At 62.6% G+C, this 55647-nt stretch carries 54 protein-coding genes (1 of these 54 only partly in view); 35 read left to right on the forward strand and 19 right to left on the reverse strand.

Going from position 1 to position 55647, the window contains the following annotated elements; translation table 11 throughout:
- Positions 1 to 148: 148 nt before the first annotated feature.
- A complete protein-coding gene (locus ACZ5Y5_RS01975) occupies positions 149 to 382 on the forward strand; it encodes a hypothetical protein (protein ID WP_464809542.1) in 234 nt (77 codons plus the stop codon).
- A 113-nt stretch (positions 383 to 495) separates the two neighbouring features.
- On the opposite strand, the gene ACZ5Y5_RS01980 is transcribed toward ACZ5Y5_RS01975, so the two are convergent.
- The 4 genes from ACZ5Y5_RS01980 to ACZ5Y5_RS01995 all read right to left on the reverse strand — a co-directional run bounded on the left by ACZ5Y5_RS01980 (position 496) and on the right by ACZ5Y5_RS01995 (position 4630).
- A complete protein-coding gene (locus ACZ5Y5_RS01980) occupies positions 496 to 1023 on the reverse strand; it encodes a CarD family transcriptional regulator (RefSeq protein WP_464809543.1) in 528 nt (175 codons plus the stop codon).
- Positions 1024 to 1312: 289 nt separating this feature from the next.
- A complete protein-coding gene (fdxA, locus tag ACZ5Y5_RS01985) occupies positions 1313 to 1651 on the reverse strand; it encodes a ferredoxin FdxA (protein ID WP_464779881.1) in 339 nt (112 codons plus the stop codon).
- Between the two features lie 83 nt (positions 1652 to 1734).
- Positions 1735 to 2031 (reverse strand): RNA-binding S4 domain-containing protein, encoded by a 297-nt coding sequence (locus ACZ5Y5_RS01990; RefSeq protein ID WP_464809544.1) that lies wholly within the window; start codon positions 2029 to 2031, stop codon positions 1735 to 1737.
- Positions 2024 to 4630 carry a helicase-related protein gene (locus ACZ5Y5_RS01995; protein WP_464809545.1) on the reverse strand — a complete coding sequence of 869 codons (2607 nt, stop codon included), beginning with the start codon at positions 4628 to 4630 and terminating at the stop codon, positions 2024 to 2026. The genes ACZ5Y5_RS01990 and ACZ5Y5_RS01995 overlap by 8 nt, the downstream gene beginning before the upstream one ends.
- A 227-nt stretch (positions 4631 to 4857) precedes the next feature.
- On the opposite strand from ACZ5Y5_RS01995, the gene ACZ5Y5_RS02000 reads away from it, so the two are divergent.
- The 3 genes from ACZ5Y5_RS02000 (at position 4858) to ACZ5Y5_RS02010 (ending at position 8099) form a co-directional block, all read left to right on the forward strand.
- A complete protein-coding gene (locus tag ACZ5Y5_RS02000) occupies positions 4858 to 6399 on the forward strand; it encodes a peptidoglycan DD-metalloendopeptidase family protein (RefSeq protein ID WP_464809546.1) in 1542 nt (513 codons plus the stop codon).
- Between the two features lie 39 nt (positions 6400 to 6438).
- Positions 6439 to 7221, forward strand: a complete 783-nt coding sequence (locus ACZ5Y5_RS02005) for a nucleotidyltransferase family protein (RefSeq protein ID WP_464809547.1) — start codon at positions 6439 to 6441, stop codon at positions 7219 to 7221.
- Between the two features lie 599 nt (positions 7222 to 7820).
- Positions 7821 to 8099 carry a hypothetical protein gene (locus tag ACZ5Y5_RS02010; RefSeq protein WP_464809548.1) on the forward strand — a complete coding sequence of 93 codons (279 nt, stop codon included), beginning with the start codon at positions 7821 to 7823 and terminating at the stop codon, positions 8097 to 8099.
- Between the two features lie 177 nt (positions 8100 to 8276).
- Here ACZ5Y5_RS02010 and ACZ5Y5_RS02015 read toward each other — a convergent pair whose 3' ends face one another.
- Together ACZ5Y5_RS02015 and ACZ5Y5_RS02020 are read right to left on the reverse strand one after the other, a co-directional pair.
- Positions 8277 to 8636, reverse strand: a complete 360-nt coding sequence (locus ACZ5Y5_RS02015) for a hypothetical protein (RefSeq protein ID WP_464809549.1) — start codon at positions 8634 to 8636, stop codon at positions 8277 to 8279.
- A gap of 56 nt (positions 8637 to 8692) precedes the next feature.
- Complete coding sequence (locus ACZ5Y5_RS02020) at positions 8693 to 10021, reverse strand: lipopolysaccharide biosynthesis protein (protein ID WP_464809550.1); 1329 nt, start codon at positions 10019 to 10021, stop codon at positions 8693 to 8695.
- 117 nt (positions 10022 to 10138) lie between these two features.
- On the opposite strand from ACZ5Y5_RS02020, the gene ACZ5Y5_RS02025 reads away from it, so the two are divergent.
- A complete protein-coding gene (locus ACZ5Y5_RS02025; RefSeq protein ID WP_464809551.1) occupies positions 10139 to 10903 on the forward strand; it encodes a phosphocholine cytidylyltransferase family protein in 765 nt (254 codons plus the stop codon).
- On the opposite strand, the gene ACZ5Y5_RS02030 is transcribed toward ACZ5Y5_RS02025, so the two are convergent.
- From ACZ5Y5_RS02030 to ACZ5Y5_RS02050, 5 genes are all read right to left on the reverse strand, one after another.
- A complete protein-coding gene (locus ACZ5Y5_RS02030; protein ID WP_464809552.1) occupies positions 10891 to 11319 on the reverse strand; it encodes an HIT domain-containing protein in 429 nt (142 codons plus the stop codon). The two genes, ACZ5Y5_RS02025 and ACZ5Y5_RS02030, sit on opposite strands and share 13 nt — an antisense overlap.
- A complete protein-coding gene (locus tag ACZ5Y5_RS02035; protein ID WP_464809553.1) occupies positions 11316 to 12386 on the reverse strand; it encodes a CDP-alcohol phosphatidyltransferase family protein in 1071 nt (356 codons plus the stop codon). The genes ACZ5Y5_RS02030 and ACZ5Y5_RS02035 overlap by 4 nt, the downstream gene beginning before the upstream one ends.
- Before the next feature lie 54 nt (positions 12387 to 12440).
- Positions 12441 to 13457, reverse strand: coding sequence for a glycosyltransferase family 2 protein (locus ACZ5Y5_RS02040; protein WP_464809554.1), 1017 nt, complete (start codon positions 13455 to 13457; stop codon positions 12441 to 12443).
- A 41-nt stretch (positions 13458 to 13498) separates the two neighbouring features.
- Complete coding sequence (locus tag ACZ5Y5_RS02045; RefSeq protein ID WP_464809555.1) at positions 13499 to 14173, reverse strand: hypothetical protein; 675 nt, start codon at positions 14171 to 14173, stop codon at positions 13499 to 13501.
- A gap of 64 nt (positions 14174 to 14237) precedes the next feature.
- On the reverse strand, positions 14238 to 15467 hold the full coding sequence (locus tag ACZ5Y5_RS02050) for a glycosyltransferase (protein ID WP_464809556.1): 1230 nt from the start codon (positions 15465 to 15467) through the stop codon (positions 14238 to 14240).
- A gap of 135 nt (positions 15468 to 15602) precedes the next feature.
- On the opposite strand from ACZ5Y5_RS02050, the gene ACZ5Y5_RS02055 reads away from it, so the two are divergent.
- The 8 genes from ACZ5Y5_RS02055 (at position 15603) to lpdA (ending at position 25839) form a co-directional block, all read left to right on the forward strand.
- A complete protein-coding gene (locus ACZ5Y5_RS02055) occupies positions 15603 to 16391 on the forward strand; it encodes a succinate dehydrogenase iron-sulfur subunit (RefSeq protein ID WP_464809557.1) in 789 nt (262 codons plus the stop codon).
- Positions 16392 to 16395: 4 nt separating this feature from the next.
- Positions 16396 to 16857 carry a PaaI family thioesterase gene (locus ACZ5Y5_RS02060; RefSeq protein WP_464809558.1) on the forward strand — a complete coding sequence of 154 codons (462 nt, stop codon included), beginning with the start codon at positions 16396 to 16398 and terminating at the stop codon, positions 16855 to 16857.
- Entirely contained in the window at positions 16854 to 17966 is a 1113-nt protein-coding gene (zapE, locus tag ACZ5Y5_RS02065) for a cell division protein ZapE (RefSeq protein ID WP_464809559.1), read from the forward strand. The genes ACZ5Y5_RS02060 and zapE overlap by 4 nt, the downstream gene beginning before the upstream one ends.
- Positions 17967 to 18238: 272 nt before the next feature.
- Positions 18239 to 19201, forward strand: a complete 963-nt coding sequence (gene mdh, locus ACZ5Y5_RS02070) for a malate dehydrogenase (protein WP_464809560.1) — start codon at positions 18239 to 18241, stop codon at positions 19199 to 19201.
- 99 nt (positions 19202 to 19300) lie between these two features.
- A complete protein-coding gene (sucD, locus tag ACZ5Y5_RS02075) occupies positions 19301 to 20185 on the forward strand; it encodes a succinate--CoA ligase subunit alpha (protein WP_066524454.1) in 885 nt (294 codons plus the stop codon).
- 87 nt (positions 20186 to 20272) lie between these two features.
- Complete coding sequence (locus ACZ5Y5_RS02080) at positions 20273 to 23068, forward strand: 2-oxoglutarate dehydrogenase E1 component (protein WP_464809561.1); 2796 nt, start codon at positions 20273 to 20275, stop codon at positions 23066 to 23068.
- Between the two features lie 8 nt (positions 23069 to 23076).
- On the forward strand, positions 23077 to 24318 hold the full coding sequence (gene odhB, locus ACZ5Y5_RS02085) for a 2-oxoglutarate dehydrogenase complex dihydrolipoyllysine-residue succinyltransferase (RefSeq protein WP_464809562.1): 1242 nt from the start codon (positions 23077 to 23079) through the stop codon (positions 24316 to 24318).
- A 120-nt stretch (positions 24319 to 24438) separates the two neighbouring features.
- Positions 24439 to 25839, forward strand: coding sequence for a dihydrolipoyl dehydrogenase (lpdA, locus tag ACZ5Y5_RS02090; RefSeq protein ID WP_464809563.1), 1401 nt, complete (start codon positions 24439 to 24441; stop codon positions 25837 to 25839).
- 63 nt (positions 25840 to 25902) lie between these two features.
- Here the strand turns inward: lpdA and ACZ5Y5_RS02095 are convergent, their stop codons facing one another.
- Positions 25903 to 27075 (reverse strand): GGDEF domain-containing protein, encoded by a 1173-nt coding sequence (locus ACZ5Y5_RS02095; RefSeq protein WP_464809564.1) that lies wholly within the window; start codon positions 27073 to 27075, stop codon positions 25903 to 25905.
- Between the two features lie 141 nt (positions 27076 to 27216).
- The gene (locus tag ACZ5Y5_RS02100; RefSeq protein ID WP_464809565.1) at positions 27217 to 27885 is read right to left on the reverse strand and encodes an HAD family hydrolase; all 669 of its coding nucleotides are present in this window, start codon (positions 27883 to 27885) and stop codon (positions 27217 to 27219) included.
- A gap of 159 nt (positions 27886 to 28044) precedes the next feature.
- On the opposite strand from ACZ5Y5_RS02100, the gene glmU reads away from it, so the two are divergent.
- The 3 genes from glmU to glmS all read left to right on the forward strand — a co-directional run bounded on the left by glmU (position 28045) and on the right by glmS (position 32108).
- A complete protein-coding gene (glmU, locus tag ACZ5Y5_RS02105; RefSeq protein WP_464810443.1) occupies positions 28045 to 29337 on the forward strand; it encodes a bifunctional UDP-N-acetylglucosamine diphosphorylase/glucosamine-1-phosphate N-acetyltransferase GlmU in 1293 nt (430 codons plus the stop codon).
- Positions 29334 to 30191 carry a metallophosphoesterase gene (locus ACZ5Y5_RS02110; RefSeq protein ID WP_464809566.1) on the forward strand — a complete coding sequence of 286 codons (858 nt, stop codon included), beginning with the start codon at positions 29334 to 29336 and terminating at the stop codon, positions 30189 to 30191. The genes glmU and ACZ5Y5_RS02110 overlap by 4 nt, the downstream gene beginning before the upstream one ends.
- Before the next feature lie 93 nt (positions 30192 to 30284).
- On the forward strand, positions 30285 to 32108 hold the full coding sequence (glmS, locus tag ACZ5Y5_RS02115) for a glutamine--fructose-6-phosphate transaminase (isomerizing) (RefSeq protein WP_464809567.1): 1824 nt from the start codon (positions 30285 to 30287) through the stop codon (positions 32106 to 32108).
- Positions 32109 to 32223: 115 nt separating this feature from the next.
- On the opposite strand, the gene ACZ5Y5_RS02120 is transcribed toward glmS, so the two are convergent.
- Positions 32224 to 32421, reverse strand: a complete 198-nt coding sequence (locus ACZ5Y5_RS02120; RefSeq protein ID WP_464809568.1) for a KTSC domain-containing protein — start codon at positions 32419 to 32421, stop codon at positions 32224 to 32226.
- A 57-nt stretch (positions 32422 to 32478) separates the two neighbouring features.
- On the opposite strand from ACZ5Y5_RS02120, the gene ACZ5Y5_RS02125 reads away from it, so the two are divergent.
- A complete protein-coding gene (locus ACZ5Y5_RS02125; RefSeq protein ID WP_464809569.1) occupies positions 32479 to 33693 on the forward strand; it encodes an FAD-dependent oxidoreductase in 1215 nt (404 codons plus the stop codon).
- A gap of 29 nt (positions 33694 to 33722) precedes the next feature.
- Here the strand turns inward: ACZ5Y5_RS02125 and ACZ5Y5_RS02130 are convergent, their stop codons facing one another.
- Both ACZ5Y5_RS02130 and ACZ5Y5_RS02135 read right to left on the reverse strand, forming a co-directional pair.
- On the reverse strand, positions 33723 to 35336 hold the full coding sequence (locus ACZ5Y5_RS02130) for a GNAT family N-acetyltransferase (RefSeq protein ID WP_464809570.1): 1614 nt from the start codon (positions 35334 to 35336) through the stop codon (positions 33723 to 33725).
- 144 nt (positions 35337 to 35480) lie between these two features.
- Entirely contained in the window at positions 35481 to 36701 is a 1221-nt protein-coding gene (locus ACZ5Y5_RS02135) for an NADP-dependent isocitrate dehydrogenase (RefSeq protein ID WP_464809571.1), read from the reverse strand.
- A 167-nt stretch (positions 36702 to 36868) separates the two neighbouring features.
- Here ACZ5Y5_RS02135 and ACZ5Y5_RS02140 point away from each other — a divergent pair, with 167 nt between their 5' ends.
- Together ACZ5Y5_RS02140 and ACZ5Y5_RS02145 are read left to right on the forward strand one after the other, a co-directional pair.
- Entirely contained in the window at positions 36869 to 37603 is a 735-nt protein-coding gene (locus tag ACZ5Y5_RS02140; protein ID WP_464809572.1) for a phosphatidylserine decarboxylase, read from the forward strand.
- Positions 37600 to 38376, forward strand: a complete 777-nt coding sequence (locus ACZ5Y5_RS02145; protein WP_464809573.1) for a CDP-alcohol phosphatidyltransferase family protein — start codon at positions 37600 to 37602, stop codon at positions 38374 to 38376. Before ACZ5Y5_RS02140 ends, ACZ5Y5_RS02145 begins: the two co-directional genes overlap by 4 nt.
- A 7-nt stretch (positions 38377 to 38383) precedes the next feature.
- Here ACZ5Y5_RS02145 and ACZ5Y5_RS02150 read toward each other — a convergent pair whose 3' ends face one another.
- Positions 38384 to 38611 (reverse strand): hypothetical protein, encoded by a 228-nt coding sequence (locus ACZ5Y5_RS02150; RefSeq protein WP_464809574.1) that lies wholly within the window; start codon positions 38609 to 38611, stop codon positions 38384 to 38386.
- Positions 38612 to 38859: 248 nt separating this feature from the next.
- Here ACZ5Y5_RS02150 and rpsB point away from each other — a divergent pair, with 248 nt between their 5' ends.
- The 12 genes from rpsB to rpmE all read left to right on the forward strand — a co-directional run bounded on the left by rpsB (position 38860) and on the right by rpmE (position 50326).
- Positions 38860 to 39618 carry a 30S ribosomal protein S2 gene (rpsB, locus tag ACZ5Y5_RS02155; protein WP_037461891.1) on the forward strand — a complete coding sequence of 253 codons (759 nt, stop codon included), beginning with the start codon at positions 38860 to 38862 and terminating at the stop codon, positions 39616 to 39618.
- A 114-nt stretch (positions 39619 to 39732) separates the two neighbouring features.
- Positions 39733 to 40659: a translation elongation factor Ts gene (gene tsf, locus ACZ5Y5_RS02160; protein WP_464809575.1), complete on the forward strand. Its 927-nt coding sequence runs from the start codon at positions 39733 to 39735 to the stop codon at positions 40657 to 40659.
- A gap of 158 nt (positions 40660 to 40817) precedes the next feature.
- Positions 40818 to 41543, forward strand: a complete 726-nt coding sequence (gene pyrH, locus ACZ5Y5_RS02165) for a UMP kinase (protein WP_464809576.1) — start codon at positions 40818 to 40820, stop codon at positions 41541 to 41543.
- Between the two features lie 6 nt (positions 41544 to 41549).
- A complete protein-coding gene (gene frr / locus ACZ5Y5_RS02170; protein WP_464809577.1) occupies positions 41550 to 42107 on the forward strand; it encodes a ribosome recycling factor in 558 nt (185 codons plus the stop codon).
- Between the two features lie 44 nt (positions 42108 to 42151).
- Positions 42152 to 42895 carry an isoprenyl transferase gene (locus ACZ5Y5_RS02175; RefSeq protein WP_464809578.1) on the forward strand — a complete coding sequence of 248 codons (744 nt, stop codon included), beginning with the start codon at positions 42152 to 42154 and terminating at the stop codon, positions 42893 to 42895.
- Positions 42896 to 42898: 3 nt separating this feature from the next.
- A complete protein-coding gene (locus ACZ5Y5_RS02180; protein ID WP_464809579.1) occupies positions 42899 to 43675 on the forward strand; it encodes a phosphatidate cytidylyltransferase in 777 nt (258 codons plus the stop codon).
- Positions 43675 to 44832 carry a 1-deoxy-D-xylulose-5-phosphate reductoisomerase gene (locus tag ACZ5Y5_RS02185; protein ID WP_464809580.1) on the forward strand — a complete coding sequence of 386 codons (1158 nt, stop codon included), beginning with the start codon at positions 43675 to 43677 and terminating at the stop codon, positions 44830 to 44832. The genes ACZ5Y5_RS02180 and ACZ5Y5_RS02185 overlap by 1 nt, the downstream gene beginning before the upstream one ends.
- Positions 44829 to 45962, forward strand: a complete 1134-nt coding sequence (rseP, locus tag ACZ5Y5_RS02190) for an RIP metalloprotease RseP (protein ID WP_464809581.1) — start codon at positions 44829 to 44831, stop codon at positions 45960 to 45962. Before ACZ5Y5_RS02185 ends, rseP begins: the two co-directional genes overlap by 4 nt.
- 93 nt (positions 45963 to 46055) lie before the next feature.
- Positions 46056 to 48704, forward strand: coding sequence for an outer membrane protein assembly factor BamA (gene bamA, locus ACZ5Y5_RS02195; RefSeq protein ID WP_464809582.1), 2649 nt, complete (start codon positions 46056 to 46058; stop codon positions 48702 to 48704).
- A complete protein-coding gene (locus ACZ5Y5_RS02200; RefSeq protein WP_464809583.1) occupies positions 48704 to 49366 on the forward strand; it encodes an OmpH/Skp family outer membrane protein in 663 nt (220 codons plus the stop codon). Before bamA ends, ACZ5Y5_RS02200 begins: the two co-directional genes overlap by 1 nt.
- Positions 49367 to 49375: 9 nt before the next feature.
- Entirely contained in the window at positions 49376 to 49858 is a 483-nt protein-coding gene (gene fabZ, locus ACZ5Y5_RS02205; RefSeq protein ID WP_464809584.1) for a 3-hydroxyacyl-ACP dehydratase FabZ, read from the forward strand.
- Positions 49859 to 50101: 243 nt separating this feature from the next.
- The gene (rpmE, locus tag ACZ5Y5_RS02210; RefSeq protein WP_340265159.1) at positions 50102 to 50326 is read left to right on the forward strand and encodes a 50S ribosomal protein L31; all 225 of its coding nucleotides are present in this window, start codon (positions 50102 to 50104) and stop codon (positions 50324 to 50326) included.
- 190 nt (positions 50327 to 50516) lie between these two features.
- Here the strand turns inward: rpmE and aroB are convergent, their stop codons facing one another.
- Both aroB and ACZ5Y5_RS02220 read right to left on the reverse strand, forming a co-directional pair.
- Positions 50517 to 51623, reverse strand: a complete 1107-nt coding sequence (gene aroB, locus ACZ5Y5_RS02215; RefSeq protein WP_464809585.1) for a 3-dehydroquinate synthase — start codon at positions 51621 to 51623, stop codon at positions 50517 to 50519.
- Positions 51614 to 52162 (reverse strand): shikimate kinase, encoded by a 549-nt coding sequence (locus ACZ5Y5_RS02220; protein ID WP_464809586.1) that lies wholly within the window; start codon positions 52160 to 52162, stop codon positions 51614 to 51616. Before ACZ5Y5_RS02220 ends, aroB begins: the two co-directional genes overlap by 10 nt.
- Before the next feature lie 82 nt (positions 52163 to 52244).
- On the opposite strand from ACZ5Y5_RS02220, the gene ACZ5Y5_RS02225 reads away from it, so the two are divergent.
- The 4 genes in view from ACZ5Y5_RS02225 to ACZ5Y5_RS02240 are tightly spaced (at most 11 nt apart) and all read left to right on the forward strand, a layout consistent with a single transcriptional unit that may run on beyond the window.
- Positions 52245 to 52433, forward strand: a complete 189-nt coding sequence (locus tag ACZ5Y5_RS02225; RefSeq protein ID WP_464809587.1) for a hypothetical protein — start codon at positions 52245 to 52247, stop codon at positions 52431 to 52433.
- Positions 52434 to 52437: 4 nt separating this feature from the next.
- Complete coding sequence (locus ACZ5Y5_RS02230) at positions 52438 to 54246, forward strand: hypothetical protein (RefSeq protein WP_464809588.1); 1809 nt, start codon at positions 52438 to 52440, stop codon at positions 54244 to 54246.
- Positions 54247 to 54250: 4 nt separating this feature from the next.
- Positions 54251 to 55171, forward strand: coding sequence for a tyrosine recombinase (locus tag ACZ5Y5_RS02235; RefSeq protein ID WP_464809589.1), 921 nt, complete (start codon positions 54251 to 54253; stop codon positions 55169 to 55171).
- 11 nt (positions 55172 to 55182) lie between these two features.
- Positions 55183 to 55647: the 5' end (the start) of an acetyl-CoA carboxylase carboxyltransferase subunit alpha gene (locus ACZ5Y5_RS02240; RefSeq protein WP_464809590.1), read on the forward strand. 480 nt of this gene lie beyond the right edge of the window; the window shows 465 of its 945 coding nt (coding positions 1-465); it begins with the start codon at positions 55183 to 55185; the stop codon falls past the right edge of the window.

Here is a 55647-nt window from a genome sequence, read left to right on the forward strand (position 1 = left end):
CTTCGACAAGCTCAGGGCGAACGGTCGAATTAAATCCCGCTCATATCCCCCCAACGAACCCTGCGCCTACGGGCTTCCCCCCCTTCAGGAACCCACTCGCGCCAAGAGCATTATTCGTGCGGGTGGCGTAACGATGAGGAGGACATTCATGGCTGATTATCAGGAGCGTCCGGCAACGACGACCACGGTGATTGAAAAGCGCGGTGGTGGCGGGACAGCAATCGCGGTGCTGCTGTTGGTGATAGTGGTGGCGATCGCCGCCTTCTTCCTGATCAGCAGTCAGACGCGCAAGGACAGCGCGGTCGAAGGAGCCGCCACGCAGGTCGGCCAGGCCGCGAGCGACGTCGGCGATGCTGCCAAGGACGCCGCGAAGGGCGAATAAGGATCACATCAGCCAGGCGGACGTTGCTGCCGCCCAGATAAGATAAAGGGCGCCCCGGTCGGGACGCCCTTTCTATCTGTCAGTCTGCCGTCGTCGGCTCGGCTCAACCGGTTTTAGCCTTCCACCTTCGCATGCTTGGGGGCGGCTTCGTTCAGGATGCGCAGGATCTTCTTCAGTGCGCTCGGCTCGTCCGTCTCTTCCATCGCAGCCAGCTCGCGGGCGAGGCGGCTCGAAGCGGCTTCGAAGATCTGCCGTTCGGAATAGCTCTGCTCGGGCTGATCGTCGGCACGGAACAGATCGCGCGTCACTTCGGCGATCGACACCAGGTCGCCCGAATTGATCTTCGCTTCATATTCCTGCGCGCGGCGCGACCACATGGTGCGCTTCACCTTGGGCTTGCCCTTGAGCGTTTCGATCGCTTCTTCCAGGGTCTTGTTCGACGACAGCTTGCGCATGCCGACCCCTTCGGCCTTGTTCGTCGGCACGCGGAGCGTCATGCGCTCCTTTTCGAACCGGAGCACATACAGCTCCAATTCCATGCCCGCGATCTGCTCTTTCTGCAGCTCCACGACGCGGCCCACGCCGTGCTTGGGGTAAACAACATAATCACCTACGTCAAAGGACAGCGCCTTGGCAGCCATTTGAAACCTTTCTAATTCTACCGGGGACGGATACGCGCCGCGTCACAGATGCGCAGATAGGGCACAAGCCGGGGATTCCGCGGCGTTACCGTCAGGACATGAGCAAATACTCCAGGACGGATGCGACCGTTTCCGCCTCTTGCCGCTTATTTAGCAGATTCGTAACAAAATAGCCACCCCCAGACGCAAAATCCGGGAGTGGGTATGCGCGGGACACGCTAGGGATAGTTTCCGGACCCATCAGCATGGCGTCCGACACAGGACAGAATGGAGCAGTCTGTTCTGCTTGTCAGCTACCCGAGCCTGGCTCAGGCGAGAAGAACTTCTCCAGCTTGTTCTCCACGCCCTTCATTTCGTCGGCGTCCGCAGGCGCTTCGCCCTTGACCGTGATGTTGGGCCATTCGGCGGAGAATTTCGTGTTGAGCTCCAGCCACTTCTCCAGGCCATTCTCCGTATCGGGCAGAATGGCTTCGGCAGGGCATTCGGGCTCGCACACGCCGCAGTCGATGCACTCATTGGGGTTGATGACCAGCATATTCTCGCCCTCGTAGAAACAGTCCACGGGACAGACCTCGACGCAATCCATATATTTGCAGCGGATGCAGTTGTCGGTCACGACATAGGTCATGGGTCAGCACTCAATAGGTTTCGACAGCGGCGGCCCTGCTATGCCCGGCGGACGCGAAGGTCAATGAGGATATTTTTGCGGCGCTAATTGCCTAGCTTCAGTTCTTCGTAGCAGGTCTGCGCTTCGGGCGCAGGACCCCGGCGGCCAGGAAGCTGCACGACGCGCACCACGCGCACGCCGCTCGGATGGGGGAAGGTGATGAGATCGCCCGCGCGGACCGGCGAATGGGCCCGCTCGATGCGGCGGCCGTTCAGCCGGATGTGCCCGTCCTCAGCCATTTTCTGCGCCACCGACCGGCTCTTGGCCAGTCGGGCGAACCACAGGAATTTGTCGATGCGCAGGCTCGGCCCGTGAACGCCGGCAGGCGCGGCGTCAGCCATTGCGGCCGAGCAGCTCGGCAAGGCCGGCAAATGCGTGATTGCTCGCTGGCGCCGTCGCAGGAGCGGCCGAACCGGATCGGGACGGCGCGCCACGAGCAGGCGTCCCGCGCCGCGTATGGCCGCGTGCCTGCTGCTGATCCGTCCGCGGCTTCTGCCGTCCCCGGAAAGCCCAGTTTGCGCCGCCCTCGGCTGGCGCTTCGACAGGTCGGAAGCCAGCAAGACGCATCAGTTGCAGGAAAGAGGCTTCACCAAGGCCCAGCGACACGATCTGCGGGCTCTGCGCGGTGAAAGCTTCCCCCTTCGCAATCGCTTCATGCGCCGTGCGCGCCATGCGCTCTGCCATATCGATGCGCAGCATCTGCTCGCCAAAGCCACGGAAACCAGCGATGCGCGCGCCCATCTGTTCAGGCTTTTCGCCGGCGGGAATCAGCGTAAGGCCGGGTTGGGGCAGGGGCAGGCAAGGCTTTGCGATCCGCGCCGCCAGCAGCGCCGCCCGCCAGCGGGCAGCGCCGGGCTTCAGCAGGCCCGGATGGTAGATGTCGAGCACGCCGATATCGATGCCCGCGCGCCGCAGCAGGTGGCGCTGGTCCTTGTCCAGATGGCCGAGCGCCGAATCAAGCTCCGTCCGAGCGATCACGCCCCCTGCATCGGCCAACTGCGCAAAGACAGCGCGCACGACGGCGGGAACTTCCGGATCGGCCGAGCTGGCCACCATCTTGGTGAGCGGCAGCAGATGCTTTTCCTTTTGCGCCTCGATCCAGGTCGCCAGGCGGCCGATAACCTGCTTCTGCACATCCTGGCCCAGCGCCAGCAGGCCGCGATCCAGACGGATCTCAGGCGTCAGCAGCGACGGCCCCGCAAGCAACGCTGCCACGGCATTGCCCCGCCAGCTGATTCCCGGCGCCTGTCCCGCCTCGTCCATGAGCGCGAAATCGGTGTCTGGCGCGCCCAGCAATTCGTCAGCCTTCACTCGCAATATCCTTCCAAGGCGGCGTTCCGCCGCCGCCAGCAGCATCTTTCTATCCTGATGCCGCGTAGCCGGATCGACCGAGAAACGAAATCCGTCAAGTCGCCCGATAGTCTCGCCATCGACGCAGACCGTCCCGTCCTGCTCCACATCGACGGGCAGATTGCTCGCATCCTGCCCCATGTCGCGCAGCAGAACGGCGGTCCGGCGATCCACGAAACGCTGCGTCAGCGCGGCATGCAGCGCATCGGACAGCCTTTCCTCCAGCGCCCGTGTCCGCTCCGCCATCTCCGCCGGATGGGCCAGCCAGTCGGCGCGATGGGCGATGTAAGACCATGTGCGCGCCGCCGCGATCCGCGCGGACAGCGTGTCGATATCGCCCTGTACCGAATCGAGTCGCGCCAGTTGCTGGGCGAACCAGTCGCGCGGAATGTGCCCCTGGCCTTCGGACAGGAACCGCCAGATGCGGTTTACCGTGCGGGCATGATGCTCCGCGCCCAGCTTCTGAAAGTCGGGCAGGCCGCATGCAGCCCATAGCCGCTCGACCTGCTTCTTGCCCTTCACCCGATCGATCACCAGCGGATCGTCGGCCAGCCGCTTCAGCACCGCCAGGTCCACTGCTTCCGGCGCCGCACGCAGTTCGTCGCGGTCGGGCCGCGTTTCCAGTTCCAGGATCAGCCGGTTGACGCTGTCCATGCGCGGCTGCCCTTCGCGCCAGAAAAGCTGATCGACGGGCGGAAAGCGATGCGCCTCGATCGCCTCGATCTCTTCGGGTGTGAAGGCCGCGTCGCCATCCTCATGGCCCAGGCTGCCGAACGTGCCGTCCTTGTGGTGCCGCCCCGCTCGCCCTGCGATCTGCGCCATTTCCGACGCCGTCAGCCGCCGCGTCCTTCTGCCGTCGAATTTGCGCAGCGAGGCAAAGGCGACATGCGCGACGTCCAGATTGAGCCCCATGCCGATCGCGTCGGTCGCGACCAGATAATCCACTTCGCCATTCAGGAACATCTGCACCTGCGCGTTGCGGGTGCGGGGGGACAGCGCGCCCATCACCACCGCCGCGCCACCCCGGAAACGCCGCAGCATCTCCGCCACGGCGTAAACCTCCTCGGCTGAGAAGGCGACGATTGCGGACCGCTTGGGCAGGCGCGACAGCTTCTTGGCGCCCGCATAGGACAGGGTGGAAAAGCGCGGCCGGCTGATGATCTCCGCTTCGGGCACCAGCGCCTTGACGACCCGGCCGATGCTCGCCGACCCCAGGATCATCGTCTCCTCGCGCCCGCGCGCCCGCAGCATGCGGTCGGTGAAGACATGGCCGCGTTCCGGATCGGACCCCAGCTGCGCCTCGTCCAGCGCGACGAAGGCATAGTCGCCGTCCACCGGCATCGATTCGGCGGTGCAGAGATAATAGAGCGCGCCCGGCGGCACGATCTTCTCTTCCCCGGTGATCAGCGCGACTTGCCCCGGCCCCTTGATCGCGACCACCCGGTCATAGACTTCGCGGGCCAGCAATCGCAGGGGAAAGCCCATCATGCCGCTCGAATGGCCGCACATGCGCTCGACGGCCAGATGCGTCTTGCCGGTATTGGTGGGACCCAGCACGGCGGTGACGGGCGAACGGGCGAACTGGGCCATGATCCTCTCTATGTCGGGGATGGACGCGGCGAGGGCAAGGGGAAGTGGGCCGGAATCTCCTTCATCACGCAATCTTCAGTTGCTTAACGGCTGAACGGCACGTTTCGTCGCGCATTCAAGGTTAAAAAATCCGTCTTTATTTGACTTTAACCCTATGCGTTCACAACAATGCCCACGAACGCGCGGCGGGGGCCGGGCGTATTTTTGCCCTCGGGGGGCCTTTTAGCGTGTTTCATGGTAGCCAGTTCAGTCCTCAACAGGGGGGCGCGTCCGCATCCCTCTGGCTGACGGATGCCATCGGCAGGGGCGCCGCTGCGCCCGCCGAAGCGCGCGACTGGCGCACCCGCCTGCGCGACTGGGCCGAAGATGTCGAGCTGGTGCCGGATCTTGGCCAGCGCGTCGGCAGCCGCACCTGGTTCCGCGGCCTTGCCACCTGCTTCGGCCTTTGCGCCGCCGCCCTTTATCTCTCCCCCGGCTTTCATCCCCTGCCGGGAGAACCCCAACCGCTGCTCGCCCAGCCGCAGTTCGATGAAGTGCGCAGCCAGATGATCACGCCGCTCGCCATGGGCGCAGACAGCGGCCGCCGCATGGGCCCCACCGACGCCGTGCAGCCCCTGCGCGAAACGCCCGAACGCCCGCAGATCGAACTGCGCGCACAGATTGGCGGCAGCGATTCGCTCGGCCGCGCTTTGTCCCGCGCAGGGGTGAGCAACAATGACGTCGCCCAGGTCATGAGCCTCGCCAGCGGCGACATCGGCAAGGGGATGAAGCCGGGCACCCCGCTCGACATCATCCTCGGCCGCCGCGCCAGCCGCGACATGCCCCGGCCGCTCGACCACCTGGCCTTCCGCGCCCGGCTCGACCTGAGGCTGGAAATCAACCGCGTCGGCGGCGTCCTTCAGGTGAAGCGCACCGCGATCCGCGTGGACGACACACCGCTCCGTATTCAGGGCGTGATCGGCGACAGCATCTATCAATCGGCCCGCGCGGCAGGCGCTCCGCCCAAGGCGATCCAGAGCTTCCTGCGCGTCATCGCCCAGCAGGTGGATCTTGGCTCGGTGCACACCGGGGACCGCTACGACATCATCACCGAATATCGCCGCGCGGAAACCGGCGATGTGGAAGTGGGCGACCTGCTCTTCGCGGGTCTGCATCGGCCCAGCGGCCGCGGCATCGACATGCTGAAATGGACCAGCGACGGCCGCAGCCAGTGGTTCGAAGCATCGGGCGTCGGCGAGCGGCGCGGCGTCCTCTCCGCCCCGGTTCAGGGCCGCATGTCCTCCGGCTTCGGCATGCGCCGCCACCCGATCCTCGGCTATACGCGCATGCACGCTGGCATCGACTTCGCCGCTGCTTACGGCTCGCCCATCTATGCGGCGACCGACGGCGTCGTATCCTATGCCGGGCGGCATGGCGGCCATGGCAATTATGTCCGGCTGGAACATGGCAGCGGCCTTGCCACCGGCTATGCGCATATGAGCCGCATCGCCGCCCGCTATGGCCAGCGCGTCCGCCAGGGCCAAGTGATCGGCTATGTGGGTTCAAGCGGCCTGTCGACCGGCCCTCATCTTCACTATGAACTGTATCGCGGCGGTCAGACGATCAACCCGCTGTCGGTCAAGTTCACCACCACCGCGCAACTCGCCGGCCGTGAACTCGCCGCCTTCCGTGAACGACTGCGTCAATTGAAGAGCCTTCGCACCGGGCTCCCGATGAAGGTCGCGCAGGCCAGCACCGCGCCCTCCGCTCCGGCTCAGGCCGTCAATTAGCCGCTTCCTCTCGCGCGGCCGCTTCGCTAACCCGCGCTCATGACGAAAATCACCGCTCTGTTGCTCGCCGGATCGCGCCCCGGTTCCGATCCGCTGGCGCAGGCGGCGGGCGTCCCCGTCAAGCCGCTCGCGCCCGTCGCAGGCGATCCGATGATCAACTATCCCGCCCGCGCATTGCTCGCCCATCCCGCGATCGCGCAGCTCGTCATCCTCACGCAAACGCCGGAGCTTTACACGGCAAACCCCTCCACAGCCTGGCTAGGCGACCACCCACAGGTTCGTTTCGAAGCCAGCAACAGCGGCATCGCCTCAACGTTGCTAGGGCTGCTCGACCGACCGGACCTGCCATTCCCGCTGCTCGTCACCACAGCGGATCACGTGCTGCTCGACGCAGCCATGCTCGACCAGTTCGTGGCGGAAGGGCAGGGTGCAGACATTGCCGTCGCCATGGTCGAACGCGCAACGCTGCTCGCCCGCTACCCCTCATCCCGCCGAACCTGGCTCAAGTTCCGCGACGGCTGGTGGTCGGGCGCCAACCTCTTCTGGTTCGGCAGCGTCAAGGCGCGGCCCGTCATCGCACTCTGGCAGGAGGTCGAGCAGGATCGGAAAAAGGGCTGGAAAATCCTCGCCGCCTTCGGCCCGCTTGTCCTCATCGGTGCGCTGCTCCGGCTGCTCGGCCTGCGCAGCGGCATAACCCGCATCGGCCGCCGCTTCGGCCTGAACGCAAGGCTGGTCGCGATGAAAAAGGCCGAAGCCTGTATCGACGCGGACAAGGTCGAGGATGTGACGCTGATCGAAGAAATTTTGCGCGACCGGCGATGAGGATGCGCTTCATGTCGGGGGTGAAAAAGGGGCTGCAGCCACTCCTCCGTCCTGCCAGCGGAAGCTGGCATCTCTGTCCTCAATGCTTTCTCGCCCTACGTCATCCCAGCTTTTGCTGGGATGACGGGGAGGGTGGTTTGCGGACACTCTGGTTTCTGAGAGATTGAAACGTAAACTGCCTTTGACTGATGCTCCGATACATTTCGGGTGCTTGGACAAGTCGCGGCTTGGGCAATTATCTACTATCAGGACGTCGTGTCGATATCTTTACCAATTCCGTTCGGTCTGACATTTCAAGGTAATGGATATTCGACATTTCAAGCGGGCTGAAGAACATCGGAACGCCTGCAAGGAGAAATTTGCCGCACTTGCTGACGCTCCAGACTTCGGTATCGCAGCCAGGCGATGGTCAGAGTTTCTAGTCGAGCATCAACGATGGTTCACCCGGATGCAGCAGGCACTGGAACGTGGACCTTCGGCGGCTTGGTTCGTTACGCTTAAAGGTAGCCGTAAGTCAGATCCATTGTTTCAGTATCTCCATCAGGCGCGCCACGCGGATGAGCATGGGCTAGAACGGATTGCAGAGGCACGGCCCGGCAGTGTTGGGATTGGAGTCGGTGGCGGACATCCACATTGAACGACTGATAGTTGAGAACGGCGTCATCACCCATTTGTCGGGTTCACAGGACGGCGGCCCACTTAAGGTTCGCGTCACAGAAGCGCACCTTAAGCTAAATCAGGTGAAAAATCGCGGCGTCACCTACGACCCTCCAATCTGCGTTATACTTGGTGAGCCATACTCCGCCCTTCGCGCTGCAAAAGAATGCCTTGATGCGATGGAGATCGCCTCAGAGGAGGCGCAGAAGTTCTTCAATTAAGCGATCGAAGGCACGCGGTGGCATTAAAGCCGGTGGCACCGAAGCGGCCTCAGTGTAGCAGAGAATTCCACAAGCTAGTGATGACCGCTTTTTACGGTTCCGTTATTGCATGAACGGCAAAAACTGATCACACGCTGCTGGGCAACTCCCTAGCCGCCCGCGCGCCCATCCCCTAACCTAAACCTCGCGCGCCTGACGCATCATCCGTCGCAATATCTGCCCCTTGCTCGCCGCCTTGCCGGTGTCGATCTGCAGCATCTCGGCGCTGCCCACCGTAGCGATCTGCTGTTCGGCGCAGCAAAAGCCCGCCGCCCATTCCTCGCCGTGATGCGGGAAATATCGCGCAGAGGCTTCTTCGACGCGCGCGATGATGCTCGACTGCACCCGCTTCGCCGCCCATTCCATCGCGGTTAGCCGGTGTTGCGCGAAATGCCGCTCCACGCGCTCCAGATTGGCGTCGCTGGGTTCCAGCCGCAGGTCTGCCAGCAGGTTCGCCGCCGCCAGCCTGTCCATGCTCCAGACGTTCGATTCGTCCATATCGCTTCTCCCCAAAGAGAAGGTCGCCGATATGGGAGCATAGTCAATGGGCCGCGCTAGGCTTCGCCCCGGGCTCCCCGCTTTACCGCTTTCCGGCTGGCCAGCCCCATCATCACAAATCCCACCGCCGATGCGACCACATTTGCGCTCGCGGCGCCGATCGTCCCGTGGATCGACAACAGCAGCGCCTGCAACGCCAGCAGCAGCAGCGTGGTGATCAGCGTGATCCGCAAGGACAGCGCGGCCCTGTCCGTCGCCATCAGCAACGGCCGGTAGCTGACGCCCAGCAGATCGATGCAGGCCGCGATACCCAACAGCACCAGCAGCGGATAGGCCGGCAGGAACGGCTTGCCCGCGATCAACCCCAGCAATGGGTAACCGACCGTCACGATCAGGGCGATGATCACCGCCCCCGCGACATAGGCCAACCGGTTGGTCCGCCGGAACAGCGTCCGCAGTTCGTCCGTGCCGTGGCTCGAATGAGTCCGGCTCAATTCCACGAAAATACTGCGGGACAGCAGGCCGGAAATTTTGGTCAGCGACTGCGCAAGCTGATTCGCCAGGCGGTACAGGCCCGCGCCCGCCGGTCCCGCGAACAGCCCAACCACCAGCACGGCGAGTTGCTGCCCCGTCGATACCAGCGTGGTCTGGATATTCGTCGCGGTCAGGAAGGTGATAATGCCGGGATTCTCCAGCCGCGCCTCCATCGCCCGGCCCGCGCGCCAGCTGCCCAGCTTCTCGCCACCAACACGCAAAGCGAGGCTCCAATAAGCCGCCGCGCACAGCAATTCCGCTACCGCCCAGGCGATCAGATAGCCAGTGATGTTCGGCATCACCGCCCAGGCGATCGCCGCGCCGATCATGCGGCCGATCGGCACCATCGTCTCCGCCGCCGCGGCAGAATCAAATCGATCGAACAGGCGCAGCACACCGGTGGGGGATGACCGGATCGTGATCATCATCACCATGCAGAACAGCCATGTCTGCCACGCCATGGCCGGGGACAACTCCATCATGGGGCCAAATGCCAACAGGATGATCGCGGCGATCACGCCGCCCGCTGCCGCAGACGCAAGATCGATCAGGATGCAGAAGCGCAGCACCCGGTTCAGCGCATCATGATTTGCGCTCATCAAATGGGGCTGGCCGTACCGCACGACGATCTGCCAGCTTTCGAAGCTCACCAGCGTCTTGACGATCGTAGCCGCGCTCAAAATCAGGGCGAAGCGGCCGAAATCGGTCACCCCCAGCGTCCGCGTGACGATCGCCAGATAGGCCAGGCTGAGCACCGCGCCCACGCCCTTGCCGCCCAGCAGCCAGCCGGTATTTGCCAGGATTCGCGCAAAGCCTTCCTTGGCCCCGCTCGATCCGTCCTTGCTGTCCACTATTCTTCCGCGCCTTTCGCTCGCCGCCTGCTGCGGCGCTATCTAGGGATGTGCGGGGCGCAGGGCAATTATCTCCTCGGCTTCCCTAGCCGGAACAAAGGCATTAAGGCGCAGCCCATGAGCATCAGCAAAGCCATCATCCTTTCCGCCGGGCAGGGGTCCCGCCTGTTGCCGCTGACCCGCGACGTGCCCAAATGCATGATCGACTTCAACGGCCGCACCCTCATCAGCTGGCAGGTCGCGGCCTTGGTCGCCAATGGGGTGACCGATATCGTCGTCGTAACCGGCTTCCGCACCGAGCGGGTCGAAGATCATGCGTTGCAGCTCTACCGCGAAACCGGCGCGCGCATCCGGACGCTGTTCAATCCCTTCTTCCAGGTCGCCGACAATCTCGGCACCTGCTGGATCGCGCGGGAGGAGATGGATCGCGACTTCATCATCCTCAACGGCGACACGATCGTTTCGGACGATATCGTCGCCGCGCTCATCGCCGGGGCGCAGGATGCGATCACCGTCACCGTCGATGTGAAGTCCGACTATGATGACGATGACATGAAGGTGAACCGCGACGCGAGCGGCCGCCTGCACGCCATCGGCAAGCGCCTGCTGCCCCCCGACACCAACGCCGAATCCATCGGCATGCTCGCCTTCCGGGGGGAGGGGCCCGCCATCTTCCGCAGCCAGATCGATCAGATGATGCGAACGCCCGAGGGGGTCGAGCGCTGGTATCTCCGCGCCATCGACCTGATCGCAAAGGGCAACCGCGTCGGCACCGTCTCGATCCAGGGCATGGACTGGCAGGAAGTCGACTTCCCGCAGGATGTCGATGCCGCCGACGCCCTTACCGCCCGCTGGCTGGCCGAAGGGCGCTACGCGAAATAGGGTTTGAGCCAGCCGGTCAGCGCGGCGATCTGCGCCTCGTTCAGCTTGACCGCCTGGCCAAGGTCGGGCTGACCCGGCCAGCCCGCGTCGCCTATCGCAATGTCGCCATGCTCCCTGCTGCCCTCATAACGGGGCAGGACATGGAAGTGGACATGCGGATCGACCATCATCAGCATCAGATAGTTGATCTTCTCATAACCAACCGCTCCTGAAAGCGCCGCCTCGATTGCCTTGGTCACCTTGGCCAACTCGGCATGTGCCGCCGCCTCGAGATTCCCGAAAGCCGTAGCGTCAGACTTGGCCGCCAACACCAGCGACCCCAGCGTCGGCTGCGCGGGCCGCAGCAATACGACCCAATGATCGAACTCGGCTATCAGCGTGCCTGGAAAACCAAATCTTTTAATGGTTTCATTCATGCCTTCGCCTCCATCCAACTGACGATCGGCCGCCCCGCGCGCTTTTCAGCATAAGCCTGGACCAGCCGCACCGCATGAACAATCAGCGAAATCACCGTCCACCACGCCAACGCGATCAGCCCAAGGTCCGGCCGCCCGGCAAGCAGCGCGACGAACAGGATCACTATATTGGGATTGCGCCTCGCGGTGACCAGCCGGAACCAGCTGTCGAACCGGCCCCAGACATGAATGTCCATCCCGAAATCCTTGATGAACATCCCTTCGATCAGACGCTGCAGAACATAACCGGCAATCACCGCCACCATGACCAGCGCGAATGTCTGGTTTGGCAATGCAAGACCCCAAGCCGACAGTCCGACGCCCCAGAAATACCACCAGAAGGGAGGGTGTATGAGGTCAACGCCATGATCGGCAATATCGCCCCATTTCGACGAGGTGATGGTGCATCGCGCCAACTTCCCATCGACCGTATCCAGCACCATGAAGATCAGGGCTGCTAGCATCCCGGTCCAATACATCCCCTGCGCGAAGAGATAGGTCGCCACCAGGCACAAGGTTGCGCCGATCGTCGTCACCATGTTGGGCGTCATGTGCAGCGACGCGGCGATCCGCGTCAGCCAGAGCGCGAGTTCGGGCCAGAGATATTTGGTCAGTAGGTCCGTCACGCCCTTATAAGCGCCGAAGTAGCTGCGCCGCTCAATCTCCCGGCGGGTGGCTGGGGTGAGTTCGCGAACAAAGGGCTGCTCGAGCTTGCGGAGCTGCCTATTGTAGAGTTTGCGGCCGTCCGCGAGGTCGATGACCTCTCCTGATGTCTGCTGATTATCTCCTGAAGCGACCTGCCCGACTATCAGGGCACTTCCCCACATGAATATGGTTCCAGGCGTCTCCAGGACCAGCCGCAACAGCAATGGATCGAACACGTAGCTGAGGTTCACATGCAGTTCGTACCCTGCGGCGAGAGGCTGCTTCGCGGTCTCCTGCGCGATAAGGCGACGGGTCCGCTCGGCCGCGGTCATGCCCCAGATGATGCCGTCAGGGTTGCCGGAGAAGACGATATTCTGGTTCATTATAGCGGTTTGCAGTCCCTGTTGGTCGCGACTTGGAGGTCGAAAGGAGTGGGCCTAACCCTTGAGGGCGAAAGCCAGATTGTCGATCAACGACGCACCAACGCCCTTGCGCAAAGGTGATCGGGCGAAGCGCGAAAGAGCCTTGCGGCGCCCGATCGTCCCGGACGCATGCAAACAGGAATAGAACCAGACCTGCCCGAAAACGCTTGCCAGCGCCCGCTGTGAATAAATCCCCGCCCGCGCATTCGCCTGCTGCAAGCGCTCAAGCCAGCCTTCGGCCCAGTCGAGGAAAGTCGGATGTTCGCGCCACTCCTTGCCCTTCATCCTCATCAGCCGGCAATGCCGGGCGAGATCTTCCTCGTCGAAGGAGACTCCTAGCGCGGTCAGCTGGCGTTCGGCGATACGGACCTTGGCTGTCTGCACCTTGGTTCCGCTGGAATTGGTAATCCGGCCGCCATGCTCGCGCATAAGCGTAAGCCTGCGTGGCATATTCGCTGCCTGATATTTTTCCGAAAGTCGCACCGATAATTCGAAATCCGACGAAACGGCAAACTCCTCATCGTAACGCAAGTTGCGGAGCGCAGCCGTACGGGCCATGAGCGATGTGTTGGCGTGGCAGCAGCGGAATAGAAGCCAGGCTTTCAATTCGTCCGGATGAAGAGGCTTGATGAGGTTCCGCACTGCCCGGTCCTTGCCGTTCACCTTGGTAACCCACCCGCCCAGAGTAGCGATCTGCGGGTTGCGATCGAGGTAGGCGACCTGTCTTTCCAGTCTGCGGGGCGCCATCCGGTCGTCGCTGTCCAGAAGAGCAATATATTCGCCCCGGGCAAGATCCAGGCCTCGATTGCGCGTGAAAGGGATGCCCCGATTCCGGTCGTTATGTTCCACCTTAATCCGTGGGTCCTGATAACGGCCGACCACAGCCATACTGTCGTCGGTCGATCCATCGTCAATGATCAGAAGCTCAAAATCATCGAAATTCTGGGCCAGCACCGATTCAATCGCATTTGCCACAAAGGCCGCGCGATTATAGACCGGCATGAACACGGTCACTTTGGGCAAATGGGGCATCTCAACCTTGCTTTTCCAATGGGCGGCTCCGTTGCGGGAGATCAACTCCACCTATAGTACATGATGTGTGAAAATCTCGGGGAACAAGCGACAAACTGCTGAGCGGCGGCTGGGCGGAAATAGCGGCCCTTCAAATCCTCGTGCAAAGCGCAGAAGCGGTTGATGGTGTCTCTTTCCCCGCGACGTTCGGCATCATCGAAGATGACGATGCAGTCCTGCTCGCGAAAGCTGTCTATCAGTTCAAGCCCGGCCCAACGGGAATGCCGCTTCGTCCCGATCGGGGCGTCGATCAGAATGAGGTCGAATTTGCCTCCGATCCCGGAAAGGTCCGCATAGCCCTGAACATCGACGCCGTGAATGGATTTCGGGACGAGGGGGCTGTGCATGACCTTATGGTCCACCCTTTGCCCAATCCGGTTCGCCCAGTCGCTGTCGGTTTCCAACGTCACTACGTCAACCGGCAATTTCTTGGCCAGGGCGTTCAAAAGCAAAGTGGACTGGCCTGCGCCGACGTCCAGCACGCGCGCGACCGGATTTTCGGTGACGATGCGCAGGATCAGGTAGAACAGGCCGTAATTCGCGCCTGCCCCCGTGGGATAGAGTGGCGGGACCGGTAGATCGAGTTTCGCCACAGCATCATGGACCATGTTCTGAAGCAGCACCTCGCGCAGCATCCGCTTGGAGAAGGTGAGGGACCATGAAAGTGGGCGTGACATAGACATACTCGTGCTTGAGAAGCCCGCAAAGGCGCGCTCCTTTAGAAATCTTCCGCCATGGGCGTCAAAATAATTCGCCCGGACGACTTTGCGCCTTGTCCCCAGCCCCGTCATTTGCACCGCGGCCTTCGAACCTCTCCCGCAATAGAGCTACCCAATCTTTCATGCACCGGTCGAGCGACCATCGGCGAGCGCCCGCGCTTTGCGCCTCGCGTGATCGATGATGAGTCAGCTCTGTTCGGATGGCACGGGCCAGGCCTTCGGCATCCTCGATAGGCGCGAGCGTCCCGTATGGCCCCGCCTCAACAACTTCGCGATTGCCGGTGGGACAATCGGTGGCGACGATCGGTAATCCGCAAGCAAGCGCTTCAATTAGCGCGTTGCTGGCGCCCTCCCACCGTGACGCGCTGACAAAGAGATCGGCGCGCGAGAGGATGGCGAAGGGGTTGTCCTGATAACCGAGCAGGGCAAGCTGGTCGGCAACCCCTTTTTCTTTGGCCAGGCTCTTGAGCGCTGCCACCTGATCGGCACTACCATCCCCAATGATCATCAGCCGCGCGCCCTCATCCCGCAGTTGGGCGAGGGCCGAGACAAGGAGGTCAAAGCCCTTCTGCCGCACTATCCTGCCCATGGTGACCAGGACGGGCGCGCCGTCGCGTTGATCCAGGAACGGATGATCAAAAGGGGCGGTCGCCAGCCGATCGACTTTCGCCAGATCAACGCCGTTTGCGACGACTCCCACATTCTTTTTGGGCAGCGCGGTCTGGATTTCTGCGGCCAGGGCATGCGAAACGGCGACGACAAAGTCAGCGCCGCCGAATTTGAGGCGGTTACTCCATGCGCCGGTCAGCGATTGCCATCGGCTGGCCTTGCCATGATGCGCCGAGTTGCTTGCCCGCGCGCCGAATTGGATTGATCGCTTCCGGCCGCTCAGTGCCAAAGCGACCCGCACAGCAAGATGGAGATGATTGCCCCCGCTCAGGAACAGCGCAGGACGCCGGCGGCGCAAGGCGGCGGCAAGGGCAGGGACGTTGAGCGCCAAATCAAGGCCCCGGTCGCGCAGGCGTATCGCCGACCCTGCAGCGAAAACCGGCACGCCCAATGGTACGCGTGCACGCAGCGCGCCTTCGTCCCGCACCACCCATAGTTCGACCGGCAGACCAGCCTCCGCGCAGGCCGCCGCGATCTCAATGGATTTGACGACAGTGCCGCTGGGACGGAAGTCGTAATTGCCTATGGCGATAATGGGATTGTTATTCTGCAAATGCGGCTCAACTCCGGGATGGTTGTTCATAGGTGCGGAAAAGGCGGCGGGCCAGTCTTTTGCTTTTGCCTCTTTGATGGGTAGCAAATGGGTGGACGAGGCGCTAAGGGCTTCCGTCGCGCGCCCCGGATCGATCATCGGCGCGGACGGAGGACATCTGAACCCATGGCCGAATTCTCTCTGCCCAAGAACAGCAAGATTTCCGGTAAGGGCGTGGCCCATAAAGCACCTGACGGCGCAAGCAACGTCAAGAGCTTCAAGGTTTATCGCTACGATCCCGACTCGGGTCAGAATCCGCGCTATGACACGTTCGAGATCGATCTCGACAATTGCGGACCGATGGTTCTGGACGCGCTGCTGAAGATCAAGAATGAATATGATCCGACGCTGACCTTCCGCCGCTCCTGCCGCGAAGGCATTTGCGGTTCCTGCTCCATGAACATGAATGGCAAGAACGGCCTCGCATGCACCACTTCGATCGAGGAGTGCGCGGGCAAGGAAGTGCGCATCACGCCGCTGCCGCACATGGATGTGATCAAGGACCTCGTCCCCGACTTCACGCATTTCTACGCCCAGTACAACTCGATCAAGCCGTGGCTGCAAACCGTCAGCCCCGCGCCCAGCGGCAAGGAGCGGCTGCAGTCGCCCGCCGACCGCGAAAAGCTCGACGGCTTGTACGAGTGCATCCTTTGCGCCTGCTGCTCGACCAGTTGCCCGAGCTATTGGTGGAACTCCGACAAGTTCCTTGGTCCCGCCATCCTGCTCCAGGCCTATCGCTGGCTGGCCGATAGCCGTGACGAATATACTGGCGAGCGCCTCGACGAGCTGGAAGATCCGTTCCGTCTCTACCGCTGCCACACCATCATGAACTGCGCGAACGTCTGCCCCAAGGGCCTGAGCCCGGCGAAGGCGATCGCGGAGACCAAGAAGATGATGGTCGAACGGCAGCTTTGATGCGGTGAGCGGCAATGCTGGTCCTGTAAGCCGGGTGGCGGACGGCCCCTGGGCTGGCTGGCTGCGCTGGAGTGATCCGGCGCCAGAGACCTTTCTGAGCACGTCGGTCGGCCCCAGCTATTCGCGTGGCGAGGGAGAGCGCCGTGCGACTGTGATGCTCGAAACCCGTCAATCACACGCCAATCGCAATGGCGCGCTGCATGGCGGTTTTCTCGCGGCTTTTGCCGATCATGCTTATTTTGCCGCCCTGGCTGCGATAGGCCGGCCGGAGCAGGCTGCGGCCGTGACGGTCGATCTTTCCATGCAATATTGCGGGTCGGGCGAAATCGGCAAGCCGTTGCGCGCCGATGTGGAAGTGCTGCAGGAAACTGGCCGGATGTTTTTCATGCGGCTGACCGTCCATCAGGACGACAGGATGGTGGCCGCATCCACCGCGACGGTGCGCAAGGTCCCCGTCCCCAAATGAGCAGCGTGATCGAGCGTTATCGCGCGCTCGTCGCGGCGGGCGAATTGCGCGCCGATCCCGATCAGGAGGCCGCTGCGCGTCGCCTGAGTGCGCTGCAGACGGAATTGGAAATTTCCCCGCCGCGAGGTTCTACCCTTTGGAAGCTGCTGCGGAAGGCTCCTGAACCGCCGCGCGGGCTTTACATGTGGGGCGGTGTGGGGCGCGGCAAATCGATGCTGATGGACCTCTTCTTCGACACGGTGAAGGTCCAGCGGAAGAAGCGCGCGCATTTCCATGAATTCATGCTCGACGTCCATGCGCGGCTGGCAGAAGCGCGCAAGGCGGAGAAGGGAGATCCCATCCCACCCGTCGTGGAGTCGCTGGCCGAAGAAGCGCGGCTGCTCTGTTTCGATGAGATGGTCGTCAATAACATGGCTGACGCCGCGATCATGTCGCGCCTGTTCACGGGCCTGCTCGACAAGCGGGTGACGATCGTCACCACTTCGAACCGAGAACCGGACGAACTCTACAAGAACGGCCTTAACCGTCAGCTCTTCCTGCCCTTTATCGATCTGATCAAGGATCGGCTGGACGTCATGACGCTGAACGGTCCGACCGATTACCGGCTGGACCGCCTCGGCGATGCAAAGTTGTGGCACGCGCCCAACGGGCCGGAGGCGACGAAGGCGCTTTCCGAAGCCTTTTTCCGCCTGACCGACTATCCCGTCGAGGATCGCGCGAAGGTGCCGGGCGAGGACATTCCGGTGCAGGGCGGCCGAACGCTGCATGTGCCCAAGAGCCTTAAGGGCGTTGCGGTCTTCTCCTTTAAACGGCTGTGCGCCGAGGCGCGGGGCGCCCCCGACTATCTGGCGGTCGCCCGGCGGTTTCATACCGTGATCCTTGTGGGTATTCCGGTCCTGGGGCCCGAGAAACGCAACGAAGCCGCCCGGTTCGTAACCCTGATCGACGCGCTGTACGAATATAAGGTGAAGCTGCTCGCTTCGGCGGATGCCGAACCAGCGCGGCTATATCCGGAGGGCGATGGCGCCTTCGAATTTGAGCGCACCGTCTCCCGCTTGATGGAAATGCAGTCGGACGATTATCTGGCGCTGGGCCACGGGCCTAAATAGTCCGCGCGGGCGGAAGAGTTCATCATCCATGTTAGGAAAATGGCCCGGACGCTTCCCCGAGAAAAGGGAAGCGTCCGGCAGGTGGCCGCTGCGGGAGTGGCTAGCGCCAGGGTAGGAACGCATAGCGGGCAGGGGGCAAAGCTTTCTAATGCAACTGCGAATGAGTTGCAAAGATAAATCGCTCTTAGTCCCTTTCACAGGTTGAAACCTCAACAATATCGGCCTAAGCGGGCCAGCAATTCCAATTTTCCGTGCTTGGAGGATGATTGCTTATGGCCCGCAAGAAGATCGCGCTCATCGGCGCTGGCAATATCGGTGGTACGCTCGCGCATCTCGCTGCTCTCAAGGGTCTGGGCGATATCGTCCTCTTCGACGTGGTCGAAGGCGTTCCCCAGGGCAAGGCGCTCGATCTTTCTCAGTGCGGCCCGGTCGAGGGTTTCGACGCGAAGATCATCGGCACGAATGACTATGCCGACATCAAGGATGCAGACGTCATCATCGTCACTGCCGGTGTCGCCCGCAAGCCGGGCATGAGCCGCGACGACCTGCTCGGCATCAACCTCAAGGTCATGAAGGCCGTGGGTGAGGGCATCAAGAACAACGCCCCCAACGCCTTCGTCATCTGCATCACCAACCCGCTCGACGCGATGGTGTGGGCGCTGCGTGAATTTTCCGGCCTGCCGCACAACAAGGTCGTCGGCATGGCGGGCGTTCTCGACTCCGCGCGCTTCAGCCACTTCCTGGCCGAAGAATTCCAGGTGTCGGTGAAGGAAGTGAACAGCTTCGTTCTCGGCGGCCATGGCGACACCATGGTTCCGGTCGTTCAATATTCGACCGTCGCCGGTATCCCGATCCCCGACCTCATCAAGCAGGGCCGTTCGACCAAGGAGCGCATCGACGCCATCGTGCAGCGCACCCGTTCGGGCGGCGGCGAAATCGTCGCGCTGCTCAAGACCGGCTCGGCCTTCTACGCACCCGCGACCAGCGGCATTGCTATGGCTGAAGCCTATCTGTTCGACCAGAAGCGCTTGCTGCCCTGCGCCGCGAACCTGACCGGCCAGTATGGCGTCGATAATCTTTACGTCGGCGTACCCGTGATCATCGGCAAGGATGGCGTCGAGCAGGTTATCGAGATCGAACTGGACGACGAAGCCAAGGCGAACCTTCAGGTATCGGTCGATGCCGTCAAGGAACTGCTCGAAGCCTGCAAGGGCATCGATTCCTCGCTCGCCTGAGCCAAAGAGCTGCACCAGTGCGTCCCAGGTGAGTGAGCAGCCTGGGACATGCTGCCTTCCACCTGAAGTGCCACGTCCACAGAATGTAAAGGGACTGACATGTCCATTCTGGTGAACAAGAACACCAAGGTCATCACGCAGGGTATGACCGGTGCCACCGGCACCTTCCACACCGAACAGGCGCTGGCCTATGGCACGCAGATGGTCGCAGGCGTCACGCCCGGCAAGGGCGGCACGAGCCATATCGGCCTGCCCATGTACGATACCGTCGCGGAAGCCAAGTCGAAGACCGGCGCCGATGCTTCGGTCATCTATGTTCCGCCGCCGTTCGCGGCCGACTCGATCCTGGAAGCGATCGATGCGGAAATCCCGCTGATCGTCTGCATCACCGAAGGTATTCCGGTACTCGACATGGTCCGCGTGAAGCGCGCCTTGTCCGGCAGCAAGTCGCGCCTGATCGGCCCGAATTGCCCCGGCGTTCTGACGCCTGACGAATGCAAGATTGGCATCATGCCCGGCAGCATCTTCAAGAAGGGCTCCGTCGGCGTCGTGTCGCGTTCCGGCACCCTGACCTATGAAGCCGTGTTCCAGACGTCGAACGCTGGCCTGGGTCAGACGACGGCCGTCGGCATCGGCGGTGACCCGGTCAACGGCACCAACTTCATCGACGTGCTGGAACTGTTCCTGGCTGACGACGCGACCGAATCGATTATCATGATCGGCGAAATCGGCGGCGACGCGGAAGAACAGGCTGCCCAGTTCCTGATCGACGAGGCCAAGCGTGGCCGCAAGAAGCCGATGGCTGGCTTCATCGCGGGCCGCACGGCGCCTCCGGGCCGCCGCATGGGCCATGCCGGCGCGATCGTGTCGGGTGGCAAGGGCGATGCGGAAAGCAAGATCGCGGCGATGGAAGCTGCCGGCATCAAGGTTGCCGCCAGCCCGTCCGAGCTGGGCTCGACGCTGGTCGAAGTGCTCAAGGGCTAAATCAAAGCAGGCGAGGCGGCCGGGCTGCACCCCGGCCGCTTGTTACCCCGCTCCGCGACTGCACGCGGTCGGCATGGGACGCATGAGATGGGTTACGAAAACCAGGATTTTGAAACTGAGCGCGGCCCGAGCTGGGCGCGCCCGAACTGGCCGCTGACGGATACGGATGATCTGACCGGCGCCCTCGACCCCACGCAGATGCAGGTGGCGGTGAAGGCTGCGGCCAAGGCTTCGGGCAAGGCGGTTTCAGATGCGGACGCGGTCAGCGCTGCTGACGATGCGATCCGTGCGCAGCTGCTGATCCGTACCTATCGCGTGCGCGGCCATCTTGCGGCCAATCTCGACCCGTTGGGCCTCACCCATCGCGATCTTCCGGCCGACCTGACGCCGGAATATCATGGCCTGACGGACCCTGATAAGAAGATCTATCTCGGCGGCACGCTGGGCCTGCAATATGCTACCGTGCGGGAGATCGTGGCGATCTTGCGCGCCAATTATTGCGGCAATGTCGGCCTGGAATATATGCACATCGCCGATGTCGAGGAACGCGTGTTCCTCCAGGAGCGGATGGAAGGCAAGGACAAGGAAATCCACTTCACGCCGGAAGGCAAGAAGGCGATCCTGGCCAAGGTGATCCACGCCGAACAATATGAAAAGTTCCTGGGCCGTAAATATGTCGGCACCAAGCGCTTCGGTCTGGACGGCGGCGAATCGATGATTCCCGCTCTTGAAGCCATCATCAAACATGGCGGCGCCAGCGGTATTCGCGAGATCGTCTATGGCATGGCGCATCGTGGCCGCTTGAACGTGCTGGCCAATGTGATGGCTAAGGGCTTCCGCGTCATCTTCCACGAATTCTCGGGCGGCACGGCCAATCCCGAGGATGTCGGCGGTTCGGGTGACGTCAAATATCATCTCGGCACATCGACCGACCGTGAGTTCGACGGCGTCAAGGTCCACATGTCGCTGGTGCCCAACCCGTCGCACCTTGAGACGGTCGATCCGGTGGTGCTGGGCAAGGTGCGCGCGCAGCAGACCTTCCGCGACGATCTGGAAAAGCATGAGCAGGTCCTGCCCGTGCTGATTCACGGTGACGCGGCCTTCGCTGGCCAGGGCATCGTGTGGGAATGCTTCGGCTTTTCGGGCGTGTCCGGCTACAATACCGGCGGCTGCATCCACTTCATCGTCAACAACCAGATCGGCTTCACCACCAGCCCGCAATTCTCGCGTGGCTCGCCTTATCCCAGCGACGTGGCAAAGGGTGTTCAGGCGCCGATCCTGCACGTCAATGGCGACGATCCCGAAGCCGTGACCTTCGCGTGCAAGCTGGCCATCGAATATCGTCAGACGTTCCATCGCGACATCGTGATCGACATGTGGTGCTATCGCCGTTTCGGCCACAATGAAGGCGATGAGCCGAGCTTCACCCAGCCGCAGATGTACGCGAAGATCCGCCAGCATCCGCCTGTCAGCGACGTCTATGCCGCACGCCTGAAAGCCGAAGGCGTGATCGATGATGACTTCGTCACCAAGGTAACGGGCGACTTCGTCAATCATCTAGAGGAAGAGTTCGAGGCGGCGAAGAGCTACAAGGCCAACAAGGCCGACTGGTTCGCCGGCCGCTGGTCGGGCCTGCACAAGCCAGCCGACGCCGAAACCGCGCGGCAGAATGTGGAAAGCGCGATCAGCCAGAAGCTGTTCGACAGCCTGGGCAAGACGCTGACCACGGTTCCCGAAGGGCTCAACGTCCACAAGACGCTGAAGCGCGTGATCGAAGCGAAGGCGGAGATGTTCAAGAACGGTGTGAACTTCGACTGGGCGACCGGCGAAGCGCTGGCCTTCGGCTCGCTTTTGTCGGAGGGCTATGGCGTTCGCCTGTCGGGTCAGGACTCCGGTCGCGGCACCTTCAGCCAGCGTCACGCCGTCTGGGTCGACCAGGACAGCGAGAATAAGTATATCCCGCTCTCCACCGTGCCGCACGGCCGTTTCGAGGTGCTGGACTCGCCGCTTTCCGAATATGGCGTGCTCGGCTTCGAATATGGCTTTGCGCTGGCAGATCCCAAAAGCCTCGTGCTTTGGGAGGCGCAGTTCGGCGACTTCGCCAACGGCGCGCAGATCGTGTTCGACCAGTATATCGCTTCGTCGGAAACCAAATGGCTGCGTTCCAACGGTCTCGTCTGCCTGTTGCCGCACGGCTATGAAGGGCAGGGGCCGGAACATAGCTCGGCCCGTCTGGAGCGCTTCCTCCAGCTTTGCGCGGAAGGGAATATCCAGGTCGCGAACATCACGACCCCGGCGAATTATTTCCATATCCTGCGCCGTCAGATGCTGCGGCCTTTCCGTAAGCCGCTAATCATCATGGCGCCCAAGTCGCTGCTGCGTCACAAGCTGGCGGTCAGCAAGGCCGAGGACTTTCTGGGCGATACGCACTTCAAACGCATTCTGTCCGATCCCAACGGGGCGGAGGATACGGAAACCCGCCGCCTGGTGCTTTGCTCGGGCAAGGTTTTCTATGACCTGCTTGAAGCGCGCGACGCGGCCGGCGACAAGGATGTTCAGATTGTTCGCATCGAACAAATCTATCCTTTCGCCACCGAAGCGCTGGCCACGCGCATCAAGCGCATGACCAACCTGGAAGATGTGGTCTGGTGCCAGGAAGAGCCGCGCAACAATGGCGCATGGTTCTTCGTGGAACCCTATGTCGAGGAAGCGCTGGCGCAGGCAGGCAAGGCTCCGATGCGCGCGCGCTACGCCGGCCGCAAGGCTGCTGCCTCGCCCGCGACGGGCCTCGCCAAGCGCCATGTCGCCGAGCAGGGCGCTCTTGTCGCCGACGCGCTGGGCCACAGCGTTCGTGAAGAAATCCGCCGCCAGAAGAAAGGCTGACACAGCTCATGGCAACCGAAGTCAAAGTCCCCACCCTGGGCGAATCCGTTACCGAAGCAACTGTTGGCCAGTGGCTCAAGAAGCCGGGCGAGGCCGTGAAGGCTGACGAGCCGATCGTCAGCCTGGAAACGGACAAGGTCGCTGTCGATGTGCCCGCGCCGGTCGCGGGCACGCTGGGCGATATCATCGCCAAGGAAGGCGACACGGTGAATGTCGGCGCATTGCTGGCGATGATCAATGAGGGCGCGTCTGCTGCCGCACCCTCGGCGGCTGCCCCGGCCCCTGCTGCCAAGGCGGAGGCTGCAACGCCTGCACCGGCCGCTTCGGTTCCCGCTGATGAGGATGAGGGCGGTAATCTGACGCTCTCGCCCGCCGTACGCCGCTTGGTGCTGGAGCATGGCCTCGATCCGAGCAAGATCAAGGGCACGGGCAAGGACGGTCGCCTGACCAAGGACGATGTCATGGCCGCAGTTGCTGCGGGTACGGCGAAGGCAACCGCTTCGGCTCCTGCCGCAGCGCCCGCTACTGAAGCCCCCGCAGCCGGTCCCAGCCGTAAGCAGGAGCGCGTCAAGATGACCCGCCTGCGCCAGACGGTCGCCAAGCGCCTGAAGGAAGCGCAGAACACCGCCGCGCTGCTCACCACCTATAATGACGTCGATATGACCAACGTCATCGAGGCGCGCGCCAAATATAAGGACCTGTTCGAAAAGAAGCACGGCGTCCGTCTGGGCTTCATGGGTTTCTTCACCAAGGCGGTCTGCATGGCGCTGCGGGACATTCCCGGCGTCAACGCACAGATCGAGGGCGACGAGATCGTCTATAACGACTTCGCCGATGTCTCGGTGGCCGTGTCGGCCCCCAACGGTCTGGTCGTGCCAGTCATCCGCAACGCCGAAAGCCTGAGCGTCGCCGACATCGAAAAGACGATCGGTAATTTCGGCAAGAAGGCCAAGGAAGGCACGCTCACCATGGAGGACATGAAGGGCGGCACCTTCACCATCTCCAATGGCGGTGTGTTCGGCTCGCTGTTGTCCAGCCCGATCATCAACCCGCCGCAGTCGGCGGTGCTGGGCCTCCACCGTATTGAAGACCGGCCGGTCGTGCGCGACGGTCAGATAGTTATCCGCCCGATGATGTATCTGGCGCTCAGCTATGATCATCGGCTCATCGACGGCCGTGAAGCGGTGACGTTCCTGGTCGCGGTCAAGAATGCGATCGAGGATCCGACCCGTTTGCTGATCGACCTGTAAGAGGTTCGAGCCAACGCATCCCGTTCGGGCTGAGCCTGTCGAAGCCCCGTCCTTTCTATATCGAGAGGACAAAATAGGAAGTAATGCCCTTCGACAGGCTCAGGGCGAACGGAGATTGTTATGGCAGACTTCGATTACGACGTTCTGGTGATCGGCGCCGGCCCCGGCGGCTATGTCGCGGCGATCCGTGCGGCACAGCTGGGCCTCAAGACCGCTTGCGCCGAAAGCCGTGAGACGCTGGGCGGCACCTGCCTCAATGTCGGCTGCATCCCGTCCAAGGCGCTGCTGCATGCCTCCGAACTCTACGAGGAAGCGGCGGGCGGCGCGCTGGCGAAGCTTGGCGTCAAGATCGACAAGATGAGCCTCGATCTGGACACGATGCAGGGGCAGCGCAAGGATGCGGTGAAGGGCCTGACCGGCGGGGTCGAATTCCTGTTCAAGAAGAACAAGGTGGATTGGCTGAAAGGTCTGGCAAGCTTCACCGGCCCCAACACGGCGGAAGTCGCTGGCAAGTCCGTGACAGCCAAGAATATCATCATTGCAACCGGCTCGTCGGTTACGCCGCTGCCGGGCGTCGAGGTCGATAACAGGAAGGGCCTGATCGTCGATTCCACCGGCGCGCTCGAGCTGGACAAGGTGCCCGATCATCTGGTCGTCATCGGCGGTGGCGTTATCGGGCTGGAACTGGGTTCGGTCTGGCGCCGCCTGGGTTCGAAGGTCACGGTGGTCGAGTTTCTGGATCAGATCCTGCCCGGAATGGACGGTGAGGTCCGCAAGGAAGCGAACAAGATCTTCAAGAAGCAGGGTTTTGAATATAAGCTCGGCACCAAGGTCACCGGCGCAGAGGCGCACAAGAAGGGTGTCACGCTGACGGTCGAGCCGGCGGCCGGTGGGCCTTCGGAAACGATCGAGGCGGATGTCGTCCTGGTGTCGATCGGCCGTCGACCCAATACGGATGGTCTGGGCCTCGACAAGATCGGCCTGCAGTTGAACGCTCGTGGCCAGATCGAAACGGATCATGACTTCGCGACGAAGGTGCCGGGCGTATGGGCGATCGGCGACGTTATCCCTGGTCCCATGCTGGCGCACAAGGCCGAGGATGAAGGCATCGCCGTTGCGGAAAACATCGCGGGTCTGACCGGCATCGTGAATCACGACGTGATTCCGTCGGTCGTGTATACCAAGCCCGAGATTGCGGGCGTGGGCCTGACCGAGGAAGCCGCCAAGGAGCGCGGCGCGATCAAGGTCGGGAAATTTCCCATGCTAGCCAACAGCCGCGCCAAGACCAATCATGAGCCCGATGGTTTCGTGAAGGTCATCGCCGATGCCGAGACCGACAAGGTGCTGGGCATATGGGTAATTGCTACGGTCGCCGGAACCATGATCGCGCAGGCAGCGCAGGCCATGGAGTTCGGCGCGTCCAGCGAGGACATCGCCTATACCTGCCACGCGCACCCGACGCATAGCGAAGCGATCAAGGAAGCAGCGATGGCGGTGACGGGCAAGCCGATCCACATGTGATCGCTGCCTGGCTCTTTTCGTCCATTCAGGTGCAAGGGCCGCCCTGGGGTGGCCCTTCCCATTTCAGGCGCTGACCGTCCGATGAGGTGAGATCGGCGTCAGGTCAGGAGAGGAAAGGGCGCGCCGGACGCACACACGATTGCGGCCGCGCGATTTCGCTTCGTAAAGCGCCTCGTCTGCACGCGCGATAGCGTCATGGATCGATCGGTCGCTACGCTGCATGGTGGACAGCCCAAAGCTGGCGGTCAACGCATTTGCGAGTTGCAGCTTTGGCGGGACTGTTCGCGAAAAGCTCTCGCGCAGTGCGTTGGCGATTTCGGCGGCGCGAGCGGCGTTCGTGTTTGGAAGGAACAGAACAAATTCCTCTCCGCCAAAGCGCGCAGCGATTGCTCCCGCGGGAGCAATTCCCATGATTAGTTCGGACAGCGCGCTGATCACCGAGTCCCCCAGCGCATGCCCATATTCGTCGTTCACGGCTTTGAAATGATCGATGTCGCACACGATGATGCTGCCGCTGGGTGAGCCTGCCGCGTCGATCCTGCTCACCGCGTCATCGAAGCCGCGGCGGTTGAACAAAGCTGAAAGAGGATCGACCATCGCTTCACGCTGATAGCGGCGGAGCAGATCGATCACCTGTGTCGCCAAGGCGGAAAGCGCCAGGAAAAGCCCGAAAATGCAAGCCAGGGCTTGCATCAGATAGGCGTAGTTGCTGGTGAGGAAGTCTCCACCGGAAGATAGGGTTAGGGGAACGGTGCTGCCGCGCACCAGATTGTCGAGCGCGACCAAACATGCCGCCGTAAAGAGCGCCCGATCAGCGCTGCGATGCAAATGGCCCTTCGCCGCAATGAGTGGGAGCGCGATCAGGAGGAAGCAACCGAAGTCCGACGCGACCAGCTCCATAGGCAAATTGCCGATTATATTGGCGATGACGCATAGCAGCAGGGAACTGCCCCAGATCGCCAGCCGCACCGGCAAGAGCCAGGCTGGCCGCCAGCGTTGCAAAAGCGCCTGACTGAACAGCAGGAAGCCGGTGGCGAACAGCAGATCGGCTATGATGCTCCAGAGCGGCGTCGGGATGGCCGCGAAAGCGGCAGGGGCCGAAAAGCCTGCAGCGATGCAGAAGAAGGCCGCGCTCCACCAGCCCGCCGCCCGTACATTCGAGCTCCAGACGATCAGGAACATGACGGCGAAGCTCGCCATCATGACTGGCAGGAAGAAAGCGAAATTCTCGCCCATGCTGGCTGCCCCCTGTTTGCTGTTGCCGGATCAAAGGCAGGCGCGAAGCTGCCGTCAAAGGCGCGGTATAAGCCTTGGTTTAACAAATACTTCCAGAATCGACGAGATGTTGATCCGTTATGGATTCAAAGGCGGCAAGGATTAGCCGGGCCACTTTTGAAGGAGCGGAACCAACTCGTCAAAATGATGGATGACGGCGTCGGCTTCCAGTTCTTCGACAGAACCTTCAAGAAAGCCGAAGCTGACGGCGATGCTGGGAATGCGAGCATTTCGGGCACCCGCAATGTCGTTGATCGTGTCGCCCAGGAAGACGGTGCGGCCTCCGCCAGCGCGGGCGATCATTTCGTGAATGGGGGCTGGATTTGGTTTCGCAACGCCCACAGTGTCTCCGCCCACGACACTGGCGAAGCGGTCTGACAGGCCGATCTGGTGCAGCAGCGGAATGGTGAAGCGTTCCGCCTTGTTCGTGCAGATGGCTAGTTTTACGCCTGCCTGCTCCAGCGCCGTCATGGCTTCCATCAAACCGGGGTAGGGGACGGAGTGGATGGCCAGGTTCTGCTCATAATAGTCGAGCAGGATCGGCAACATCCTGGCCAGTAAATCATCGTCATAACCGCCAGACGCCGTCAGCGCGCGCTCCAGCATGACCTTCGCGCCCTTGCCGACGAAGGGTCGGATTGCATCGACCGGGAAGGGCGGGCGGCCATCGGTCGCGATAGTATAGTTGACTGCAGCCGCCAGATCGCCGCTGGTGTCGAGCAGGGTGCCGTCGAGATCGAAGCCGACGATGTCGAAAGGAATGCTGGTCATCGGCGGCTCATGCGGCCTGCGCGGTGGCAAAGGCAAGCCAAACGTGGCAGAGAGCGATGAGATTTATCGATCTTTTTGCAGAAGAAGAGGACGCGTTCCGCCGTGACCGCCACCCGCCCACTCGCCGTCATCATCCTTGCCGCCGGGCAAGGTACGCGCATGAAATCCGCCAAGCACAAGGTCCTGCATCCGGTCGCGGGGCGGCCAATGTTGCTGCACCTCTTGAGCAGCATCGCTGAACTCCATCCTGAGCGCCAGGTAGTGGTGGTCGGAGCTGGTCGGGATCAGGTGGAAACGGCGGTCGCAGGCACCGGCGCGGTGATCGCGGTGCAGGAGCAGCAACTGGGCACCGGCCATGCGGTCGCCCAGGCGCATGACGCGCTGGCCGGCTTCGCGGGCGATATCCTGATCCTCTATGGTGACGTGCCGCTGGTCCGGCCTGAAACGATGCGGGCGATGTTGGACCGGTTGAATCAGGGCGACGAACTGCGCGCGGTTGTACTCGGCTTCCGGCCGGAGGATGCGGGGGCCTATGGCCGGATCATCACAAACGGTCAGGGCATCATCGGGAAGATGGTCGAATATAAGGATGCCGACGCCGCCGAGCGCGCCGTGACATTGTGCAATTCCGGCTTGATGGCGGTGCGATCGACGGACCTGTTCGTGCTGCTGGACAAGATCGGCAACGACAACGCAGCGGGTGAATATTATCTGCCGGACATCATCATGCTGCCCGGCGCGCAGAGTGCGGTCATCGAAACGGAAGCGTGGGAGGTGGCTGGCGTCAATAGCCGGGCGGAGCAGGCCGTGATCGAGGCTGCGTGGCAAGATCGCCGCCGCAGCGAGGCAATGCGCGACGGAGCAACGCTGATTGCGCCGGAGACGGTGTTCTTCTCCTATGACACGGTGCTGGGACGCGATGTCGTGATCGAGCCCAATGTGGTATTCGGCCCCGGCGTGACAGTCGCCGACGATGTTGTGATCCACGCCTTTTCGCACCTTGAAGGGGCTACGATTGGGACCGGTGCGGAGGTTGGTCCTTATGCGCGGCTGCGCCCGGGAGCGAAGATCGGCCCCAAGGCAAAGGTCGGCAATTTCGTCGAGGTGAAAAAGGCGGAGTTGGGCGAGGGCGCGAAGGTCAATCATCTGTCCTACATCGGCGACGCCCGCATCGGGGCAGGGGCGAACATCGGGGCGGGCACGATCACCTGCAACTATGACGGCTTCTTCAAATATAGGACGGAGATCGGCGCAGGCGCTTTCATTGGTTCCAACAGCGCGCTGGTCGCTCCCGTCAAGATCGGCGATGGCGCAATCGTCGGCGCAGGCAGTGTCGTGACGCAGGACGTAGAGGCTAACGCGCTCTGCCTTGTCCGGCCTTCCCAGGAGAGCAAGCCAGGCTGGGCAGTGCGCTTCCGCGCAAAGATGCAGGCGCGTAAAGCCGCCAAGTGACCCGCCTTCTCAGCCCTCGGGGCTGCCTACTGGCTTTGCTGCTGGCTTGCCTGCTGGTGACCGGATTTGCCTTGTGGCTCTTCCGCAACGCCTGCGCCATGCCGGTGGTACGGCGCATGGAGGTTTCGCTGCCCTATCCAGCCGGCGCAACGCGGCAGCCGGTGACGGTTGCGCTGATAACGGACAGCCATTTGTCCGGGCCGGACAACAGCCCTGAACGCATGGCTCGCATTGTAACTCAGGTGAATGGCCTCAAGCCGGACCTTATCCTACTTGGTGGCGATTATATCGGCGACCACAAGGGAGGCGCGATTTACGATGCAGAGGCGAGCATCGCGCCCTTTGCGGCGCTGCACGCGCCAATGGGGGTGCTGGCGGTGCTGGGCAATCATGACGCGAAACGCCATGCCCACATCAATGGTAAGCAATGGCGTCGGTTATTCGCGCGGATCGGTATCCCGCTGCTCCTCGACGAGGCCGTCCGCCGCGGGCCGTTGGTGATCGGCGGGCTGCGGGACATCTATACCAGCCATCCCGACATACCGGTCACCTCGCAGGCGATGGACGACCTTGGCGGTGCACAGATCGTCCTGTCGCACGGGCCGGACGTATTTCCCGCCCTACCGGACCGGCCTTTGCTGACGCTGGTAGGGCATACGCATTGTGGTCAGGTGGCGCTGCCCTTTGCCGGGATCGTCTATGTGCCTTCTCGCTTCGGCAAGCGTTATGCCTGTGGCGCATATCGGGAGGGAGCCAAGTCGATGATCGTGTCTGCAGGCGTCGGCACCAGCGGGCTGCCGATCCGGATGCTCTCACCACCGGATGTCTGGCTGGTGACAATTCGTCCAGAATGACACTGGCCCCTGTCGCTGTCCCGCCGATCATGGCATAGGTGGGCGGAAGGCAGCGCTTCTCTTTTCTTTGCATGGCTTTGAGGCTCAGGATTCATGTGCGGTATCATCGGGATCATCGGTAAGGACGATGTGGCGGAGCGGCTTGTCGAAGGGCTGCGGCGTTTGGAATATCGCGGCTATGACAGCGCGGGTGTCGCGACAGTCTATGAAGGCGCGATCGAGCGGCGGCGGGCGGAGGGTAAGCTTGCCAATCTCGTGAAGGAATTGGCGAATAATCCGTTGCCGGGAACGACCGGCATCGCGCACACGCGCTGGGCGACCCATGGGGCCCCGACCACCAGCAATGCGCATCCGCATGCCACGAAGGAAGTGGCGCTGGTGCACAATGGGATCATCGAGAATTTCAAACCGTTGCGTGAGGAACTGACGGCGCGCGGCCGCCGTTTCGATAGCGAAACGGATACCGAGGTGGTCGCCCATTTGGTGAGTGAGCTGGTCGAGCAGGGCGCTTCGCCCAAGGAGGCCGTGCGTCAGGTTCTGCCGCGCCTGCATGGGGCTTTCGCGCTTGCCATCCTGTTCCGCAGCCATCCCGAAATGCTGATCGGTGCCCGACTGGGGTCGCCGCTGGTGGTGGGCTATGGCGAGGGGGAAACCTATCTTGGGTCCGACGCCCTGGCCCTCGCTCCCTTGACCCAGCGGATCGCCTATCTGGAAGAAGGCGACTGGGTCGTCGTCACTGCCGATGGCGCGGAGATTTTCGACAAGGACAATCAGCCGGTCGAGCGCCCCATCACCATTTCAGGCGTCACGGGCGAACTGATCTCCAAGGGCAATCACCGCCACTATATGCTCAAGGAGATTTATGAGCAGCCGGTGGTGGTCGCCCAGACGCTGAAGTCCTACCTGCAGCGGATGGAGGACCGTGTGTCCTTGCCCATCCCCGATTTCGACCTGGGGGCGATCCGCCGCGTGACCATCGTCGCGTGCGGCACCAGCTATTATGCCGGTATGGTCGCGAAATATTGGATCGAGCAGTTCGCCCGCGTGCCCGTCGATATCGATGTGGCGAGCGAGTTCCGCTATCGCGCGCCGGTGATGGAGGACGGCGGACTGATGATCGTCATCAGCCAGTCGGGCGAGACCGCCGACACGCTGGCCGCGCTGCGCCATGCGCGGGACGAGGGGCAGAAGATCGCCGCCGTCGTCAACGTGCCGACCAGCACCATGGCGAGGGAGGCGGATTTGCTGCTGCCGACCCATGCCGGGCCGGAGATCGGCGTCGCGTCGACCAAGGCCTTCACCTGCCAGCTGGCGGTGCTGGCCGCGTTCGCCGCCAATCTGGCGCGCGCAAAGGGGCGGCTGGATGCCAAGGCGGAAAAGGAACTGGTGCGGCACCTGTCCGAAGCGCCCGCTGCGCTCAACGGCGCGCTGGCCTATGACGAGTCGATCGAGGATATGGCGCATCTGGTCGCGGGGGCGCGCGACGTTCTCTATCTCGGGCGCGGGCCGGACTATCCGCTGGCGCTGGAAGGGGCGCTCAAGCTCAAGGAAATCAGCTACATCCATGCCGAAGGCTATGCCGCTGGCGAGATGAAGCATGGTCCGATCGCGCTGATCGACGACAAGGTGCCGGTGATCGTGCTGGCCCCCAGCGGGCCGTTGTTCGAAAAGACCGTCAGCAATATGCAGGAAGTGCAGGCGCGCGGAGGCAAAGTGGTGCTGATCTCCGACTATGATGGTGTTCAGGCGGCGGGTGAGGGTTGCATCGCGACCATCACCATGCCCAAGGTCCACCCGCTGATCGCCCCGATGATCTATGCCGTGCCGGTGCAGCTGCTCGCCTATCATGTGGCGGTGGCGAAGGGCACGGATGTCGATCAGCCGAGGAATCTGGCCAAGTCGGTCACAGTGGAGTGATGGTGGTAGTACTCCTGCCTTCGCAGGAGCACATAGCTGGACGGCGCTGTCGCAAAGGCCGTTCGACAAGCTCGGGCGAACGGAGGGAGAGGTGATCGGCGTTGAAGCGGATCGCTTAATCCAGCCGCGTGAAGCTGAAATGATCGCGAATCCGGCGGTTGAAAAAGCCGCCCTTCGACGTAGCCCTTCGCATGTCCGCCACCAGCTTTTCCGGCACGTCATGATAGCTGTAACGCTTGCCGCTGACGAACTGGACGTCCAGCCGGTGATCGGCAGCATCATAGTCGAAGCGGCGGATGACGGTGGAAGGCATGGAAGCTATAACCCCCGCGTGAGGACGGATGTTTCCTGATTGAAGGCGGGAGGGGCGATGGCCGCTCATCTGGTGATCGTCGGCGGCGGACCTGCAGGGATGATGGCGGGCCTGCTCTTTGCCCGCGCGGGCGTGCCGGTCACGGTGCTGGAAAAGCATGGCGATTTTCTGCGCGATTTTCGCGGTGACACGGTTCATCCCTCCACGCTGGAGCTGTTCCGCGAACTCGGCCTGCGCGACAGGCTGCTGGAGCGGCCGCATAACAAGGTCAGCGAACTGACCGGCCGCATCGCGGGGCAGCGGATGCGCATCGCGGACTTTCGCCGCTTGCCTGTGGAGAGCCGCTTCATCGCGCTGATGCCGCAATGGGATTTCCTCGACTTCGTGGCGGACGAGGCACGACATTATCCCGGATTCACGCTGCGGATGAATGCGGAGGCGGTGGGGCTCACCTATGATGCGGGCGGGCGCGTCGATGGCGTCACGCTTGCGGATGGCGGTACGGTCGCCGCCGACTATGTGATTGCCGCCGACGGACGCCGGTCGGTGCTGCGCGAAGCCGCCGCGCTGCCGCTGTTGGATATTGGCGCGCCCATGGATGTCTTCTGGTTTCGCCTGCCCAAGCAGGTGACCACTGGCAACGACACGATGGGCGTGTTCGAGGCCGGAAGGCTGTTCGTGCAGATCGATCGCGGCGATTATTGGCAGTGCGCCTATGTCTTCGCCAAAGGGCAGGCCGATGCCGTCCGGTCGCGAGGGCTGGAGGCGTTCCGCAGCGAGATCGTCACCTTGGCGCCGGAACTGAGACAGGCAGCCGAGGCACTGACCAATTGGGATCAGGTGAAGCTGCTTTCGGTCGCGCTGGATCGGCTGACGCGATGGTATCGGCCCGGACTGCTGACGATAGGAGACGCGGCGCACGCCATGTCTCCCGTTGGCGGTGTGGGGATCAATCTGGCCATTCAGGATGCGGTGGCGGCGGCGAATTTGATGGCTGGAGCCATGGCGGAGGGGCGGGATGCAGATGCCATCGCGCCTCTGGTGCAGCAGCGGCGATTGTTGCCGACGCGGATCATCCAGCGGATGCAGAAGCTGGCGCATGACCGGATCATAGGAGCGCTCTTTGATCCCGCTGTGCGACTGACCGAGCCGCCATGGCCGGTGAAGCTGCTGGATCGATACGCAGTGCTGCGGGGAATCCCGGCGCGCTTGGTGGGGCTGGGTTTCCGGCGCGAGCATATCCGGTCGCCGGATGCTGGCTTAAGACGCTAGGCTTCTATTTTCGTTTGGGGGAAGTCGGTTTAGCCCCCGCCCGGAGCATTATGACCGCCTGCGGGCACCGGGCCCCCGCTAGGCGCGTGGGTGTGGTCGGGGCTGTTGTCCCAATCGATATGGTAGAGGTCGAACCGCCGGTCGCGCAGATTGCGCACCGTGCCCTCGGCGCGTGCCCAGCTGAGGTCCGCGAGGTTCACGTCCGCCATGGTCAGCGTTTCCACATTCTCCGTCGATTCCGCCGCGATGCCGTCGCGGGCAAAGGGGAGGTCGCAAGGCGTCAGGATCGCGCTCTGGGCATATTGAATGTCCATATTATCGACGTTCGGCAGATTGCCGACATTGCCTGACATGACGACATAGCATTGGTTCTCGATCGCGCGCGCCTGCGCACAATAGCGCACCCGCATATAGCCGAGGCGCGAGTCCGTGCAGAAGGGGACGAAGATGATGCGAGCGCCCTGATCGACCAGGCGGCGGGCCAGTTCCGGAAACTCGCTGTCATAACAGATTAGGACGCCGATCGGGCCGCAATCGGTCTGAATCACATCAAGCGAGTCGCCACCCTTGATGTTCCACCAGAATGCCTCATTCGGCGTCGGGTGGATCTTCTCCTGCGTGTGCACCGACCCGTCACGCAGGGCGACATAAGCGATATTCTGAATGTCGCCATCATCTGCGCGGGTCGGATGGGAGCCGCCGATGATGTTGATATTATATTCCAGCGCCATCCGCGTGAGTTCCTTCGTCAGGCGCGGGGTGTAGCCGGTGAGCTTGTCGATGGCTTCGAGCGGGGAAAGCTTCTTCGTTTCGAAGGAGAGCAAGGGGAGGGTGAAAAGCTCCGGGAAGACGATGAAGTCGGACCGGTAATCCGCTGCGACATCGACAAAATATTCGATATTGCGGATGAATGCGTCGAAGTCCTCAACCGCGCGGGCCTGCAACTGGCAGGTGGCGAGGCGGACGCTTTCGACGCCGCGCGGCACACGCATTTCGGGCGCTTCGTCGGGATCGACATAAGGGTTGCGCCAGACGAGGTGGGCGGCATGTCCGTCCGACTGCTTGTCCTCGGGCAAGTAGTTTTCCAGCACGCCGAGCGGTTCGAACTGGTTTTTTAACTGGAAGCTGATGACCTGATCCCGCAGCTTGCCGTGGACGACCTTGTCCAGATAATCGGCGGGACCATCGACGCGGCGCTTGGCCCGCGCATAACCAGGCATGCGGCCCGCGATGACGATGCCGTGCAGGTCGAGTTGTTCGGCCAGTTCCTTGCGCTCGTCATAAAGCCGTTGCCCGATCCGCAGCCCGCGCAGCTTGGGATCGACGGCCATTTCATAGCCGTAAAGCCATTCGCCCGCCGCGCTGTGGCGCGTGCCGAAGCCGTTGGCGGTGATCTCCTCCCAATCGTGGAAGGAAAAGGCCATCGACTTGCTGACGCGCATGGTCGCGCAATAGCCGACGACCCGATTGTCATAGAGCGCGACGAAGCAGCCGTCGGGGAAATTGTTGATCTGGCCCCGCAGCGTCGCCAGCGAGTAATTGGGCATGCCGGGATAAACGCGAGCGATCAGCCGCTGAATACCGCGCACATCGGATGGAACCGCCGTGCGGACCTCCAGGCGTTTCTTCGTGGCGGTCGTCATTCAGGTCGTCTCCTGCTCAATCCATCCCAAGGCTATCGACTTCCGGCCAACAAGCCAGACGCGAAAAAGGCGGCGCCGGGATGCGGCGCCGCCTCGTTCCGTTACCGTACTGAAATACGCGAGGCCTAGATCAGTTCCGCGTACTCAGTTCCACTTGGCCATTTCAGCTTCCAGGTTGACGCGGATCTGCTCGAAGAACTGCTCCGTGGTCATCCAGGCCTGATCCGGGCCGATCAGCAGCGCCAGATCCTTGGTCATCGCGCCGCTTTCAACGGTTTCGATGCAGACCTTTTCCAGCGTTTCGGCGAACTTCGTGACTTCCGGCGTGCCGTCGAACTTGCCGCGGAAGGCGAGGCCCTGGGTCCAGGCGAAGATCGAAGCGATCGGGTTGGTCGAGGTCGACTTGCCCTGCTGGTGCTGGCGATAGTGGCGGGTGACGGTGCCGTGCGCGGCTTCCGCCTCGACCGTCTTGCCGTCGGGCGAGAGCAGGACCGAGGTCATGAGGCCGAGCGAGCCGAAGCCCTGCGCCACGGTGTCGGACTGAACGTCGCCGTCGTAATTCTTGCAAGCCCAGACGAACTTGCCACTCCACTTGAGGGCGGAGGCAACCATGTCGTCGATCAGGCGATGTTCGTAAACGATGCCCTTGGCGTTGAACTGGTCGGCGAATTCATTGTCGAACACTTCCTGGAACAGATCCTTGAAGCGGCCATCATAAGCCTTGAGGATGGTGTTCTTGGTCGACAGGTACAGCGGCCATCCGCGATCAAGCGCGTAGTTCATGCTGGCGCGGGCGAAATCGCGGATCGAATCGTCCAGATTGTACATGCCCATGGCGACGCCGGCGCTGGGGAAGGTGAAGACGTCCTTCTCGATCTTCTCGCCATTCTCGCCATCCCACACCATGCGCAGCTTGCCGGGGCCGGGTACGAGGAAGTCGGTGGCGCGATACTGGTCGCCGAACGCGTGACGGCCGATGACGATCGGATCGGTCCAGCCCGGCACCAGGCGGGGGACGTTCTTGATCACGATGGGTTCGCGGAAAACGACGCCGCCCAGGATGTTGCGGATCGTGCCGTTGGGCGACTTCCACATCTGCTTCAGGTTGAATTCCTCGACGCGGGCTTCGTCGGGGGTGATGGTGGCGCACTTCACGCCGACGCCATATTGCTTGATCGCATTGGCGCAATCGACGGTGATCTGGTCGTTGGTCTCGTCGCGCTTTTCGACGCTGAGGTCGTAATATTTCAGGTCGATGTCGAGATAGGGCAGGATGAGGCGTTCACGGATCCACTGCCAGATGATGCGCGTCATCTCGTCGCCGTCGATCTCCACGACAGGGTTTTTGACCTTGATCTTCGCCATGCGCCTCTTTCGCCTTCTTGGTTCGGGTGGAATTTGGGACACGCCCTAGGGAAAGCGACGGCAATGTTCAACTGCGCAATGGCTTTTGCGAAGCATCCGCGTGGCGTGGCACAAGAGGCAGTATCGGCCGTTGTCACCGCAAATGACTGTCCCTAAAGACGGATGCTATGGAAAATGACGAAATCACCGTCGCTTTGGGCGGCAATGTGAAGTGGCGCTTCCCTTCGGTGCATCCGGAGGGGATGAAATTCGGCCTGATCGCTGCGGCGATCACACTGGTGCTGTTCCTGGTCGGCTGGGAGATTCCCGGCTGGCTGATGGTGATGGTGACGATCTGGGTGTTCGCCTTCTTCCGCGACCCTGTGCGTGCGGTGCCGCAGGATGAGAGCGCGATCGTGGCTCCGGCCGATGGCCTTGTCACCCTGATCCAGCGCGTGCCGCCCCCGCGCGAGATGGCGGGCGTGGATGGGTTGGGTGACCAGCCGATGATCCGCGTGTCGATTTTCATGAGCGTGTTTGACGTCCACATCAACCGCACGCCGATCGGTGGGACGGTCAAGTCGGTCGTCTATATCTCGGGCAAATTCCTCAATGCCGACCTCGACAAGGCGAGCGAGGATAATGAGCGGCAGCATATTCTGGTCGAGCGGCATGACGGGCTGCGCGTCGGCTTCACCCAGATCGCGGGGCTGGTGGCGCGGCGGATCGTGCCGTTCGTGAAACCGGGCGACATGATCGCGGCGGGTCAACGCATCGGCTTGATCCGCTTCGGCAGCCGGGTCGATGTCTATCTCCCGGCGGGGACCGCACCTCGCGTGGTGCTGGGTCAGCGGACCGTCGCGGGCGAAACCATCCTGGGCCAGATCGGCGACATGCGCGTCATTTCGGGCATCCAGCAATGAGGCAGCGGCGCACCATTCCGCGCGGGCTTCGCCGGGGCATCACGCTGCGGATGGTCGCGCCCAATGCCGTGACGGCGATGGCGCTCTGCTTTGGATTGACGGGTGTGCGCTACGGCATATCGGGCGAGTGGGAGAGGGCAGTGCTGTCCATCCTGATCGCCGGCGTGCTCGATGGCCTCGACGGAAGGATCGCCCGGCTGCTTCGCGGAGAGAGCCGATTCGGCGCCGAACTGGACTCGTTGTCCGATTCGATTGCCTTTGGCGTGGCTCCGGCGCTCACCCTTTATCTCTGGTCGTTGCACGCCATGCCGAAATTCGGCTGGATTTTCGCTCTGGCCCATGCGCTGTCCTGCGCCCTTCGGCTTGCGCGGTTCAACGCGAATATCGACGCGGATGAACAGCCGCATAAATCGGCGGGATTCCTGACGGGCGTGCCTGCGCCAGCCGGGGCGGGCTTGGCCTTTGTGCCGCTTTATCTGTGGCTGGTGACGGGGCAGGAGATATTCCGTGCCTGGTATGTCGTCGCGCCCTGGACCGCCTTCACCGCGTTCCTGATGATTTCCAGCATCGCGACCTATAGCTGGTCAGCTCTCCGGCTGCGCAAGCGGATCCGGTTGGAAGCCATTGCGGTGGCGGGCCTGCTGGCTGCGCTGCTCATCACCGATCCCTGGCTCACCTTGTTGTTCATCTGCGCCATTTATCTGGCGACCATTCCGTTCGGGATGATGTCCTATGCGCGGGTGCGCCGTCAGCAAGCGGCCGCCAGCGCCTGAAAACGGATCAGGCGGCGAGGATGCCGCCAGCCATCGGGCGCACCGCCGCAGTGGAACGCGGTCCCGCGCGGCGGCGGCTGATGCGCAGACGGTAAACGGGCGCTTCCTGGGGGATCGGTTCGAACAGCAAGGCGGCGATCATCTTGTCGCGGTAGAGCGCGAACATGCCGAGGATCGTGCCAGCGGCAAGCAGGAAGGCCGCGAAGAAAACAGTAGCTGCAACAAGGGTGAACATGAGGCCGCTCACTTTTCTGTGCTAGGGACCGAAGGACCCGAATGAAGGCTGCAAACTGGCCGGAGCGCCGGTTTGTTCCCGATGTTCACTATATGTTCTTAATCTTAGAGCGAGTCAACCCCTTGCATCGCCGCCACGCACGGGGTAAGGGCCGCGCCATTCCACATGGGAATCGCACATATCCGGTGCTGTAGCGCTCGCGTTTCAGTTCCTGATTCCCAGAGGCATCAACCGGAAGGAGAAGAATCATGGCGGCTCCTGTCGTCACCATGCACCAATTGATCGAGGCCGGCGCTCACTTCGGCCACCAGACTCACCGCTGGAACCCGCGCATGAAGCCGTACATCTTCGGCGAGCGCAACGGCATCCACATCCTCGACCTGTCGCAGACCGTGCCGCTCTTCGGCCGCGCGCTGGACTTCGTGTCGGCGACCGTCGCCGCCGGTGGCAAGGTGCTGTTCGTCGGCACCAAGCGCCAGGCGCAGGACCCGATCGCTGAAGCCGCTCGCAAGTCGGGCCAGCACTTCGTCAACCATCGCTGGCTGGGCGGCATGCTCACCAACTGGAAGACGATCTCGGGCTCGATCAAGCGCCTGAAGACCCTCGAAGAGAAGCTGTCGGGCGACACCCACGGCTTCACCAAGAAGGAAGTCCTTCAGATGACCCGCGAGCGCGAGAAGCTCGAATTGTCGCTCGGCGGCATCCGCGACATGAACGGCATCCCCGATGTCATGTTCGTGATCGACGCCAACAAGGAAGAGCTGGCGATCAAGGAAGCCAACACGCTGGGTATCCCGGTCGTCGCGATCCTCGATTCGAACGTCTCGCCCGATGGCATCGCTTTCCCGGTTCCGGCGAATGACGACGCCAGCCGCGCAATCCGCCTCTATTGCGACGCCGTCGCCGCCGCCGCCACCAAGGGCAACCGTGGTGCGCAGCAGGCTTCGGGCGTTGACCTGGGCGCTCTGGACGAGCCCGAGGTTGAAGAGGTCGTTGCGCAGGCCTGATCCCGCGGTCTTCGAACTGCAAGATTGACAGGCTAGGGCGCGCTCCACTGGAACGCGCCCTAGTGCTTGTTTGAACATCTCATATTTGAACCATTAAACTTTAGGAGCCGAAACATGGCCGAGATTACCGCCGCCGCCGTCAAGGAACTGCGCGACCGTTCGGGCGCGGGCATGATGGACTGCAAGAAGGCGCTCGCCGAAGCCAATGGCGACATGGAAGCCGCCGTCGACTGGCTGCGCGCCAAGGGCCTCGCCGCCGCGCAGAAGAAGTCGAGCCGTACCGCTGCTGAAGGCCTGGTCGGCGTTGCCGTCGCTGGCACCAAGGGCGTTGCCGTCGAAGTGAACAGCGAAACCGACTTCGTCGCCAAGAACGACCAGTTCCAGGATTTCGTGCGCACCGTCGCTCAGGTCGCGCTCAACAGCGGCGCGGCCGATGCCGAAGCCCTGTCGAACCAGGCGCACCCGGCTGGCGGCACGATCAGCGAAAAGCTGGTCGCCAACATCGCCACCATTGGTGAAAACCAGACCCTGCGCCGCGTCGGCCAGCTCGAAGTGAGCCAGGGCGTTGTGGTGCCCTACGTTCACAACGCGGCTGCTCCGGGCCTCGGCAAGATCGGCGTTCTGGTCGCGCTGGAAGGCGATGCGCCTGCGGACGTTCTGGAGCCGCTCGGCAAGCAGATCGCGATGCACATCGCTGCCGCCTTCCCGCTGGCGCTGTCGGCTGCCGACATCGATCCGGCCCTGCTGGAGCGTGAGCGCGCCATCGCTGCTGAAAAGGCTGCCGAATCGGGCAAGCCTGCCGAGATCGTCGCCAAGATGGTTGACGGTTCGGTCGCCAAGTACGCCAAGGAAAACGCGCTGCTCAGCCAGCTGTTCGTGATGGACAACAAGACGCCGATCGCCGACGTCGTCGCCAAGGCGGCGAAGGATGCGGGCAAGTCGATCACGCTCAAGAACTACGTCCGCTTCCAGCTCGGTGAAGGCATCGAGAAGGAAACGAGCGACTTCGCTGCCGAAGTCGCCGCGGCTGCGGGCGTCTGATTCCGGCCTGACCTGCTGAAGCGTTCGTTTAGGGCGGCGCGCGGGAAGCAAGGCTTCTCGACAAGCTGCCCCAGGACGCTAAGGACTTCACAGAGTGGCGCGCGCTGCCTAAGGTGCGCGCCATTTCCTTGTATGCCTAAAATGGAATTTTGCCCCGCATGACCCGACCGCCCTTCAAGCGTATCTTGCTGAAACTCTCGGGCGAAGTGCTGATGGGGCAGGGGCAGTTCGGCATCGAACCCGAAACCGTGAACCGCGTGGCGTCCGAGATTGCTGCCGCGAAGGATGCGGGCTTCGAAATCTGCGTCGTCGTGGGTGGCGGCAATATCTTTCGGGGTCTGGCGGGCGCCGCCAAGGGGTTCGACCGCACGAGCGCCGATTATATGGGCATGCTGGCGACCGTCATGAATGCGCTGGCGGTGCAGAATGCGCTCGAAAAGATCGGCTATGATACGCGCGTGCAGTCGGCCATTCCGATGGCGTCCGTGTGCGAACCCTATATCCGGCGCAAAGCAGTGCGGCATATGGAAAAGGGCCGGATCGTCATCTTCGCGGCCGGGACCGGTAGCCCCTTCTTCACCACCGATACGACCGCGGCGCTGCGCGCCGCGGAAATGAATTGCGACGCGCTGTTCAAGGGCACCAGCGTCGATGGCATCTATAATGCCGATCCCAAGCAGGTGCCGGATGCGGCGCGCTATGACCAGATCAGCTTCGACCGGGTGTTGAACGACAATCTGAAGGTCATGGATGCGAGCGCCATTGCGCTCTGCCGCGAAAACAATATTCCCATCGTCGTGTTCAACATCCGCGAAACCGGCAATCTGGCCAAGGTGCTGGCCGGTGACGGTGTTGCGACGATCGTGCAAAATCAGGAGCGCTGAAATACCATGGCTCAATATGACAAGGCCGACCTTGAACGCCGCATGCACGGCGCCGTCGAATCGCTGAAGGGCGATCTGGCGGGCCTGCGCACCGGCCGCGCCAACATCCAGCTGCTCGATCCCGTCACGGTCGAGGTATATGGCGCGCATATGCCGCTGAACCAGATTGCGACCGTCTCCGCGCCCGAACCGCGCATGCTGTCGGTGCAGGTATGGGACAAGAGCAATGTCGGCCCGGCCGACAAGGCGATCCGCTCGGCTGGCCTGGGCCTCAACCCGATTGTTGACGGCCAGACGCTGCGCCTGCCGATCCCCGACCTGACCGAAGAACGGCGCAAGGAATTGGCCAAGCTCGCCAGCAAATATGCCGAAGGCGCGCGGATCGCGGTGCGCAATGTCCGCCGCGACGGCATGGATAGCCTGAAGACCGATGAAAAGAAGGGCGAGATCAGCGAGGACGAGCGCAAGCGCCTCGAAACGGAGGTCCAGAAGCTGACGGACAGCACCATCGCCGATATCGATGCCACAGCTGCCGCCAAGGAGAAGGAAATTCTCGGCCACTGAGCCGGGACGCTCCGCCCCGTGTCCACCGCTCGCGCGCTAATCTGATGGCCAGCCAGGCCCAGTCCGACATCGCTCATGGCGGCGCGTCCGGCCATGGTGCGCGCCATGTCGCCATCATCATGGACGGTAATGGCCGATGGGCAAAGAAGCGGTTCCTGCCGCGCATCGCGGGTCATCGCGCCGGCGTGGAAGCGGTGCGCCGGGTGGCGCGGGCGGCGCGCGATCTGGGACTTGAATGTCTGACGCTCTACGCCTTTTCCTCTGAAAATTGGAAAAGGCCGGCGAGCGAAGTCGCCGACCTCATGGGCTTGCTGCGGCGCTTCATCGAATCCGACCTGGACGAATTTCATGCAAATGGCGTCCGACTGCGCGTTATCGGCAATTATCAGGCGCTTGATCCCGGGCTCGTTGATCTGATCGAGCGGGCGGTGGCGCGGACCGCGTCCAATACGGGGCCGATCATCGCCATCGCGCTCAATTATGGCGCGCAGGACGAACTGGTCAGGGCGGCGCAGAGCATCGTCAGGCGTGTTCAGGCAGGCGAGATTGATGCGAACGCGATCGGCCTTGATGATGTGGAATCGGGCCTAGACACTGCGGACCTGCCGCCGCTCGACTTGCTGATCCGCACATCGGGCGAACAGCGGCTCAGCAATTTCATGCTGTGGCAGGCGGCTTATGCGGAACTCTATTTTACCGAGACCCTCTGGCCCGATTTCGATGCGCGGGCGCTTGCAGAGGCGCTTGATGCCTTCCGCCTGAGGGACCGCCGTTTCGGCGGGCTGTGATCCATGTCGAGCGAGCTTCGCACCCGCACGATCGTCGGCATCTTCCTTGTGCTTCTGGCTTCGGCGGCGCTGTATTTCGGCGGATTCTTCTTCTGGCTGCTGCTCGTGATCGCGGGCGTGCTGATGCAGGGCGAGTGGGCTGACCTGACCGGCGCAGCGCCAGAACATCGGCGCTTGTCGATGTTCGCCGTGTCGGTCCCGCTGGCGCTGCTTTGCCCCTTGGCGGCGGGAGTGTCCTGGACGGCGTTCACGTTGACGGTGGCGGCCTTCTTCTTCGTCGCGCTGATCACGCGATCGTTGCGGCTTGCCACGGGCATTTTCTATGTCTGCGTGCCGGTGATGGCGCTCATCTTCCTGCGGCAGCAGGAGCCGAGCAATTTCGGCCGCCTCTTAGCCTTCTGGGCGCTCTCGCTCGTATGGGCCACGGACATCGGGGCTTATTTCGCCGGACGCGCAATCGGCGGGCCGAAGCTGGCTCCCCGGATCAGCCCGTCCAAGACCTGGGCCGGGCTGGGCGGCGGCGTACTCGCGGCCTTGGTCGTTGGTTTCCTCCTGCACCGCTTTGCAGGCTTGCCGATTCAGCTTGCCGCGGCGAGCGGCCTGCTGGCGGTGGCGGCGCAGCTTGGCGACCTGCTTGAAAGCGCGATGAAGCGGCGGGCCGGGGTCAAGGACAGCGGCAATCTGCTACCGGGTCATGGCGGGGTGATGGACCGGCTGGATGGCGTAGCCACAGCCGCTCCGCTGGCGGCGCTGCTCTACCTTTTTCTGGTGTTTTCCTGATGCGTAAGGTTTCCATCTTCGGCGCGACGGGCTCTGTGGGTATGTCCACGCTCGACCTTATCCAGCGCGACCCCGGCGCTTTCGAAGTCGTTGCGCTCACCGCTCATAGCGACGTCGAGGGGCTGGCGAAGCTGGCGCGCCAATGTAATGCGCGCATCGCGGTGATTGGGGACGCTGCGCGCTATGATGCGCTGAAAGCGGCCTTGCAGGGATCGGGTGTCGAAGTCGCGGCTGGCGAAGCCGCGCTGGTCGAGGCGGCCGAAGCTGGCGCGGACTGGAGCATGGCGGCGATCGTCGGCTGTGCGGGCCTGCGCCCCACCATGGCGGCGTTGAAGGCAGGCGGCACGGTTGCACTGGCGAACAAGGAGTCGCTGGTTTCGGCGGGCGCTCTCATGATGGACGCCGTCGAGCAGTCCGGCGCGACCCTGTTGCCGGTCGATAGCGAACATAATGCGATATTTCAGTGCCTTGCGGGAAGCCGCCTGGAAGATGTGGCAAGGATCATCCTGACCGCGAGCGGCGGTCCCTTCCGCACCCGCAGCCATGATGAGATGCGCGGCATCACGCCCGCCCAAGCGGTGGCCCATCCTAACTGGTCGATGGGCGCGAAGATCAGTGTCGATAGCGCGACCATGATGAACAAGGGTCTGGAACTGATCGAGGCCGCTCATCTCTTCCCCATCGGGCTCGACCGGATAGAGATATTGGTTCATCCCCAGTCGATCATCCACAGCATGGTCGAATATCGCGACCGTTCGACACTGGCGCAGCTGGGATCGCCCGACATGCGCATCCCGATCGCCAGCGCGCTTGCATGGCCAGAGAGAATGGAGACGCCGTGCCAGCCGCTGAACCTGGCGCAGGCAGGGCGGCTGGACTTCGAGGCTCCGGACCAAGATCGCTTCCCCGCGCTCCGTCTGGCGCGGGACGCAGCACAAGCGGGTGGGGCGGCCCCGGCGATTCTCAACGCCGCTAATGAAGTCGCCGTGGCGGCTTTCCTCAAAGGCGCGATCGGCTTCCTTGATATCGCCATGATTGTGGAGGATGTTCTGAACCGCTATAGCGCGCCAGTGCCAAGCGGGATCGACGATGTGCTGGAAGCGGATGCGCAGGCGCGAAGCATGGCGCGACATGTGATGGAAAGATTGACTGCTTGATCCAGAACCCCGGCTTCTTGTTGACCGTCCTCGCTTTTGTAGCGGTCATCGGACCGCTCGTTTTCGTGCATGAACTGGGTCATTATCTGGTCGGCCGCTGGTGCGGGGTGAAGGCAGAGGCCTTTTCGATCGGCTTCGGTCCGGAAATCGCCGCTTGGGTGGACCGTCGCGGCACCCGCTGGCGCATCGGCGCGCTGCCGCTGGGCGGCTATGTTCGCTTCAAGGGCGACATGAACGCCGCCAGTCAGGCGGACCCTGCCTGGTTGCAGCTTCCCGCAGCCGAACGCGCGGAAAGCTTTCCGGCCAAGCCGCTATGGCAGCGCGCTGCGATCGTGGCGGCGGGACCGTTCATCAACTTCCTCTTCGCCATCCTGATCCTTGCCGCCTTCGCCTTCGCGCATGGCGAAAGCCGTACGCCTGCCGTCGCGGGGCAGGTGCAGCCGGGCAGCGCCGCGGCTGCGGCGGGCATTCAGCCGGGGGACCGTATCGTCTCGCTCAACGGGCGCGAGATGGCGACTTTCGACGATATTCGGCTCTACGCGCAGATCAGGGCTGGCGAGCCGGTGACGATCCTGATCGATCGCGCGGGAAAGAGCATCGAAAAGCAGGGCCGCGTAGGCGCCGTGCAGGAGCGGGATGGCTTCGGCAACAGCTACCGGATTGGAAGGCTGGGGATCGCTCCGGGTGAGCCCGTGATCGAGCCGGTTCCGCTTTGGCGCGCGCCCGTCGTCGCGATCAAGCAGACGGGCCAGATCATCCGCACCATGGTTGAAACGCTGGGCCAGATATTGGGCGGCGGCCGGTCGGTGAAGGAACTGGGCGGCCCGCTCAAGATCGCGGAGGTTTCGGGTCAGGCGGCGACGCTGGGCATCGAGAGCTTCGTCTTCTTCATGGCGCTCATCTCGATTAACTTGGGGTTCATCAACCTGTTGCCAATCCCCATGCTGGATGGCGGTCATCTGCTGTTTTACGGTGTGGAGGCGGTACAGCGTAGGCCGGTCAGCCCGCGCGTGCAGGAATGGGCTTACCGGTCGGGCCTGGCGGTGCTTCTGGCCATGATGATGCTGGTGACTTTCAACGATTTATCTTCTTTCGGCCTCTGGGAACGCCTGTCCGGCTTGATCGGCTAAGCCGTATCGGGCAGGGAGGCGCGATTTAGCGTCGTCTTTCCCGGCGTGAACGAACATTTGCTTTTTTGTAAAAGGGTGGAGCGGGTGACAGCGATGATGAGCAGCAAGAGACAGCGCCCGGTTGTCGCGGCCCTTCTGGCAACGACGATGTTCGGCGGCCTGTCTGCGGTTCCCGTGCTGGCGCAGGAAGCTGCCGCACCGGCCGCGCCCATTCCGGCCGTAGCACCCGCCGCGGGTACCATCCGCAGCATCAATGTCGTAGGCCAGCAGCGCCTGGAACCCGACACGGTCCTGTCCTACACCAAGCTGCGCATCGGTCAGCCCTTTACTCAGGAGTCGCTCGACCAGGCGCTGCGCGACCTTTACGAGACCGAATTGTTCGCGGATGTGCAAATCCGCAACGACAATGGCGCGCTCACCATCGAGGTGAAGGAAAACCCGGTCATCAACCGCATCGTGCTGGAAGGCAACAAGCGGCTGAAGGAAGACAAGATCCGTCCGGAGATCAAGCTCGCGCCGCGCCAGATCTACACCCGGTCGAAGGTCCGCGCGGATGTCGCCCGCATCATCGAACTGTATCGCCGTCAGGGCCGCTTCGCCGCGACGGTCGAGCCCAAGATGGTGCAACTCGACCAGAATCGCGTCGATATCGTGTTCGAGATTTCGGAAGGACCCAAGTCCAAGGTCCGCCAGATCAACGTGATCGGTAACGAGAAGTTCAGCGATGGCGAACTGCGCAGCCAGATGGTGACGAAGCAGTCGCGCTGGTTCCGCGTCTTCTCCTCCGGCACCAGCTATGACCCCGATCGCCTGGCTTATGACCAGCAGAAGCTGCGTCAATTCTATCTGACAGAGGGCTATGCCGATTTTCGCGTGATTTCGGCCGTGGCGGAACTGACGCCGGACAAGCAGGACTTCATCATCACCTATGTGGTGGAAGAAGGTCAGCGGTACAAATTCGGCGATGTGAAGGTTGAGTCGGACATTCGCGACCTGTCGGGCGCCTCGCTCACCAAGACGCTGCCAATGAAGAAGGGCGACTGGTATAACGCCAAGCAGGTCGAGGACACGGTCGATACGCTGAGCGAGACCGCCGGCCTGTTCGGCTATGCCTTCGCCGACGTCCAGCCCGACTTCAACCGCGACAAGGACAGCCTGACGATGGGGATCAATTTCCGCATCGCCAACGCACCGCGCGTCTATGTTGAACGGGTCGATATCAACGGCAACACGCTGACGCAGGACAAGGTCATCCGCCGCGAGTTCCGCCTGGCGGAAGGCGACGCGTTCAACAGCTTCCTCGTCAAGCGTTCGAAGGACCGCATCAACTCGCTCGGCTTCTTCCAGGAAAAGCTGGATATCGAACAGAAGCCTGGCTCCGCGCCGGACCGCATCGTGCTGGAAACCAACGTCCAGGAAAAGTCGACCGGCGAACTGTCGCTCTCGGCCGGTTTCTCCTCGCTGGAGCGCTTCATCGTCGCGGCCTCGATCACTCAGCGCAACTTCCGCGGCAAGGGCCAGGAACTGCGTGCCAGCGTCAACTATTCCAGTTATTCCAAGTCGGTCGAACTGGGCTTCACCGAGCCCTATTTCATGGACAAGAATATCGCGCTGGGCGGCGACATCTACCGCCGCGACCTCAACAGCTTCCGTTATCTGGGTAACGGCAACGACCGCGATACTACCTACAAGCAGACGACGACCGGGTTCCAGATCCGGGCAGGCGTGCCCATCACCGAATATATGTCGCTGGCGCTCCGCTACAGCCTCAATCTGGATGATGTGAGCCTGGACAAGGACACCTATTACACCAACGGTGTCTGCGATCCGATCCTGGCCGGGCGTTATTTGTGCGACGCGATCGGCAAGCGGACTACTTCCTCGCTTGGCTACTCGCTCATTTATGACAACCGCGACAATCGCATCCGCCCGACGCGCGGACACAATATGGTCGTGAGCCAGGACTTCGCAGGCCTTGGCGGAAGCGTAAAATATATCCGTACGCGTCTGAATGCGTCGAAATATTGGCCGCTGGGGGGAGGATTCATCTTCTCGCTCTCAGGTGAGGGTGGCTACATCCACAGCCTTGAAGGCGAGCGTCGGGATGCCACGGGCGAAATCGTGGACAAAATCCGCCTGACCGACCGTTTCTTCCTTGGCAACCCGCAAATCCGTGGTTTTGACATTCGCGGCATCGGGCCTCGAGTTAAGCGCCTTTATCTGGTCAAGGACCCGACTACCGGCGCTTATGTTCCGAGCACTGACAATAAAAATGTCAGGGACGACGCGCTGGGCGGCAAAATCTATTATCTCGCGCGTGCCGAGGTGGAGATTCCGTTGGGCTCGGGTGCTCGGGAGATGGGATTGCGACCGTCGGTCTTTGTCGATGCGGGCGCTGTGGCCGGCCTGCGGGATCCGGTCCCGACCAACTTCCCCGGATATTGTTCGATTACCCCACAGACTAACTCGAACAATCCGGCTCGTGCGCCGGAGCGCGCAAGCAGCCCAGGGAATTGCAGTAACGTTCCTCCCGCTGCAGGCTATGACATCGCCTATGTGGAGGGCTCCGGCTTTACTGAACAATATCTCGGCGACACGCTCAAGCCGCGTGTTTCCGTGGGCTTTGGCGTCAACTGGAACTCGCCGTTCGGGCCATTCCGTATCGACATCGCCAAGGCCCTGCTCAAGGAACCAGGGGACGACACTCAGCTCATCAGCTTCAACGTAGGGACTCAATTCTAATGAAGACGATTATCAAGGCTGCGGCGCTCGCTCTTGCGCCCATGACTGCCATCGTGCTGACCAGCGCGCCGGCTGCTGCACAGTCGAAGACAGGCATTGCCGTCGTGGATCTGCAGCGGGCCGTCGCTACCAGTTCTGCCTACACCACCGCGCGCACGCAGATCCAGACCACCTACAAGGCGCAAATTGACAGCTTTACGGCGCGTAAGAACGCCATTGATGCTGACCTCAAGGCAAAGGGCACGGCGCTCGACGCTGCTCTGAAGGCAGCGGGTGGCAAGCCGACCCCGGCGATCCAGACTCAATATGAAGCTGCTCAGAAGGCCCAGCAGAACGGCCAGGCCGAACTGCAGCGTCTGGGTCAGCCGATCGCGCTCGCCAACGCCTATGTCGAAGAGCAGATTTCGGCCAAGCTGTCCGATGCGCTCAAGTCCGCCATGACCAAGGCGAAGGTCGATCTGGTCATCGCTCCCGACGCGACCGTGTCCTATCAGCCGACCGTGGATATTACGCAGCAGGTCGTGACCGAACTCAACGCGCTGGTGCCCAGCGTCGGCATCACGCCGCCCGCTGGCTGGCAGCCCGGTGGCGCGCGTGGTCAGGCTCCGACGCCTGCCGCAGCGGCTCCCGCCAACCCGTCGCAGCAGCCGACTTCGCGCTGATCCTAGCCGATGACGGGGGAAGTTGACGCGGCATCCGCCGCCACTGGTTCCATCGACATTCGTGGGATCATGGCGGCGCTGCCGCACCGCTATCCGATGCTGCTCGTCGATCGCGTGGTTACTCTCGTTCCCAACGAGAAGATCCACGCGGTCAAGGCCGTGTCGATCAACGAGTCCTTTTTCCAGGGGCATTTCCCTGGACGGCCGATCATGCCCGGCGTGCTGATCGTCGAGGCGATGGCGCAGGCTGCAGGCGTGCTGACGGTCGAGACGCTCGACCTGCGCGGTTCGGGCAAGCTCGTCTATTTCATGAGCATCGACGGAGCGAAGTTCCGCAATCCGGTGGAGCCGGGTTGTCTGCTCGACCTGCATGTCGAATTGCTCCAGATTCGCGGCCGAGTCTGCAAGTTCGTCGGCAAGGCTTCGGTGGACGGCAAGCTCTGCGCAGAGGCGAATTTCGTTGCGATGATCGCCGATCCGCCGGTGGATTGATCGTAGCTGTCGGTTCGGCTGAGCACGCGTGACTGGCGTCACCCACCTCCGTTCGGGCTGAGCTTGTCGAAGGGCGTTTCTCGAACGAAGGTGCAGGGGCTTAGACAAGCTCAGCCCGAACGGAGAGGAAAGTTGCGCCGATGACAAGGCTTGCGTTCATGGGAAATCCCATGTAACCGCGCGCCTTCGCTATTTTACGCATCCATGGCCGGTCGGAAACCGGCCCATAGACGGAGCAGATTCATGAAGGCCGATACGCACCCCGATTACCACTTCATCACCGTCCAGATGACCGACGGCACTACCTTCCGCACCCGCTCGACCTGGGGCAAGGAAGGCGACACGATGGCGCTCGACATCGATCCCAAGTCGCATCCGGCCTGGACTGGCGGTACGCGTCAGCTGGAGCAGGGCGGTCAGGTGGCGCGCTTCAACAAGCGTTTCGGCGGCCTGACGCTGAAGAAGTAATCGCTCCGTTCAACGGACGAATGAGAAGGGCGCCCGCTAGGCGCCCTTTTTTATTGTGCAGAAACTTCGTTCGTTTCGACCGCAGTCGAAAAACGGCAGCGCCGCACTTTGCGCTTATCGACTTCGCTCGAGCGAACGGATGCGCGTGTAAGGGTGCGGAACCTCGATGTTTGCTCAAAGCGAGCTTGCCTCAGCCCGCTCTTTCCTCATCCAGAAACGCCGCCACATCCTCCAGCACGACATCCTTCGACAGGAATGTCTGCCCGATCCCCCGCGCAAGTAGGAAGGGGAGGGTGCCGGCCGCCATCTTCTTGTCGTGCAGCATATGCCCGACCAGCGCGGCGCCATCGCCCGTGACATGGGCGCTGGCGAGATCGTGGGGCAGTCCCACGGATTTCAGATGCGTCGTCACGCGCTCCGCATCCTCCGGCGCGCAGAGCCCCAGCCGTGCCGAATAGCGGAAGGCGAGGGCCATGCCTGCCGCAACGCCTTCGCCATGCAGCAGCGTGTCGGAGAAGCCGGTATCCGCCTCCAGCGCATGACCGAATGTATGGCCAAGGTTGAGGAGTGCGCGGCGGCCGGAGGTTTCTCGCTCGTCATCTGCGACGATCGCCGCTTTAGCTCGTACGCTGCGTTCGATCGCGAATTCCCGTGCCTCACGGTCGCCCTCCAACAGGCGGGCGCCGTGCGCTTCGCACCAAGCGAAAAACTCCGGATCGTCGATCAATCCATATTTCACGACCTCGGCATAGCCCGCCCGTGTCTCGCGCAGCGGCAGGCTGTCGAGGGTCGATGGATCGATCAGCACGAGGCTGGGTTGGTAGAAGCTGCCGATGAGATTCTTGCCCGCGCGCGTGTTGATCGCGGTCTTGCCGCCCACCGAACTGTCGACCTGTGCTAGCAGGGTCGTTGGCACCTGGATGAAATGACATCCGCGCTTCAATATCGATGCGGCAAAGCCCACCAGATCGCCGATCACGCCGCCGCCCAGCGCCACGATATGATCGCCGCGCTCCACCTCCAGCGCCAGCAGCTGGTCGAGCAGTTCTTCCAGATGCCGCCAGCTTTTCGTTTGCTCGCCGGCGGGAAGGACGATCGGTTCTGCCGCGATTCCCGCCGCGCGCAGGGCGGTTTCCAGCCGGGGCAGCTGCACCTTCGCCACATTGGCGTCGGTTACGACGACCAGCCGGCCCTTGCGCGCATATTGCGCCAGATGATCGCCCGCTTGGTCGAGCGCGCCCTGTTCGATGACGATATCGTAACTGCGCGCATCGAGCGCGACGCGGACTAATGCCATGCGACCAGTTTCTCCAGGATGCGTTCGACCGCCACCTCATGAGGCGCGGCGATGCTCTTCACATGAATGGGGGCGAGCGCGTAGTAGGGATTGCGCGCGGCGGCGAGTTCGGTCAGCACCACGCGCGGGTCCTTGCCTTTCAGTAGCGGACGCCCCTCTCGCCGGGACACGCGATCGACCAAGGTGTCAATATCGGCGTCCAGCCACACGGCCGTCGCGCGCTCCAATATCAGGGCGCGGGTTTCATCCTGCATGAAAGCGCCGCCGCCGGTCGCGATCACCTTGGGCTCGTCATCCAGCAGCCGGGCGATCACGCGCCGTTCGCCGTCGCGGAAATAGGGCTCGCCATAGCGTTCGAACATTTCGCTGATCGTCATGCCCGCCGCCTTTTCGATTTCCTCGTCGGCGTCGACAAAGGTCAACCCAAGCCGCGCCGCCAGCCTGCGGCCCACGGTCGATTTTCCCACGCCCATCATGCCGATAAGGACGATCGGGCCGCGCTTCGACTGCGGGGACACGGATTTGCTGTTTCGCTGCATGGCGGAGGGGGCTATACATCCCCCCGTCGCAGAGGCAAATCGCAACTTTCCTCAACTTTCCGGCTCGGCCGCACAAGGATCCATGAGAAGCAATCGTTCCTTCAGCACCTTCGAAAGCAGCTCACGCCGTCGGGGGACACGCCTGCCCATCATTCCCATCATTCTGATCGCCCTGCTTATCGGCTTGGTCGCGCTGCTTTGGTCGCGCGGCGGCGAACGCCCGCAGCAGCGCGTGGAAAAGGCCATTCCCGCCGAAAAGCTGGGCAAATAAAATCATGCGCCAAAGCCGGGTGAATGCGAAATGGGCGCTGGGTACGCTCGCGCTCGCTCTGGCGTTGCCGGTGATCGCGCAGGAGGCTCCTGAATCGCTGCTGCCGCCCGGTTTCGGCGAAGCGCCCGAAGCGCCGCCGCCGTCGGGGCCGCAGCCTGCCCGGCCTGTCACGCCCGCTGCTCCCGTGCCGATGGTCCAGCCCTTGCCCCCCAGCGCGGAGGCTCCTGCCGACAATGGGATGGAAAATGGCGCTGAAGATGCCCTGTCCGAACAAGAACTGGCGGCGCAGAAGCAGAAATATGATCTTCCTGAGGGTGCGCGCCGGACGCTCGATCGCGTCGGCCCGCTGACGCCGGAGCGGCTTGGCTTTGCGCCCAATGCTTTCGGCGCGCAGTCGGGGCTTTTCCTCGCGACCTTGATGAAGGAGACTCGGGCGCCGATCACCTCGCGCTGGGCCTCCATCCTGCTCCGCCGCGCATTGCTGTCCGCAACAGATACGCCGCGGGACATCAATGGCGCTGACTGGGTGGCCGAGCGGGCCTGGCTGTTGCTGCGCATGGGGGAAGCGGACAGTGCACGCCTGCTGGTGCAGAGCGTCGATTCCGATCAATTCACGCCGCGCCTCTATGCCGTGGCGATGCAGACCTATCTCGCGACGGCGGACCCGGCCGGACTTTGCCCGCTCTCGGCGGGCGCGCTGCGTTACAGCAAGGAACCGGGCTGGGACATGACCCGTGCGATCTGCCCGGCGCTGTCAGGCGATCAGGGGTCGGCCAGTGCTGCGCTTAACCAGGCGCAGCGGCGCGGCGTGGTGCGCGGCATCGACTATCGTCTCGCGGAAAAGGTCGTCGGCACCGGCTTCAATGCGCGGCGTTCGGTGAAGATCGAATGGGATGCGGTGGATCGGCTGACGGCATGGCGCTTCGGTCTTGCGACCGCGCTTAATGTCGAAATTCCCGAACCGCTTTACGCCACCGCCGGTCAGCATGTGCGGGCGTGGGAAGCGCGGGCCCCTGCGCTGAGCGCAGTTCGCCGCTTGCCGGGCGCCGAAGCGGCGGCGCGGCTTGGCGTGTTCTCCAACAAGGCGCTGGTCGGTTTCTATAGCCAACTCGGCGCGGACGGCGATGCCGCTCCGGAGATCGCCGACCGGATCGATGCCCTGCGGACTACCTATCGCGGTGCATCGGCCGATGAACGGCTTCAGGCGATGCGCACATTATGGCGTGACAATGCCAAGCCCGACTATGTGGGTTTGATCGCCACCGCGCGCGCGGCTGCGGCCTTGCCAATCTCTACGGTTGAAGCCCGTGACGCCGCCAATCTCGTCGCCGCGATGCTGACGGCCGGTTATGACCGTAGCGCTGCTCGCTGGAGCGGAGTAGCGCGGCAGGCGGAAGGAGACGGCGCCGGAGATTTGTGGGCGCTGCTCGCAGTAGGTGCGCCGAGCGCAGTGGTCGATATCAGCGAGGGGCGCGTATCTTCCTTCGTGGAAGAAGCTGGCGGCACGAGAGGGCAGATGCTGATCGCCGCACTCGCCGGTCTCGCCCGCCTGAATCCGCAGGTGAGCGCCTCATTGGCGCAGGACAACGGACTTAATCTCGCCGCCAACAGCCGTTGGGCGCGCGCGATCGGCCAAGCGGCCTCGCGTGGGGAAAAGGCGACGGTGGCTTTGCTGGCGGCGGTCGGCTTGCAGACTGCCGATTGGGGGCGCCTGCCCCCTGCGCATCTCTATCATATCGTCGCGGCGCTGCATCAGGTCGGACTCGACCCCGAAGCACGCATGATCGCGGCGGAGGCAATTAGCCGGACCTGACGCCATGGATGGAGAGGACCGGGCGCTGATTGATCGCTTTCTGGAAATGATGGCGGCCGAGCGGGGGGCGTCGCGCAATACTCTGCTTGCCTATCGCGCCGATCTGGAGGGGGCAGGAAGCCTGCTGAACGGGCTTTCCAGCGCCACCAAGGATGCGATTGCCGGACTTGCCGCAGCCTGGGCGGACCTCGCGGCGTCCTCAGTTGCACGTAAATCCTCCGCCCTGCGGGCCTTCTACGGTTTTCTGGAGGAAGAAGGGCTGAGGGCGGACAACCCATCTTCCGCCTTGCCGCGTCCGGTTACGCGGCGGCCTTTGCCCAAGATATTGTCGGCGCAGGAGGTCGATTCCCTTTTCACCCTCATCGAGCAGAAGCTGGCCGTCGAACATCCTTCGCCCCTCGACCTGCGCCTCTCAGCACTTATCGAACTGCTTTATGGGTCCGGCTTACGCGCCACGGAGCTTGTGTCCCTGCCGCGCCGCGCGCTTGCCGCTGATCGCCCGTTCCTCATCCTGAAGGGGAAGGGCGCGCGGGAGAGGTTGGTGCCGATTTCCGACCGTGCGCGCGCGGCTGTCGCTGCCTGGCTGGCCCATGTGCCCGCCGGCAGCCCTTGGCTTTTTCCCTCCGGCAAAAGTCATGTCAGCCGCATCCGCCTCTATCAGATGGTGAAGCAGCTTGCCGCCGCCGCAGGCATCGCACCGCAGAGGGTGAGCCCTCATGTGCTGCGCCACGCCTTCGCGACGCATTTGCTGGAGGGCGGGGCGGATCTGCGCGCTCTTCAGTCCATGCTGGGCCATGCCGATATCGGTACGACGCAAATCTATACCCATGTCGATAGCCGCCGCCTCGTCGAACTGGTCAACAGCCGCCATCCACTGGCGACAATGCGCCATCGTTTCGTTGACGACGAGGCATCTGCGCCCTAACGCCGTCGCCCATGGTTAGCTTTCTGGAATTTGAAAAGCCTATCGCGGAGCTTGAGGCCCGCGTCATCGAACTGCGCGCGACGGCCAGCGCTGGCGATATCGACATTGGCGGCGAGATCGACAAGCTTGAGCAGCGCGCTGCGAAGATGCTGGTGGACACCTACGCCAAGCTGACGCCCTGGCAGAAGACGCAGGTCGCCCGCCATCCCGACCGTCCGCATTTCAAGGACTATGTCGCGGGCATGTTCGACAATTTCATGCCGCTGGCTGGCGACCGCGCCTTTTCTGACGATCAGGCGATCATCGGCGGTCTGGCGATGCTGGGCGAGCGCCGCGTCATGGTGATCGGCCATGAGAAGGGCGACGACACCGCCAGCCGCGTGCGTCACAATTTCGGCATGGCGAAGCCCGAGGGATATCGCAAAGCGATCCGCCTGATGCAGCTGGCGGATCGGTTCGGCCTCCCGGTGGTGACT

It is taken from the genome of Sphingobium sp. TomTYG65 (assembly GCF_055395525.1).

What these genes read in the sequence shown, in the direction of transcription:
- ACZ5Y5_RS02055 (WP_464809557.1), top strand. Translation starts at nt 15,603, where the DNA reads ATGGCCGAATTCTCTCTGCCCAAGAACAGCAAGATTTCCGGTAAGGGC.
- bamA (WP_464809582.1), top strand. Translation starts at nt 46,056, where the DNA reads ATGATGAGCAGCAAGAGACAGCGCCCGGTTGTCGCGGCCCTTCTGGCA.
- aroB (WP_464809585.1), bottom strand. Translation starts at nt 51,623, where the DNA reads ATGGCATTAGTCCGCGTCGCGCTCGATGCGCGCAGTTACGATATCGTC.
- ACZ5Y5_RS02150 (WP_464809574.1), bottom strand. Translation starts at nt 38,611, where the DNA reads ATGTTCACCCTTGTTGCAGCTACTGTTTTCTTCGCGGCCTTCCTGCTT.
- ACZ5Y5_RS02225 (WP_464809587.1), top strand. Translation starts at nt 52,245, where the DNA reads ATGAGAAGCAATCGTTCCTTCAGCACCTTCGAAAGCAGCTCACGCCGT.
- ACZ5Y5_RS02095 (WP_464809564.1), bottom strand. Translation starts at nt 27,075, where the DNA reads ATGGGCGAGAATTTCGCTTTCTTCCTGCCAGTCATGATGGCGAGCTTC.
- ACZ5Y5_RS01980 (WP_464809543.1), bottom strand. Translation starts at nt 1,023, where the DNA reads ATGGCTGCCAAGGCGCTGTCCTTTGACGTAGGTGATTATGTTGTTTAC.
- ACZ5Y5_RS01975 (WP_464809542.1), top strand. Translation starts at nt 149, where the DNA reads ATGGCTGATTATCAGGAGCGTCCGGCAACGACGACCACGGTGATTGAA.
- rpsB (WP_037461891.1), top strand. Translation starts at nt 38,860, where the DNA reads ATGGCGGCTCCTGTCGTCACCATGCACCAATTGATCGAGGCCGGCGCT.
- ACZ5Y5_RS02175 (WP_464809578.1), top strand. Translation starts at nt 42,152, where the DNA reads ATGGCCAGCCAGGCCCAGTCCGACATCGCTCATGGCGGCGCGTCCGGC.
- ACZ5Y5_RS02235 (WP_464809589.1), top strand. Translation starts at nt 54,251, where the DNA reads ATGGATGGAGAGGACCGGGCGCTGATTGATCGCTTTCTGGAAATGATG.
- ACZ5Y5_RS02045 (WP_464809555.1), bottom strand. Translation starts at nt 14,173, where the DNA reads ATGTCACGCCCACTTTCATGGTCCCTCACCTTCTCCAAGCGGATGCTG.
- fabZ (WP_464809584.1), top strand. Translation starts at nt 49,376, where the DNA reads ATGACGGGGGAAGTTGACGCGGCATCCGCCGCCACTGGTTCCATCGAC.
- ACZ5Y5_RS02185 (WP_464809580.1), top strand. Translation starts at nt 43,675, where the DNA reads ATGCGTAAGGTTTCCATCTTCGGCGCGACGGGCTCTGTGGGTATGTCC.
- ACZ5Y5_RS02015 (WP_464809549.1), bottom strand. Translation starts at nt 8,636, where the DNA reads ATGGACGAATCGAACGTCTGGAGCATGGACAGGCTGGCGGCGGCGAAC.
- ACZ5Y5_RS02230 (WP_464809588.1), top strand. Translation starts at nt 52,438, where the DNA reads ATGCGCCAAAGCCGGGTGAATGCGAAATGGGCGCTGGGTACGCTCGCG.
- ACZ5Y5_RS02220 (WP_464809586.1), bottom strand. Translation starts at nt 52,162, where the DNA reads ATGCAGCGAAACAGCAAATCCGTGTCCCCGCAGTCGAAGCGCGGCCCG.
- ACZ5Y5_RS01990 (WP_464809544.1), bottom strand. Translation starts at nt 2,031, where the DNA reads ATGGCTGACGCCGCGCCTGCCGGCGTTCACGGGCCGAGCCTGCGCATC.
- frr (WP_464809577.1), top strand. Translation starts at nt 41,550, where the DNA reads ATGGCTCAATATGACAAGGCCGACCTTGAACGCCGCATGCACGGCGCC.
- ACZ5Y5_RS02050 (WP_464809556.1), bottom strand. Translation starts at nt 15,467, where the DNA reads ATGAACAACCATCCCGGAGTTGAGCCGCATTTGCAGAATAACAATCCC.
- pyrH (WP_464809576.1), top strand. Translation starts at nt 40,818, where the DNA reads ATGACCCGACCGCCCTTCAAGCGTATCTTGCTGAAACTCTCGGGCGAA.
- ACZ5Y5_RS02035 (WP_464809553.1), bottom strand. Translation starts at nt 12,386, where the DNA reads ATGAACCAGAATATCGTCTTCTCCGGCAACCCTGACGGCATCATCTGG.
- tsf (WP_464809575.1), top strand. Translation starts at nt 39,733, where the DNA reads ATGGCCGAGATTACCGCCGCCGCCGTCAAGGAACTGCGCGACCGTTCG.
- rpmE (WP_340265159.1), top strand. Translation starts at nt 50,102, where the DNA reads ATGAAGGCCGATACGCACCCCGATTACCACTTCATCACCGTCCAGATG.
- ACZ5Y5_RS02025 (WP_464809551.1), top strand. Translation starts at nt 10,139, where the DNA reads ATGAGCATCAGCAAAGCCATCATCCTTTCCGCCGGGCAGGGGTCCCGC.
- ACZ5Y5_RS02040 (WP_464809554.1), bottom strand. Translation starts at nt 13,457, where the DNA reads ATGCCCCATTTGCCCAAAGTGACCGTGTTCATGCCGGTCTATAATCGC.
- zapE (WP_464809559.1), top strand. Translation starts at nt 16,854, where the DNA reads ATGAGCAGCGTGATCGAGCGTTATCGCGCGCTCGTCGCGGCGGGCGAA.
- ACZ5Y5_RS02180 (WP_464809579.1), top strand. Translation starts at nt 42,899, where the DNA reads ATGTCGAGCGAGCTTCGCACCCGCACGATCGTCGGCATCTTCCTTGTG.
- ACZ5Y5_RS02200 (WP_464809583.1), top strand. Translation starts at nt 48,704, where the DNA reads ATGAAGACGATTATCAAGGCTGCGGCGCTCGCTCTTGCGCCCATGACT.
- ACZ5Y5_RS02030 (WP_464809552.1), bottom strand. Translation starts at nt 11,319, where the DNA reads ATGAATGAAACCATTAAAAGATTTGGTTTTCCAGGCACGCTGATAGCC.
- ACZ5Y5_RS02140 (WP_464809572.1), top strand. Translation starts at nt 36,869, where the DNA reads ATGGAAAATGACGAAATCACCGTCGCTTTGGGCGGCAATGTGAAGTGG.
- glmS (WP_464809567.1), top strand. Translation starts at nt 30,285, where the DNA reads ATGTGCGGTATCATCGGGATCATCGGTAAGGACGATGTGGCGGAGCGG.
- ACZ5Y5_RS02080 (WP_464809561.1), top strand. Translation starts at nt 20,273, where the DNA reads ATGGGTTACGAAAACCAGGATTTTGAAACTGAGCGCGGCCCGAGCTGG.
- ACZ5Y5_RS02005 (WP_464809547.1), top strand. Translation starts at nt 6,439, where the DNA reads ATGACGAAAATCACCGCTCTGTTGCTCGCCGGATCGCGCCCCGGTTCC.
- odhB (WP_464809562.1), top strand. Translation starts at nt 23,077, where the DNA reads ATGGCAACCGAAGTCAAAGTCCCCACCCTGGGCGAATCCGTTACCGAA.
- sucD (WP_066524454.1), top strand. Translation starts at nt 19,301, where the DNA reads ATGTCCATTCTGGTGAACAAGAACACCAAGGTCATCACGCAGGGTATG.
- glmU (WP_464810443.1), top strand. Translation starts at nt 28,045, where the DNA reads ATGAAATCCGCCAAGCACAAGGTCCTGCATCCGGTCGCGGGGCGGCCA.
- mdh (WP_464809560.1), top strand. Translation starts at nt 18,239, where the DNA reads ATGGCCCGCAAGAAGATCGCGCTCATCGGCGCTGGCAATATCGGTGGT.
- fdxA (WP_464779881.1), bottom strand. Translation starts at nt 1,651, where the DNA reads ATGACCTATGTCGTGACCGACAACTGCATCCGCTGCAAATATATGGAT.
- ACZ5Y5_RS02145 (WP_464809573.1), top strand. Translation starts at nt 37,600, where the DNA reads ATGAGGCAGCGGCGCACCATTCCGCGCGGGCTTCGCCGGGGCATCACG.
- ACZ5Y5_RS02120 (WP_464809568.1), bottom strand. Translation starts at nt 32,421, where the DNA reads ATGCCTTCCACCGTCATCCGCCGCTTCGACTATGATGCTGCCGATCAC.
- ACZ5Y5_RS01995 (WP_464809545.1), bottom strand. Translation starts at nt 4,630, where the DNA reads ATGGCCCAGTTCGCCCGTTCGCCCGTCACCGCCGTGCTGGGTCCCACC.
- ACZ5Y5_RS02125 (WP_464809569.1), top strand. Translation starts at nt 32,479, where the DNA reads ATGGCCGCTCATCTGGTGATCGTCGGCGGCGGACCTGCAGGGATGATG.
- lpdA (WP_464809563.1), top strand. Translation starts at nt 24,439, where the DNA reads ATGGCAGACTTCGATTACGACGTTCTGGTGATCGGCGCCGGCCCCGGC.
- ACZ5Y5_RS02100 (WP_464809565.1), bottom strand. Translation starts at nt 27,885, where the DNA reads ATGACCAGCATTCCTTTCGACATCGTCGGCTTCGATCTCGACGGCACC.
- ACZ5Y5_RS02130 (WP_464809570.1), bottom strand. Translation starts at nt 35,336, where the DNA reads ATGACGACCGCCACGAAGAAACGCCTGGAGGTCCGCACGGCGGTTCCA.
- ACZ5Y5_RS02135 (WP_464809571.1), bottom strand. Translation starts at nt 36,701, where the DNA reads ATGGCGAAGATCAAGGTCAAAAACCCTGTCGTGGAGATCGACGGCGAC.